Below are 57,204 nucleotides of genomic sequence, written 5' to 3'. Positions count from 1 at the left end.
CGGTTGCTCTTGAACCGAACCTTGCGGCGCATCCACTCGGCGCACTCCTTCGCGATGGCGCGCTGCGTTAGCTTGTTGCGCAGCTGGATCTCGAACTCGCTGCCATACAGGCTTCGCTCTCGGTCCAACCTGGGGATGTGGAACTCCTTGCGCTCTTTGCGAATCTTGTCCGTCGCTTCGTCCGGAACGAAAGCCGGGGAGGTGAAGATGAAGTCGAGCGCTTCGATGGATTCGAGTTCCGACTTGAGGGCCTCGAATGCGTACATCGAAAAGCAGGACGCAGCGATACGCACCTTCGCCCTGCCTCTGAGTGACTGCTTCAAGTCATCTCCAAGGAGGCGGGTGACGTTGTCGATCAATTCCACGGAACTTCCTCTCAGAATATGCAGCCCTTGCGAAAAGGGCATTGATGCTGAGAGCGAGCAGGCGAGTAGACGCCGCTACAACGCTCGTGATTTGAACGTTGCTGCGCGGTGCTCTTGGTCGGTGCTAGGGCCAGCCGCGCAAGAGCCGCTTCGGGTCGTCAGCCCGAGCTACCCTTGGTCCCTTCGATCTTCGATCCCAGTAACTACGCCTCTACTGTACGGTACGAGGTACAGCTCAATATTTTGGAGGGTCGGAGAGCTGTGCGTGGCGTTCGACTCCGGCAATGATGTCGTTTAACACGACACAAGCGCGGAGTTGGAGTAATACTTTAGCATTGGTTGCGCTAGCGCGATCCGGACACCGCGACAATGCTGGGCCGCGTTACTGGGCCAACGCAGGGTCAAGACCCATTCAGTACGTCGTTCGACCCACGCTGCTGCACACCATTTGCACGCTGCGCTGAACGCTGGCCAAAGCCGCTCGCTCCGACGCTTCCACTGACTTGTGACTTAGGAGATGTACTGCAGTGCGGCGGCGATGGACTCGATCAGGTCGGCTTGCTGGATGGGGGTGGTCATGGCATGCGGGGGGAGGGCGGACGACAGCCCTCAATTATCCCGCACCGGCTGAGCAAGCCCTTACAAGGGCAGGGACGTCCGGCGAACCAGGCCGCGGCTTTTCAGATCCAGATCGACGGAACCAGCCGGTTGAGGACCTGGCGGACGATGATCTTGGGATGGGTGCCCCGGCTGTACTCGGAATTGTTCCAACCCCGTACACCGTTGAGGAGGGGGGTGTGGACGAACCTTCGAGCGACCGTGATCGATGGCGCGGCCTTGTCGATGTGCCGCCGGAACAGGATCTCGTTCGCATAGGGCCCGGGCTCCAGGTCGCGCCGAATGGATTCGCACACCCCCTGCAGCACCTCGTCGTAGGCGCGCCGGTTGAACGAAAAGCCGAAGAGTTCACACAGGCTGTACGGGTAGTTGCGGCAGTGGACATACAGGTCCACGGGGGGACGGGTGCGCACCAGCAACGGCATGTTCGTCAGGACGTAGCGCCCGGTGCACTTCCAGATCACGTCGGCCGGCGCCGCCTGCGAGAGCGTGCTTGCGTTCGCCATGGCGAAATCGAGCAGCTTCATTTCTCCATAGCCCCGGCCGTACTCCGCCGGGTAGTCCAGTCCGTAGCAGGAGACGAACTCCACGCGGTCGGCCTTGCCGGCCGCCGCGACCGCACGGCGCAACGGCTCCAGGTCGGAAGCACTGTTCTCCGCGAAGACGATCTTGTCGAAGACCGGGCCGACCAGCCCGGCGTAGAACTCCATGGCCCGCACGTAGTCCCCCATTCGCTCGGCCGGATCGGTGCGCGCCAGTTCGGGGACGTTGGGCGGCGGCGTGACGGTCGCCGTGAGAAGCAGGTACTTGGCCATGGTCCCGCAATTTACCGGCTCAGGCGGGGCTTCCCGTTGGTTCTTTGGTGCCCGGATCTGGGGTGTCTCGGCCAGGGGGTCGGTGCGAGGCCTTTTTTCACGGTGGTTCACCTGGACAGCTGGTTCCTTCGACCCATTGTGCGGCCGGCGCTTTACCGGCAGCATGGCGCCACCCGTTGACCAGGAAAACGGGACGGGGGATTGTTTGCCCATGCCGCGGCCCAGCGTGCTGATCGTTGCAGAACACGCTTCATTTCGCTTTGGCGGCGAAGCCGCCTTGCCCTTGCACTATTTCCGCGTGCTCACCAGGCGCAACTTGCCGGTGCGGCTGATCACGCACAGCCGCGTGCGCGACGAACTGCGGCAGACCTTTCCGGACGAACAGCATCTCATCACCTACATCGAGGACGGCCCGGTCCAGATCTGGATGTACCGCCTGGGAAAGCACCTGCCGGATCGCATTTCCTATTTCACGGCCGGTTTCGTGTCCCGCGTGTACACCCAGTTCCAGGCCTTGCAGGTGGCCCGAAGGCTCGTCAAGAGCGAGGGTGTGACGGTGGTGCACCAGCCCATGCCTGTTTCCCCGCGCGAACCGACCCTGCTGCGCAAGCTGGGCGTTCCCGTCGTCATCGGGCCCATGAACGGCAACATCGATTTCCCCCTGGGCTTCCGCCGCCAGCAACACCGCTTCGTGCACATGGCCGTAGGTCTTGCCCGGTCGGTTGCCCAGGCCGTCACCAAGTTCCTGTTGCCGGGCAAACTGGAGGCGGCCGCCTTGATCGTCGCCAACGCACGCACCCGCAGTGCGCTGCCCAGCAGCTACCACGGCCGCGTCTTCACCATCCCGGAAAACGGGGTCGACCTGCAACTGTGGAAGCCCCAGGGCGAAGTGGCGCGGACGGATGCGGTGTGCCGGTGCGTGTTCGTCGGACGGCTCGTGGACTGGAAAGCCGTGGACCTGCTCGTCTCCGCGTTCCTGGCCGTTGCGGACCGCCAGTTGCTGGCGCTGAACATCGTCGGGGACGGGCCGCAGCGCGAGAAGCTGGTTGCAATGGCCCAGGAGGCCGGCGCGCTGGCCAGCGTCGAAGGCGAGCCGGGCCGCATCTTCTTCTCCGGCTGGCGCACGCAAGGCGAATGCGCCGAGATCCTGCGCCGCAGCGACGTCTTCGTCCTGCCGAGCCTGATGGAATGCGGTGGCGCGGTGGTGCTGGAAGCCATGGCCGTCGGCCTGCCCGTCATCGCCACCGACTGGGGCGGGCCGGCCGACTACCTGGATGCAGAATGCGGCATCCTCGTCCAGCCGGACGATGCGGCCCAATTCAAGCGGGACCTGGGCACTGCGATGATGCGGCTGGCCACGAGTCCGGCCCTGCGGGCCAGGATGGGAGCGCGGGGGCGGGAAAAGGTCGCCGCGCAATTCGATTGGGAGAGAAAGGCCGAGCAAATGCTTTTGATTTACCAACAGGTCGCCCAATGAGAACGGCCGTCGCATCCGCCAGGAATTTTTTCCAGCCCTCCATCCTTCCCGGGGCCGTGCTGCTGGTTGTCGGGGTCGCCCTGCTGCTGCTGCATCGCGAGGCGCTGTTCGAGTGGTACACCCGGACCGGGGAAGACCGCTATTCCCACGCGCCGATCGTGCTGCTGGTCGCGGCCTACCTGTTCTGGGTCAATGCGCCGACCCGCACCGGCGGCGACCGGACCTCCTGGTACGGCGTCCTGCTCACTTTCGTCGGGGGCATGGCCCTGGTCGTGGGAGAACTGAGCGCGCTCTGGATGATCGTCCAGTACGGCCTCGTGCTGACGCTCATGGGCATGGCGTGGGCGTACTACGGAAAAGAGTTCCGTTCGGTCTATTTCCCGTTCCTGCTCGCCTTCACGGCCATCCCCTTGCCCTACATGGTGGACGTGGTCATCACCGGAAAGATGCAACTGCTGTCTTCCGGCCTGGGCGTGGACATGCTGCGGATGCTGAACGTGTCCGTGCACCAGCAGGGCAACCTCATCGACCTCGGCGCCTACAAGCTGCACGTGGCGGAGGCCTGCAGCGGGCTGAACTACATGTTCCCGCTGTTCGCCATCGGCCTGATCGTGGCCAGCTTCTACAAGGGCCCGTTGCTGGTTCGTGCGCTGCTGGTGCTGTCGACCGTCCCGATCACGATCCTGATGAACAGTGCGCGCATCGCCGTCGTCGGATTGCTCGTGAATGCCCAGGGAAGCAAGGCAGCCGAGGGGTTCAGCCACTACTTCGAGGGCTGGATCGTCTTCATGCTGTGCCTGCTGTTCCTGACCGGCGAAGTCGCACTGGCGAACAGGTTCCTGCCGGCCCGCTCGCGGCTGACGTTCCACGTCCCGCCCTGGAAGCGGCAGCGTTCCACCGAGGCTGCCCCTGCCAGGCCGCTGCTGTCCCATCCCGTCATCGCGGCGGTGGTTCTCGCCATCGGGCTGTCGCTGCTCACCAGCCGGATCGGCGTGCGGGAAGAGATCATCCCTGCGCGCAAGACCTTCTATGAATTCCCGCTTTCGGTCGAGGGCTGGGAGGGTTCGAGCTATCCGTTCACGAACGGGGAACAAGCCATCCTGGGCCTGACGGACTACGTGCTGGCCGACTTCGCGCGCAAGTCCGATCGCGCCGGCCTCTACATCGGCTACGTGCAATCGCAGCGCAAGGGGTTCGTTCCGCATTCGCCCAAGGCCTGCATCCCGGGGGGAGGCTGGGAGATCAGCGACGCAGGCGCGCATACGTTCCAGACGAACCAGGGTTCCTTCAAGGCGACCAAGCTGATCATTTCGAATGCCGAAGAGCGGCAACTCGTGTACTACTGGTTCCGCCAGCGCGGGCGGGACCTGCCTGGCGAGTACTCGCTGAAGTGGTACCTGCTGCTCGACTCGATCCAGAGGGACAGGACCGACGGTGCCCTGGTCCGCGTGATCGTGCCGGTGCGGACCAACATGGCCGAGGCCGAAGCCGTCGCGGAGCGCTTCGTGAAGGACATCTACGGTGTCCTCCCGGCGTTCATTCCCGACTGAGTCCTGAATCGCGAGCCTGCAAGTTGCCGGCGCGGGTATCGGCGCGCCTGCGGTGGTCGCTGGACCTGCTGATGCAGGTCAAATCATCGCGCACCCGGAGGACTAAGGTGTTCCTGCGTCATACGTGAACGAAGGAGCTGCCATGAAACACAAGTGGATCGCGATCGCATTGGCCGCCTCCGCGCTTTTTGCCGGCGTGGCGAGCGCGCAGCCGGCCTATGGGCCCGGCATGATGGGCGGCTATGGCCAGGGGATGATGGGCGGGTATGGGGCCGGCGGCTATGGCGGCGGCCACGGACCCGGAATGATGGGGGGCTACGGTCCGGGCATGGGTGGCGGGATGATGGGTCCCGGCGGAATCGACGTGCCCGACCTCACCGCCGACCAGCGCAGCAAGATCAAGCTGGCGCAGCAGGACTTCTGGAAGAAGCAGTGGCCGCTGATGCAGCAGATGCACTCGACGATGTGGGACGACGGCGCGGCCGGGTTCGACGAGCAGGCGGCGCGCAAGAACTACGAGGCCGCCTCGGCGCTGCACAAGCAGATGTTCGAGAACGGCCTGGAGATGCGCAAGCGCGTCGATGCCGTGCTCACCCCCAAGCAGAAAGAGCAGTTGCGGCGCTAGGCGGGCGCACGCGCCGGTGCGGCGATCAGCGGCAGTAGTAGATGCGCACCGTCGGCTCGCGCGTGGCGGCTGCATTGATCGCGAAGGCATCGATGCACCCAGTGCGGGCGTCGAGTCCGTAGACCACCACGAAGCCCGGGGGGGTGCCGCCTCCCGGGATGTTCATCGTCAGCTGCGGCTTGCCCGAACTCGCCACGAGGTCGCTGAGGGGTCGGTTCTGCCACTGGCGGTTCATGTCCAGTTCGCGCTGGTAGCGCGCGGCGACTCCCTGCCTCGCATCCGGCCCCTCGCTGCGCACGGCGCCCTCGAGATCGGCACAGCCCGCTGCCGCGAGGGTCAGCGCCAGGGCCGCGGCATGGCGCAGCGCGCGCGAGGCGTGATGGGCCGCTTGCGGGCCGGGGAGCCGGTCGTTCACTGTTGTCATGGTTCTTTGCCCAATTGGAGCACCGGCTGTCGCAAACGACAACTTTGGTTGCGATCGGTGAGCCCGGCAGTGCGCCATTGTTGGCGGCTGTCAGCATTCCAGAGTCGCCGCACAGGGACAGTCAAAGCTGCTAGGGTGGCCGCATGGCCACGCGCATCGAACACGACACCTTCGGTCCCATCCAGGTCCCTGCCGAGCGGCTGTGGGGGGCCCAGACGCAGCGTTCGCTGCAGAACTTCGACATCTCCGGCGAGCGGCAGCCGAAGGAGATCATCCGCGCGCTGGCGCAGATCAAGCGCTCCTCGGCCGTGGTCAATCACCTGCTGGGGCTGCTGGACCAGCAGAAGGCGGCCGCCATCGTGGCCGCCGCGGACGAGGTGCTGCAGGGCCTGCATGACGACCAGTTTCCCCTCGTCGTCTGGCAAACGGGTTCGGGCACGCAGACGAACATGAACGTCAACGAGGTGCTGGCCAACCGCGCCAGCGAGTTGCTCGGCGGGCAGCGCGGCGAGGGCCGCAAGGTCCATCCCAACGACGACGTGAACAAGAGCCAGTCGTCCAACGACGTCTATCCCACGGCGATGCACCTGGCCGCGGTGGAGGCGATCAAGGGCCGGTTGCTGCCGTCCCTGGCGCGGCTGAAGGACACGCTGGCCGGGAAGTCTGCCGCCTTCGCCGACATCGTGAAGATCGGGCGCACCCACCTGCAGGATGCGACCCCGCTCACCCTGGGGCAGGAGTTCTCCGGCTACGTCGCGCAACTGGAGCAGTGCGACCGGCACCTGCACGCGGCGCTGCCGCACCTGTGCGAGCTGGCGCTGGGCGGCACCGCCGTCGGCACGGGGCTCAATGCGCCCAAGGGCTACGCGGAGAAGGTGGCCGAGGAACTGGCGCGGCTCACCGCGCTGCCCCTGGTCAGCGCGAACAACAAGTTCGAGGTGATGGCTGCGGCAGACGCGCTGGTGCACGCGCACGGCGCGCTCAAGACATTGGCCGCCAGCATGATGAAGATCGCCAACGACATCCGCTGGCTCGCCAGCGGCCCGCGCAGCGGCATCGGCGAGCTGTCGATCCCGGAGAACGAGCCGGGTTCGTCGATCATGCCGGGCAAGGTGAATCCCACGCAGAGCGAAGCCGTGACCATGCTGTGCTGCCAGGTGTTCGGCAACGACGTCGCCATCAACTTCGGCGGCGCCTCCGGCAACTTCGAGCTCAACGTGTTCCGGCCCCTGATCGCGCACAACTTTCTGCAGAGCGTGCGCCTGCTGGCGGACGGCATGCGCAGCTTCGACGACCACTGCGCCGCCGGCATCGAGCCGAACCGCGAGCGCATCCGCGAGCTCGTCGATCGTTCGCTGATGCTGGTCACCGCGCTCAATCCGCACATCGGCTACGACAAGGCGGCGGCGATTGCGAAGAAGGCGCACAAGGAAGGCACCAGCCTGCGCGAGGCCGCGATCGCCTCCGGCCACCTCACGGGCGAGCAGTTCGACCAATGGGTTCGGCCGGAGCGGATGGTCTAGCGCTTCGCCGGTCGCGGCGCCGCGCTAGACCTTTCCCATCAGTGTCGACGTTATGGTCTGAACTGTTGACACTTTGAAAACGCGTCTCCAATAATGGCCCGCAGCGGTTCGCCGGGGCCGCGTCAAGGAGACCAGCAATGTCAGCGAAGCCCGCCGTCGCCGTCCTGGCGATCGTGGCCGCACTCGCATCGGGTGTGGTTCATTCCCAAGCTCCCGCGCCCTACGAGGCCACGCCGCAGCTGATCGCCGCCGCGCAGAAGGAAGGCAAGGTCGTCTGGTACTCGGCCACCGACGTGCAGGTCGCCGAGAAGCTGGCCCGCGCCTTCGAGGCCAAGTACCCGGGCATGAAGGTGCAGGTGGAACGTTCGGGCGCCGAGCGCATCTTCCAGCGCATCAACCAGGAATACGGCAGCAAGATCTACAGCGCCGACGTCGTGGAGACGTCCGACGCCGTGCACTTCATCCACTTCAAGAAGCAGGGCTGGCTGCAGCCGGCCGTGCCGGGCGACGTGGCGAAGTTCTGGCCCAAGGACGACAAGGACGCCGACGGCCAGTTCGCGGCCTACCGCGCCCATCTCTCGGTGATCGCCTACAACACCAAGCTCGTGCCCAAGGAGCAGGCGCCCAAGTCGCACGCCGACCTGCTCGATCCCAAGTGGAGCGGCAAGATCGTGAAGGCCCACCCCGGCTACAGCGGCACGATCATGACCGGCACGCAGGCGCTCAGCCAGTCCAGCCTGGGCTGGAAGTACTTCGAGCAACTGGGCAAGCAGAAGGTGATGCAGGTGCAGTCGTCCACCGAGCCGCCGAAGAAGCTGGCCGCGGGCGAGCGCTCGGTGATGGCCGACGGCAACGAGTACAACGTGTTCCTGCTGCGCGAAAGCGGCGTGCCCATCGAGCCGGTCTACGCCACCGAAGGGACGCCGCTCGTGGTCGGCAACGCGGCGATCCTGAAGAACGCGCCCAACCCCAACGCGGCGAAGCTGTTCTACCAGTTCATGTTCACGCGCGAGGCGCAGCAGCTCAATAGCGACGTCGGCGGCCTGCGGTCCTTCCACCCCGAGGTGAAGGAGAAGGCCGGGCGCGTGCCGCTGTCGCAGATCAAGCTGCTGACTTCCGACCCGTCCAAGCTGGACGCCGAGGCGATCAAGAAGAAGTACGAAGAGTATTTCGGGACCTGAGATGCGGCCCCATCCCCGACGCGCTGTCGGCGCCTGAGCAATGCCGATTGCCCTGCCGGACGCACCGGTTTCGCTGGCCAAGCCGCACTTCCGCATCGACCTGCTCCGGCCCGTGTTCTACGCACTGGCCGCGGTGCTGGCCGTGCTGGTCGTGCTGCCGCTGGCCTGGCTCGCGTACTACGCGCTCGTCGACAAGGAGGGCCAGCCCACGCTGGCCAACTTCGCGGCGCTGGTCAGCGACGCGACCCTACGGCGGCCCTTCCTCATCGCGATCGGCATGGCGCTCGGCGTCGGGGCGTTGTCGTGCGCGATCGCCACCCCGCTCGCCTGGCTGGTGGCGCGCACGAACATGCCCGGACGCTGGCTGGTGCGCGCATTGGTCACCGCTTCGTTCGTGACGCCGCCGTTCCTGGGTGCCATCGCCTGGGAGATCCTCGCGGCCCCCAACAGCGGCCTCATCAACGTGTTCTGGCGGCAGGCGACGGGCGCGCAGCAGTTCGACGTGCTGGTCAACATCTACAGCTTCGGCGGCCTGGTGTTCGCGATCGCGTGCTACACGTTTCCCTACGTCTTCACGCTGGTGGCCAACGGCCTCGACCGGGTGCCGGCCGACCTGGAGGATGCGTCGTCCATCCTCGGTGCCCGCGCTTGGACGACGCTGCGGCGCGTCACGCTGCCGCTGGTGCTGCCGGCGATGCTGGCCGGCTCGCTGATCGCCATCCTGCAGGCGCTGACGATGTTCGGTTCGCCCGCCATCCTGGCGCTGCCCGCCGGCTTCCACGTCATCACCACCAAGATCTGGAGCCTGTTCCAGTACCCGCCGAAGCCGGGCCTCGCGGCGGCGACGGCGCTGCCGCTGCTGCTGATCACCGTGCTGCTGCTGCAGGGCAAGGCGTGGATCCTGGGCCGCAAGGGCTTCACCGTGCTGGGAGGCAAGAGCGGCGCCCCGCGCATCACCCAGTTGGGTGCGTGGATGCCGGTGGCCCTGCTGTTCGCCTTCCTCGTGCTGTCGCTCACCGTGCTGCTGCCCTACGCGGCGCTGGTGAAGGCGGCGCTCACGAAGAACGGCGTCGAGGGGCTGACGCTGCACAACTTCCATTTCGTGTTCTTCGAGTTCTCGGCCACGCGGCTGGCGATGTGGAACACCTTCCTGCTCGGCTTCTCGACCGCCACGCTGGGCACGGGACTGGCCCTGCTGGCCGCGTACTTCGTGGCGCGCGCGCCGGTGCGGGGCGCCGCGGCACTCGGTTGGCTGGCCACCGCACCGGTGGCGATCCCGGGCATCGTGCTCGGGGTGGGGCTCTTCCTCACCTACTCGCACCCGCAGCTGATGCTGTACGGCACGCTGTGGATCCTGCTGATCGCCTTCCTCACGATCGAGATGCCCGCCGGCTACCAGCAGCTGTCCGCCGCCTTCCACGGCATTCACCCCGAGCTGGAAGAGGCCAGCCGCATCCTGGGCGCTTCGCGGCTGAAGACGCTGCGCCTGATCACCGCGCCGCTGCTGCGCTCCAGCGTCATCGCCACCTGGTGCTTCGTGTTCATCGGCACCATCCGCGAGCTGTCCGCGACGATCCTGCTGACCACGGCCAACACCAAGCTGGTCTCCGTGATCATCTACGACCTCAACGAAAGCGGTGACATGGGTGCGATCTCGGTGCTCGGCATCATGCTACTGGTCGTCTCCTTCGCGGTGGTGATCGTCGCCAATCGCCTGCCACTGCTGGGTGGACCGCGGCTGCCGGCGCTGCGCTGAAAAGAAAGTCGACGCATGGGATTCCTCGAACTCCAGGGCCTCACCAAACGCTACGGCACGGCGCCGGTGGTGAAGGAGCTTTCCCTCTCGGTCGACAAGGGCCAGCTGGTCTGCCTGCTCGGTCCTTCGGGCTGCGGCAAGACGACCACGCTGCGCCTGATCGCCGGGTTCCTCGAGCCCGACGCCGGCGAGATCCGCGTGGGCGGCCGCCGCGTCTCCGCCCCCGGAGACAGCGAGCCGCCCGAGCGCCGCAACATGTCGATGATCTTCCAGAGCTACGCGCTGTGGCCGCACATGACGGTGTTCGAGAACGTCGCCTACGGCCTCAGGTTGCGCGGACTGCCGAGGGCCGACGTGCAGCAGCGCGCGGACACGATCCTCGCCGCGACCAAGCTGTCGCAGCTCGCCCAGCGCTATCCCGGCGAGCTCTCCGGCGGCCAGCAGCAACGCGTGTCGCTGGCCCGCGCACTCGTCGTGGAACCCGAGACGCTGCTGCTGGACGAGCCGCTGTCCAACCTGGACGCCAACCTGCGCGAGGAGATGCGGTTCGAGATCCGGCGGCTGCACGACAAGTTCCGCTACACCACCGTCTACGTGACGCACGACCAGGCGGAGGCCATGACCACTGCCGACCTGATCGTGGTGATGAACCAGGGCGTCATCGAGCAGGCCGGCACGCCCGAGGAAATCTACCAGCGGCCGCGCACCGAGTTCGTGGCCCGCTTCATAGGCGGCACCAACATCTTCCGCGGCCGCGGGGACGGAGGATCCGGCGTCGCGGCCGGCAACGGGCTGTTCCTGCGCTGCGGCTCCGGGGAGTTCGCGCGCGAGGGCGACACCGCCGTCTCCGTGCGCCACCACGACGTCCGGCTCGCGGCGACGCGGCCGGACGGCGAGACCAACAGCGTGCAGGGAACGGTCGCGCGCCAGATCTACCTGGGCTCGCACCGCGACTACCTGGTGACCCTGCCCGACGGCGAGACGGTGCGTGCGGTCGCACCATCCACCGTGAGCATCCCGCCCGGCGAAAGCGTCTGGCTGCACCTGCCGCCGGAGCACTGCCGGGCGCTGGCGCAGTAGTTCCCGCGACGCCGGTCCTTGTCCGATCGATCCGCAACACCCCACCAACGAGGAGCACCGAGTGAGCATCACCCCACCCCAGGCGGCGGAGCACCTGACGCGCTACGTGTCCGATTTCATCTGCAGCACGCGGCTGGAGGACCTGCCGCAGGACGTCGTCGCCCTCGGCAAGAAATCCATCCTCGACGGCCTGGGCCTGGCCTTGTCGGGCGGCGCCAGCCACTGCGGCGCGCTGGTGCGCCGGCACCTCGCCGAGCTCCACCTCGGCGCGGGTCCGGCCACGGTGATCGGCACCCGGCTGAAGGTGGCGCCGCGCTTCGCCGCTTTCGCCAACGGCGTCGGCATCCATGCCGACGACTACGACGACACGCAGCTGGCCGTGGCCACCGACCGCGTCTACGGCTTGCTGACGCATCCCACGGCGCCGGCGCTGCCGGCGGCGCTGGCGGTGGCGGAGGCCACCGGCGCCAGCGGCGCGCAGGCCATGCTGGCCTACCACCTGGGGGTGGAAGTGGAGTGCAAGATCTCCGAGGCCATCAACCCGCGCCACTACCAGACCGGCTTCCACTCCACCGCCACTTGCGGCACCTTCGCCGCGGCAGCGGCGGCATCGAAGCTGATGGGGCTCGATGCGGAAGCGACTTCGCGCGCGCTTTCCATCGCGGGCAGCCAGTCCGCCGGCCTGCGCGAGAACTTCGGCACCATGACCAAGCCCTTCCACGCCGGCCGCTCTTCCGAGAGTGGCGTGGCCGCGGCGCAGTTCGCCGGCTACGGCTGGACCGCCACCGACCGGATCCTGGAGGCACCGCGCGGCTTCTTCAGCGCGGCGGGCGGTGGCTACGACCCGAACGCGATCGCGGGCCGGCTCGGCAAGCCCTGGACCTTCGCCGAGCCCGGCGTGTCGATCAAGCCGCATCCGTCCGGCTCGCTGACGCACCCGGGCATGACCGAGATGGCGCGCCTGATCCGCGAACACGGCATCCAGGCGAAGGACGTCGTGCGGGTCCGCGTGGGCACCAACCACAACATGCCCAATGCGCTGATCCACCACCGCCCGACCAACGAACTGCAGGCCAAGTTCTCCATGGAGTTCTGCATGGCGATCCTGCTGCTGGAGGGGCGCGCTGGCCTCAACGAGTTCACCGACTCGGTGGTGCTGCGGCCGGACGTGCGGGCGATGATCGAGAAGATCGACTTCGTGGTGGACCAGGACGCCGAGGCGGCGGGGTACCACAAGATGACCACGCTGATCGACATCGAACTGGCCGGTGGCCGCAAGATTTCGGGCCGCGCCGACTTCGGCAAGGGGAGCCCGGCGATGCCCATGAGCTACGACGAGGTGGCGGGCAAGTTCCGCGAGAACGCCGAGTTCGCCGACTTTCCCTCGCGGCAAGCGGAGGAGGTGATCGCGATGGTGCGCACGCTCGAGTCGCTGCCTTCGATCCGGACCCTCACGGCGGCGCTGGTGCATGACCGCGCCTGACGCCCGGCCCCTGCTGGGCCTGATGCTGGGCGACATGACCGGCATCGGCCCGGAGATCAGCGCCAGGCTGTTGGCGAGCGGCAAGCTGAAGGACGTGGCCCGCATCGCCGTGATCGGCGATGCGCGCGTGTTCGAACTCGGTTGCCGCGATGCCCGCGTCGAACCGGCGTGGCGTCGCTACGCCAGCGTGGCCGCCATCGCCTGGGAACGCGACGAGGTGCCGGTGGTCGACCTCGGCAACATCGATCCCGCGAAGATCACGCGCCGCGAGATCTCGCCGGCATCGGGCCAGCTCACGGGCGAGACGCTGCACCACATGACGCAGCTGGCGCGCGAAGGGCAGATCGAAGGCATCAGCTTCGCGCCGCTGAACAAGGCGGCGCTGCACCGCGGCGGCTGGAAGTACCACGACGAGCACCAGATGTTCGCGGCCTGGAATGCGCACGAGGGGTTCTTCGGCGAGATGAACGTCATCGAGCAGTTCGCGACCTTCCGCGTCACCTCGCACGTGGCGCTGCGGCAGGCGCTCGAGCTGGTCACGCCGCAGCGCATCGCCAACGCCGTGCGCCTGGCGGACCGCAGCCTGCGCGAAGCGGGGCACGCCAGGCCGCGCATCGGCGTGGCGGCGCTCAATCCGCATTGCGGCGAAGGCGGCCTGTTCGGCGACGAGGAGATCCGCATCATCGCGCCGGCGGTGCGGCAGCTGGCGGAAGAGGGCATCGCGGTGAGCGGGCCGGTGTCGTCGGACGCGATTTTCCTGAAGGCGCTCAAGGGCGAGTACGACGGCGTCGTGATGATGTACCACGACCAGGGCCAGATTGCGACCAAGCTGCTGGGCTTCAACAAGGGCGTCACGGTCACGGCCGGACTGTCCACGGTTTACACCACGCCGGCCCACGGCACGGCTTTCGACATCACCGGTGCAGGCCAGGCGGACACCGGCGCGCTGGAGGCGGCGCTGCGGATCGCCGCCCGCATGGCCCTCACGCGTCGAAGCGACACACGCCCCGCGCCGTGACCGGGGATCTCCTGAAGGCTACTTCTCGTCGGCCAGCGCCAGCAGCCGCTGGCGCCCCGCCTGGATGTGCTCCTCGGCGGATTGCTTGGCCCTGGCCGCCTGGCCCCGGGAGATCGCTTCGTACAGCCGGCGGTGCTCCACGTTCGAGCGGCGCATGTTGCCCGGCGCATTGAAGTTCTGCCGCCGGTACAGGTGCAGCTCCTTCACGTAGCTGTCGTACAGCTGGTGCGCGCGCCGGCTGTTGGACAGCGTCAGCACCAGCTCGTGGAACTGCACGTTCAGCTCGTAGTACAGGCCGCTGTCGCCCGCCTGCGCGGCGCTGTCCATGCCTTCGAGCAGGGATTCGAACTGCTGCCGGTGGGCGTCGGTGACGTGCTCGCAGGCCCGCGCCGCGGCAAAACCGAACACCAGGGCGCGCAGGTCGTAGATTTCCAGCATTTCCTGGATCGACACCTTGCGCACGAAGACGCCGCGGTTCACCACCGGCGTCACCAGCCCGGTTCCGGTGAGGATGCGGATCGCCTCGCGGATGGGCCCCCGGCTGGTGCCCATGCGCACCGCCAGGGCCGCCTCGTTCAGCCGGTCGCCGGCCTTGAACTCGCCCGCATAGATCGCCTGCTTCAGCTGTTCGGCGATGCTGCGCGAGAGGCCTTCGGCGGTGGTGAGGGGGGGCAGGGCGCTCATGCGGACAGGCCGCCCCGGAGCGGGCGACAATGTCTGCAATTATAGAGAGGCTGTCGACGCTGCCTGTGCAATCGTCGACACTTCCGGCGCTTCCGCCGGCGCGCTACAGCTCTTCGGTGTTGGGGTGCTGCGGTGGCGACATCAGGCGGTCGGTGTACGCGATCGCCATGGCGGAGAACAGGAAGGTGATGTGGATGACCGTCTGGGCGATCAGCACGCGGTCGGAATAGTTGTCCGCGTTGATGAAGGTCTTGAGCAGGTGAATCGACGAGATGCCGATGATGGCCGTCGCCAGCTTGACCTTCAGCACCGACGCATTCACGTGGCTCAGCCACTCGGGCTGGTCGCGATGGCCCTCCAGGTTCATGCGGCTCACGAAGGTCTCGTAGCCGCCCACGGTGACCATGATCAGGAGGTTGGAGATCATCACCACGTCGATCAGCGCCAGCACCACCAGCATGATGATGGTCTCGTTCAGCGAGGTGATCTGGGTGCTCGACTTGTAGCCGATGCTGGAGATCAGCTGCTGCAGCGCGGCCTGGCTTCCGGCCGTGGCCTCCACGAGGTGCAGCAACTCCACCAGGAAGTGCACCACGTACACCGCCTGCGCCGCGATCAGGCCGAGGTACAGCGGCAGCTGCAGCCACCGGCTGGCGAAGATCAGGTTGGGAAGCGGCCTCAGCGGCGAAGAAGGGCTGATGTTGGGAATTTCTTTGCGCATGCAGGGTTGGGACGACTACGGGTCCGCGCGATTGTAGGTTCCGCTCGCGGGGGGTTAGATTCGTAAGGCCCGCGCCAGTCAGTGGCTTGTAAGTGCGAAAACTGACATTACGCCGAAATTCCCACTTTCCGGAGACAGCAGCATGAGTGCCATCGAATCGGTCCTGGTCGAGAACCGCGTCTTTCCCCCCAGCGATGCCACCGTCAAGGCCGCCCGCATTTCGGGCATGGCCGCCTACGAGGCCCTGTGCAAGGAGGCCGAAACCAATTTTGACGGCTTCTGGTCGCGCCTCGCTCGCGGGAACGTCCAGTGGACCAAGCCCTTCACCAAGGTGCTGAACGAGTCCGAGGCGCCGTTCTACAAGTGGTTCGAGGACGGCGAGCTCAATGCCAGCGCCAACTGCCTCGACAAGCACGTCGGCACGCCGGTGGAAAACAAGGTCGCCATCGTCTTCGAGTCCGATGACGGCAAGGTCTCGCAGGTGACCTACAAGGAACTGCTGGGCCGGGTGAGCCAGTTCGCCAACGCGCTGAAGGCCCGGGGCATCCAGAAGGGCGACCGCGTCATCGTCTACATGCCGATGGGCGTGGAAGGCGTGGTCGCGATGCAGGCCTGCGCGCGCATCGGCGCGACGCACAGCGTGGTGTTCGGCGGCTTCTCCGCCAAGTCCATCCACGAGCGGATCATCGACGCCGGCGCGGTGGCCGTCGTCACGGCCAACTACCAGATGCGCGGCGGCAAGGAACTGGGCCTGAAGTCCATCGTCGACGAGGCGCTGGCCATGGGCGGCTGCGACAGCGTGAAGACCGTGCTGGTCTACCAGCGCACGCCCACGGCCTGCAACATGGTCGCCGGCCGCGACCTCACGTTCGACGAAGCGATGAAGGGCCAGGCCACCGTGTGCAAGCCGGAGCCCGTGGGCGCCGAGCACCCGCTGTTCATCCTCTACACCTCCGGCTCCACCGGCAAGCCCAAGGGCGTGCAGCACTCCACCGGCGGCTACCTGCTGTGGGCCAAGCTCACGATGGACTGGACCTTCGACGTCCAGCCCAAGGACGTCTTCTGGTGCACGGCCGACATCGGCTGGATCACGGGCCACACCTACGTCGCCTACGGCCCGCTCGCCGCGGGCGCCACGCAGGTGATCTTCGAAGGCATCCCGACCTTCCCGCACGCGGGCCGCTTCTGGCAGATGATCGAGAAGCACAAGGTCACGCTGTTCTACACGGCGCCCACGGCGATCCGCTCGCTCATCAAGGCGGCCGAGACCGACGAGAAGGTGCACCCGAAGAACTGGGACCTGAGCTCGCTGCGCATCCTCGGCACCGTGGGCGAACCGATCAACCCCGAAGCATGGATGTGGTACCACCGCCATGTGGGCGGCGAACGCTGCCCGATCGTGGACACCTTCTGGCAGACCGAGACCGGCGGCCACGTGATCACGCCGCTGCCCGGCGCGACGCCCACGGTGCCGGGTTCGTGCACGCTGCCGCTGCCGGGCATCATGGCGGCCATCGTCGACGAGGCCGGCCACGACATCCCCAACGGCTCCGGCGGCATGCTGGTGATCAAGCGTCCCTGGCCGTCCATGATCCGCACGATCTGGAACGACCCCGAGCGCTTCAAGAAGAGCTACTTCCCCGAGGAGATGGGCGGCAAGCTGTACCTGGCCGGCGATGGCGCCGTGCGCGACGCGAAGACCGGCTACTTCCGCATCACCGGTCGCATCGATGACGTGCTGAACGTCTCGGGCCACCGGCTGGGCACGATGGAGATCGAATCCGCGCTGGTGTCCAAGACCGACCTGGTGGCGGAAGCCGCCGTGGTGGGCCGTCCCGACGACCTCACCGGCGAGGCGGTCTGCGCCTTCGTCGTGCTGAAGCGTCCGCGCCCGACGGGCGAGGAGGCGAAAAAGATCGCCAACGAATTGCGCAACTGGGTGGCCAAGGAGATCGGTCCGATTGCCAAGCCCAAGGACATCCGCTTCGGCGAGAACCTGCCCAAGACGCGTTCCGGCAAGATCATGCGCCGCCTGCTGCGCTCGATCGCCAAGGGCGAGGCCATCACCCAGGACATCACCACCCTGGAAAATCCCGCCATCCTCGATCAGTTGTCGGAGACGCACTGAGCGAGGCCGCCCTTCGGGGCGGATTCGCGAGGAACCGGCGTCAAGCCGCCGCCCGCAAGGCGCGGCGCTTGCGCCGGGCGCGGATGTTCATCACTTCCACCACGATAGATAGAGAACGCCATCGCGGCATAGCGATCGCGCATGTTCTCCGGCAGCCGGCCGACCAGGATGGAGAGGAAGACGATGTTGTCCACGCCCAGGACGATTTCCAGGGCGGTGAGCATGAAGAACGCGATCCAGATGCCGGGGTCGGTGAGCCGGTCCATGGTGCCGCCAGCCTGGCGCAACGGCCATGAAAAAAGGCCTGCTCGCGCAGGCCTTCGTTCGGCGGAAATGGGTTCGCTTATTTCTGGGTCAGCACCCAGGCGGCCAGCTTCTTGGCCTCGGCCTCGTTCACCTGGGCGTTGGCCGGCATCGGCACGGGACCCCAGACTCCGGAGCCGCCCTTGAGGATCTTGGCGGCCAGCTTGTCCACGGCGTCCTTCTGGCCCGCGTACTTGGCGGCGACGTCCTTGTAGGCGGGGCCGACCAGCTTCTTGTCGACCGCATGGCAGGCCATGCAGTTCTTGGCCGTGGCCAGCGCCTGGTCTGCCAGCGCCGGCGCGGAAATGGCGGCCAGGGCAGCCAGTGCGAACAGGGCACGTTTCATGGTCATGATCCTCGTTGAGTTACAGTCGTTCAACGGCATTGTACGGTTGGGCGTTGACCCCGCTTGGCAGTCCGGTTTGAAACGTTGGAGGGACACATGTATCTGCTCGGCCTGGGCATCATCCTGCTGCTCATGAAGTACCTCGAGATCGGCCCGGTGGCGGCCTGGACCTGGTGGGCGGTGCTGACTCCCTTCGGCCTGGCGGCAGTCTGGTGGTGGTGGGCCGACTGGTCCGGCTACACGAAGCGCAAGGCCGTGGAACGCGAAGATGCGCGCAAGAAGGCGCGCATCGACAAGAGCCGCGAGCAACTGGGCCTGGGTCCCAAGAAGTCCGGCCGCCGCTAGGTAAAGTTTGGTGAAGTCCCGAGGGGCGGCACGTGCTTGCGCTTGAGCGGCGCGAGCGCCGGCCCCCCGATCACGACGAACCGTGGCGGCGCCGTCGCTTGCTTAGTAGAGGTCCAGCACCGCGCCCTTGCTGGCGCTCGACGCGTTGAACGCGAACTTGGCCTGCACGCCGCGCGTGTAGCGCGGCTGCGGCGCCGTCCACGCGGCGCGGCGCTTGTCGATCTCGGCGTCCGGCACGTTCAGCTGCAGCTGCAGCTTGTGCGCGTCGATGGTGATCGAATCGCCTTCCTTCACGAAGGCGATGGTGCCGCCCGCCGCCGCTTCCGGCGCCACGTGGCCCACCACCATGCCCCAGGTGCCGCCGGAGAAGCGGCCGTCGGTGATCAGGCCCACACTCTCGCCGAGTCCCGCCCCGATCAGCGCGCCGGTCGGCGCGAGCATCTCGGGCATGCCGGGGCCGCCCTTGGGGCCCAGGTAGCGCAGCACCATCACGTCGCCGGCCACGATCTTGCCGTCCAGGATGGCCTGCAGCGCCGACTGCTCGTCGTCGAACACGCGCGCCGGGCCGGTGATCACCGGGTTCTTCAGGCCCGTGATCTTCGCAACCGCGCCTTCCGGCGACAGGTTGCCCTTGAGGATGGCGAGGTGGCCTTCCTTGTACATGGGCTTGTCGATCGGGCGGATCACGTCCTGGTCCGCGCGCGGCTGGTCCGGGATGTCCTTGAGCGTTTCCGCGATCGTCTGCCCCGTGATGGTCAGGCAGTCGCCGTGCAGCAGCCCGGCCTTCAGCAGCACCTTCATCACCTGCGGGATGCCGCCGGCCTCGTGCAGGTCCACCGCGAGGTACTTGCCGGAAGGCTTGAGGTCGCAAAGCACCGGTGTGCGCTTGCGGATGCGCTCGAAGTCGTCGATGGTCCACTCCACGCCGGCCGCATGCGCGATCGCCAGGAAGTGCAGCACCGCGTTGGTGGAGCCGCCCGTGGCCATGATGACGGCCACGGCGTTTTCCAGCGCCTTCTTCGTCACGATGTCGCGCGGCTTGAGGTCCTTGCGGATTGCTTCCATCAGCACCTTGGCCGATTCCTTCGCCGAGTTCTGCTTCTCGTCGTGCGGGTTGGCCATCGTCGAGGAGTAGGGCAGGGACATGCCCAACGCCTCGAAGGCGGAGGACATGGTGTTGGCGGTGTACATGCCGCCGCAGGAGCCGGTGCCGGGGATGGCGTGCTGCTCGATGTCCTTCAGTTCCTGGTCGCTGATCTTGCCGGCGGCGTTCTGGCCCACGGCCTCGAACACGCTGACGATGTTCAGGTCCTGGCCCTTCCACTTGCCCGGCAGGATGGTGCCGCCGTAGACGTAGATCGCCGGCACGTTGGCGCGCAGGATGCCCATCATGCCGCCCGGCATGTTCTTGTCGCAGCCGCCCACGACCACCACGCCGTCCATCCACTGGCCCTGCACGCAGGTTTCGATGCAGTCGGCGATCACCTCGCGGCTGACCAGCGAGTACTTCATGCCCTCGGTGCCCATGGCCATGCCGTCGGAGATGGTGGGCGTGCCGAAGATCTGCGGATTGCCGCCGGCCTCCTCGATGCCGCGCACGGCCGCGTCGGCCAGCTTCTGCAGCCCGCTGTTGCACGGCGTGATGGTGCTGTGGCCGTTGGCCACGCCCACCATCGGCTTGCCGAAGTCGGTCTCCTTGTAGCCCATGCCGTAGTACATGGAACGGTTGGGGGCGCGCGACTTGCCTTCGGTGATGGCGGCGCTGCGCAGCGGATGGATGGGGATGCTCTTCTTGTCCATGGGAGGCCTCGGGTCCGGGGAAGGGCCGCAGTATGCGCCGCGCCAGTGATTCTTTCCAATCCGTATTCCAGTGGCGATTAATATGCACGGCGTATGAACGAACCCCTGATCGAGTTCCGCCTGTGGCGGCAGTTCATCGCCGTCGCCGAGGAGCTGCACTTCGGCCGCGCGGCGCGGTCCCTGCACATGACCCAGCCGCCCCTGACGCAGGCCATCGCCCAGCTGGAACGGCTGCTGGGCGCCCGGCTGTTCGAGCGCACCAAGCGCAGCGTGCGCCTCACGCCGGCCGGCGAGGTGCTGTTGCCGCAAGCGCGCGAGCTGCTCGGCCGGGCACGGGCACTGCCGGCGCAGGCGCGCGCGGCGGCCGGCGGCGAGTTCGGCCGGCTGCGCGTCGCCTTCGTCTCCACCGTCGGTTTCGCGCTGCTGCCGCAGTGGCTGCGCGCCTTCCGCGGGCGCCATCCGCAGGTGCAGATGGAACTGATCGAGGCGACGGGCGACGTGCAACTGGACTCCTTCGCCCGCGGCGACATCGACGCCGGCTTCATGCTGCATTCGCCCGGCTTCGCGCCGGCTGGCCTGGCGCACCGGCAGGTGGCGCAAGAGCCGCTGGTGCTGGCGCTGCCGGAGGCGCATCCGCTGGCAGGCGCCTCGCGGTTGTCGCTGCCGGCGGTGCTGGCCGAGCCGCTGGTGGTCTTCCCGCGCCGCATCGTCCCCTCGCTGCACGACGCCATCCTGGGCATGTACCACGCGGCCGGGCGCGAACCGCGCATCGTGCAGGAGGCGATCCAGATGCAGACCATCGTCAACCTCGTCGCCGCCGGCCTGGGACTCGCGTGGGTGCCGGAGAGCGTGCGCGAGTTCCAGCGCAGCGGCGTCGTGTACCGGCGGCTGGGCGGCAGGCAGGCGGCCAGCGTCCCGCAGTGCGAGACGACCCTGGTCTGGGGCGCAAGCTCGCCGGTTCTCGAGCGCTTCGTCGAGGTCGTCATGGCCGCGCACCCGCAGGGCTGACGGCTGCGCCACAATAGCCGCCCATGCTGGTCCATCCCAAGATCGATCCGGTCGCGCTGCAGCTCGGCCCCATAGCCATTCACTGGTACGGCATCACCTACCTGGTGGCCTTCGCCCTGTTCATGCTGCTGGCCCACCTGCGCCTGAAGCACGAGCCGTTCCGCTCGGTGACCGGGCCCGGCGCCTGGAGCCGCGGCGACATCGAGGACATGCTGTTCATGGGCGTGCTGGGCGTCGTGGTGGGCGGCCGGCTCGGCTACTGCCTGTTCTACAAGCCGATGTACTACCTGGAGCACCCGCTGGAGATCCTGTACGTGTGGCAGGGCGGCATGAGCTTCCACGGCGGCCTGATCGGCGTGATCCTGTCGCAGATCTGGTTCGCGCGCACGCGCAGCAAGCCTTTCTGGCAGCTGATGGACTTCATCGCACCCTGCGTGCCGCCGGGCCTGGGGGCCGGGCGCATCGGCAACTTCATCAACGGCGAGCTCTGGGGCCGGCCGGCCGATCCCTCGCTGCCCTGGGCGATGGTGTTCCCGCAAAGCAATACCGGCGTGCCGCGCCACCCCTCGCAGGTCTACGAGTTGCTGCTCGAAGGCATCGTGCTGTTCGTCTTCCTGTGGCTGTACGCGCGCAAGGAGCGCAAGGAGGCGCAGGTCTCCGCGATGTTCCTCGTCGGCTACGGCATCGCGCGCTTCACGGCCGAATACTTCCGCGAACCGGACGCGCACCTGGGCATTCTTGCTTTCAAGATGAGCATGGGCCAGTGGCTGTGCATCCCCATGATCGTGGGCGGCGTGCTGCTGTGGGTCTGGGCCGAAACCCGGGACGCGCCGCGCCCGCCGGCCGGACAGCGTCCCGCGGCCCACTGAGCCGTTGGCTCTTTCGCCCTAGCTCTAGGGTTTCCCTGCATCCGGACCGCTACCCGGCCCGGCGCTTCGATGTCATAATTATCCGTAATTACAGGAAATTATCGGCAACCCCACCATGCGCCTGGTCCACAACTCCCTGCACGACGAAGTCGCCGCGCAACTGCGCGAACGCATCTTCTCCGGGGAACTCATGCCCGGCATGTTCCTCGACGAAGTCCAGCTCGCCGAGCAGATGAAGATCTCGCGCACACCGCTGCGCGAGGCGCTGAAGGTGCTGACGGCGGAAGGCCTGGTGCGGCACGAGCCGCGCCGCGGCTGCTTCGTCAACGAGGTGACCGAGCAGGATCTGGACGAGATCTTCCCCGTCATTGCGCTGCTGGAGGGCCGCTGCGCCTTCGAGGCCGCGCAGCATGCGACCGATGGCGACCTGGCCGCGCTGGAGGACCTGCACGACAAGCTCAGCCGCCATGCCAAGGCCAAGCGCATCAACGAGTACTACGCGACCAACTTCGCGATCCACGAGGCGATCATCGCGCTGGCCGGCAACCGCTGGCTGGCCGGCGTGATCGGCGACCTGCGCAAGATCGTCAAGCTCGCCCGCCTGCAGCAGCTGCATGCCCCCGGCCGCCTGGAGCAAAGCCTGTCGGAACACCTGGCGGTGTTCGCCGCGCTCAAGGCCCGCGACCCGGAAGGCGCCGAGGCCGCGATGCGCACCCATCTCACCCGCCAGCGCAGCGCGCTGCGGGAACTCGCGCGCTCCCACCGGCCGAGGCTGGCGTGACGGCGACCACTGATTTCCGGAACTTCTGAAAAGGCGGCCCCCCCGTGAGCGCTTCTGACTGGATCACCCGCGGCGTGTCCCTGTGGCGCCCCGGCTTCGAGAAACCGTCCGCCGGCACGGGACGCGCACCCCGCGCGACCGCGTCGGCGACCGCGACCCTTTCCGCTGCCACGGCGGCTTCCGCGCCAACGGTGGTGCGCACGACGCGCGAGCGCCTGGAATCGACCTGGCGGCGCGGACAGGAAGCGCTGTCGCCGCGGGTGCTGCGCCGCACGCTGGCGGAACTGCAGGCCATCGTCGATCCGCGCGCAAGCGAGGTCGAAGGCGGCCGCCGCGCCAAGGCCTTCGCCGCCTGGTACCACGACGCCGGCGCCGAGGAGCGGCGCGATGCCTGGTTGCTCATGAGCGAGCACTTCGGCCCCGACCCCAAGAAACTGAAGTCCGCGCGCGAGCACTACGAGGCCGCGCAGGGCACGGCGGACGAGGGCGCGGCGGAGATCCGCCTGCGCCGCGCCTTCGTGTCGCCGCGCACGCGGCTGATGCAGCGCTTCGCCGCGTTCCCGGAAGGCATGCGCTTCCTCGTCGACCTGCGCGCCGAGCTGCTGCCGCACCTGAAGTCCGACAAGCGCCTGATGGCGCTGGACGCGGAGCTGGAGACGCTGTTCTCCACCTGGTTCGACGTCGCCTTCCTCGAATTGCGGCGGCTGTCATGGGACTCGCCCGCTTCGCTGATCGAAAAGCTAATCAAGTACGAGGCCGTGCACGATATCCGCAGCTGGGCGGACTTGAAGAACCGCCTGGACAGCGACCGCCGCTGCTACGGCTTCTTCCATCCCAAGCTGGATGGCGACCCGCTCATCTTCGTGGAAGTGGCGCTGACGGACAGCCTGTCCGATTCGATCACGCCGCTGCTCGACGAAACCGCCGCTGCCTCCGACCTGGCCAAGGCGACCACCGCGATCTTCTATTCGATCAGCAACTGCCAGGCCGGCCTGCGCGGCGTGAGCTTCGGCGACTCGCTGATCAAGCGCGTGGTCGAGACGCTGAAAGACGAATTCCCCAAGCTCAAGACCTTCTCGACGCTCTCGCCCATCCCCGGCTTCCGCGGCTGGCTCGCCAAGCACGTGCCGGCGGACAAGCTGGCCGCGTGGGACAAGCCGCTGGAGCTGGAGGCGAAATCGCCCGAGCGCCAGGAACTGCTCGGGTGGGCCGCGCGTTACCTCGGCAAGGAGCTGCAGGACGGCAAGCCGCTGGACCCCGTGGCCCGCTTCCATCTCGGGAACGGGGCGCGCGTGGAACGCCTCAACTGGGGGGGCGATCCTTCGGCAAAAGGACTCAAGCAGTCTTTCGGCCTCATGGTGAACTACCTGTACGATTTGAAGAGGCTCGACAAGCACCGCACGATGCTCTCGCAGGGAGAAATCCCGGTGGCAGGCGCCATCGGGGACCTGTACCGTTAGCCGCTTTTTGCTTTGCCCATAACTCCAGGAGACAGGAAGATGCAAGACCCCCGCCTCACCCGGCGCGATGTACTGCGGGCGGCGGCCGCCGCCGGCGCGACCGTCGCAGTCCCGTTCGCGCATGCGCAGGCCTCGGCCTGGCCCACCAAGCCCGTGCAGATGATCGTGCCATTCCCGGCGGGTGGAGGTACCGATGCGTTCGCGCGTCCGCTGGCGGCGCAGTTCGCCAAGCAGACCGGCAAGCAGCTGATCATCGACAACCGTGGCGGGGCCGGCGGCACCGTGGGCGCTTCCATCTCCTCGCGCGCGGCGCCGGACGGCTACAACCTGTTCATGGGCGCGGTGCACCACACCATCGCGCCGTCGATCTACCCCAAGCTCGATTACGACCTGCAGAAGGACCTGATCCCGATCACGCTCGTGGCCCGCGTGCCGCAGGTGATCGTCGTCAATCCGCAGCGCATCCCCGCCAAGGACTTCAAGGAGTTCCTGGCGCTGGTGAAGGCCAACCCCGGCAAGTACAACTACGCGTCGGCCGGCAACGGCACCTCGCACCACCTGGCCGGCGAGCTGTTCAAGCTGCAGACCAAGACCTTCATCACGCACATCCCCTACCGCGGCGCGGGCCCGGCGCTGCAGGACCTGATGTCCGGCAGCGCCGACGTGATGTTCGACGGCCTCGGCTCCTCGGCCAACCACATCAAGGGCGGCCGCATCAAGGCGCTGATGGTGTCGGGCAGCAAGCGCAACCCGGCGTTCCCCGACGTGCCCTCCGCCTCCGAAGTGGGCCTGCCCGACTACACGGTGACCACCTGGTACGGCATCTGGGCGCCCAAGGGCACGCCGCAGGACATCCAGACCCACGTGGCCGACGAAGTGCGCAAGGCGATCCAGACCGACGAACTGAAGGCGATCTGGGCGCAGCAGGGCGCCGAGTTCCCCAACCTCACGCAGCAGCAGTTCGCCCTGTTCATCGACGGCGAAATCAAGCGCTGGGCGCAGGTCGTCAAGGCTTCCAACGTCAAGGCGGATTGAGATGTCGGGACAGGTGCGGCTGGCGTTGCTCGGGCCCTTGGCCCGCGTCACGCTGTCGCACCCGGGCAAGCTCGACGCCATGTCGCGGGCGATGTGGGGCGAGCTGCGCGAGGCCTTCATGGCGATCCAGCAGGACCGCGAGCTGCGCTGCGTGGTCGTGACCGGCAGCAACGGCGGCTTCTGCGCGGGCGGCGACATCGCCGAGTACCCGCAGTTCCGCTTCCATCCCGACACGCTGAGACGCTTCCACGAGGAAGAAGTCTGGGGCGGCCTGTCCGCGATGCTCGCCTGCGAGGTGCCCATCGTCGCGCAGATCGAAGGTGCCTGCATGGGCGCCGGCATCGAGATCGCCTGCTGCTGCGACATCCGCATCGCCGGCCAGTCCGCGCGCTTCGGCGCCCCCATTGCGCGCCTGGGCTTTCCCATGGCGCCGCGCGAGGCGCAGCTGGTGGCTGCCGTCGCCGGCGAGGCGACGCTGCGCGAAATGCTGCTGGAGGCCGTGCAGCTGGACGCGCGCGAGATGAAGGCCCGCGGCTTCCTGCAGCGCGTGGTGCCCAACGAAGACCTGGCGCTGGAAGTGCAGGCCACGGCCGATCGCATCGCCCGGCTCGCGCCGCAGGCGGCGCGCATGAACAAGCGGACGCTGCGGCGGCTGGCCGGGCGGGCCGCCGACGCACTGCCCCCGGCGGACCTGCTGGAGCGCGCCTACGACTACGCGACCAGCGCCGAACACCGCGAAGGCATCGCTGCCTTCCTCGACAAGAGAACCCCCCGCTTCTGAGACGGACCTCCCGATGGAAAACCGCAACCTGTTCGCGGCGCTGCGCGCCGCCTTCCCGCAAGACCTGGACACCATTGCCGTGGAAACGGACTCGGGGCTCGCCTACAGCTGGCGCGACCTCGAGCGCGGTACGGCGATGATCGCCAACCTGCTGGCCTCGCTCGGCATCGAGCCCGGGGCGCGGATCGCCGTGCAGGTCGAGAAGTCGGTCGAGGCGATGATGCTGTACCTGGCGACGCTGCGCGCCGGCTATGCCTTCCTGCCGCTCAACACTGCTTACCAGAAGGCGGAGATCGAGTACTTCGTCGGCAATGCGGAGCCCGCCGTCGTGGTGTGCAGCCCGGCCAATTTCGGCTGGGTGAGCAAGATCGCCTTCCAGGCCGGCACGCAGCACGTGTTCACCCTGGGCGAGGACCGCAACGGCTCGCTGCTCGAGCGGGCGGCGCGCCAGTCCGACCAGCAGCAGCCCGTGCAGCGCGATGACGACGACCTCGCCGCCATCCTGTACACCTCCGGCACCACGGGCCGCAGCAAGGGCGCCATGCTCACGCACGGCAACCTGCGCTCCAACGCGGAAGTGCTCAAGACCTACTGGGGCTGGAAGGAGGGCGACGTGCTGATCCACGCGCTGCCCATCTTCCACGTGCACGGCCTGTTCGTCGCCATCCACGGCGCGCTGATCAACGGCAGCAAGATGATCTGGCTGGCGAAGTTCGATCCCAGGAAGGTGATCGAGCGCATGCCCGATGCCACGGTGTTCATGGGCGTGCCGACGCTGTACGTGCGCATGCTCGCCGAGTCGCGGCTGAACAAGGTGGTGACGCGCAACATGCGCCTGTTCATCTCCGGCTCCGCGCCGCTGCTGCTGGAGACCTTCCTGGAATGGCAGGAGCGCACCGGCCACACCATCCTGGAGCGCTACGGCATGAGCGAGACCATCATGCTGACCTCCAACCCGTACGACGCGAACGACGGCGAGCGCCGCGGCGGCACCGTCGGCTTCCCGCTGCCGGGCGTGGGCCTGCGCGTGCGCGACGACGCCGGCAACGCGGTGCCCGCCGGTGAGATCGGCGGCATCCAGGTGCGCGGCCCCGGCGTGTTCAAGGGCTACTGGCGCATGCCCGAGAAGACGAAGGAAGAGTTCACCGACGACGGCTGGTTCAAGACCGGCGACGTCGGCAAGGTCGACGGGCGCGGCTACGTCACCATCGTCGGCCGCAGCAAGGACCTGATCATCAGCGGCGGCTACAACGTGTACCCGGCGGAGATCGAGGGCTACATCAACGACATGCCGGGCGTGGCCGAGAGCGCGGTGGTGGGCGTCCCGCACCCGGACTTCGGCGAGGTCGGCGTGGCCATCGTGATCCCCAAGCCGGGCGCGACGATCGACAGCGACCAGCTCATCGGCACGCTGAAGTCGCAGCTGGCCAACTTCAAGATTCCCAAGCGCTGCTTCCTGGTGAACGAACTGCCGCGCAACACCATGGGCAAGGTGCAGAAGAACCTGCTGCGGGAGCAGCACAAGACGCTGTTCGCCTGAGGAGCCCCCGCGCTTCGGAGTGGTTTCGCGGGCCTGGCACGACCCGCGGTTCTCTTGACTCCGCGCCGCATCGCCACGGCGGCTATGAGCCGATGGTGCCAATCGACGCCGGATGCGGTGCGCAAACGACCCCGGTGCGCGCTTGTGCGCTTTTCACTGGGAGCAAGCCATGGCAGGATCGGGCGCACATCCACCAGCGCGCCCTGCGTGGCACCTCGGAGAAGACGCTCGGTGAACAAGCCGGTCGGGCCCGCGTCGCCTGCCGCAAGCACAGGAGAGGCATCTGCAGCAAACCGAGAGCAAGATGGGCCGATGGGACCTCTCTCGGTCGGACGAGCCCACCCTGGCCCGATGGCGCAAGCGGTGGCGCTTGCGGCGCATGCAGGCGCTGCTCGCGCGGCTCGCCCCGCGCGCGGACGCGACCGTGCTCGACCTGGGGGGCAGCGTCGGCACCTGGGAGCAGTTCCCGCACCGGTTCGACGTCACGCTCCTGAACGTGGACGAGGCGCACGCACGCGACTTCCGCGGTAACGATGCCGCCGGGAGCCGCTTGCGGGTCGCCATCGGCGATGCCTGTGACCTGGGTCGCTACGAGGACGCCTCGTTCGACATCGTCTTCAGCAACAGCGTGATCGAGCACATCGGCGATGCAAGCCGGGTGGCCCGGTTCGCGCGGGAGGTGCGGCGCGTCGGGCGCAGCTACTGGGTGCAGACGCCCTCCTGGCTGTTTCCGATCGAGGCGCACACCGGCTTGCCGTTCTTCTGGCTGTACCCCGCACCCTTGCGCGAGGTGCTCGCCAGTCGCCATGACAGGCGTTATGCGATGAACCCCTGGTCGTGCCCCATGACCCAGACGCGCTGTTTCCGGCTGGGCGAGCTGCGGGCGCTGTTCCCGGATGCCGCCGTCTACACGGAGCGGGTGGCGGGCCTGGCGAAATCATGGTCGCTGTACCGGAGATCGCCATGCGCATGAGCACGTTGGTGCAAATGGGCGGCGAGCGCGTCGTGCAGGAGATGCGCGAGAAGGTGTACCTGGCCACGGGCGTGGACATGACGCAGCCCCAGGCCATCGGGGTCGTCCTGACGGAACGGTGCAACTACCGCTGCCTGTCGTGCGCTTGCTGGCGCAGGCCGGACTATCCCGAGGAACTCTCCCTCGAACAATGGACGGCGGCCCTCTCCAGCCTGCGGGACTTCATCGGCAACTACACCGTCGATTTCGGCGGCGGGGAGCCGTTCGTGTTCAAGCCCTTCCTTTCCCTGGTCGATTGGTGCCACGCGGCCGGCCTGCGGTGGACCCTGACCACCAACGGCTCGTCGCTGTCGGGGAAGACTGCGCGAAGGGTCGCCGAGGCCCACCCCTTGGCCATCAACATCTCGGTGGATGGCGCGACGCCGGCGGTGCATGACCACTCGCGCGGCGTGAACGGATCGCTGGCCACCATCTCCCGCGGCATCGCAACGCTGCGCGCCGCTCGCGACCGCGCCGGCGCATCGTTCCCGATCCGCATCAAGCCCACCGTGCACCGCCTCAATTTCCGCGAGATGCCCGCGCTGGTGCGGTGGGCGCAGGAGGTGGGTGCGTCGTCCGTGGACTTCAGTCCCGTGCGCCACTGGACGCCCGAAGTCGCCACCGAGCTGTGGCTGCGCCCCGCGGACGAGGAGGCGCTGAACGACATCGTCCGGACCCTCCTGGCGATGAAGCGCGCCGGCGCGCCGATCGAGACCGAGAACGCGCGCATGCTGGCCTGGGCGGCCCACTTCCGGGGCGAGGCCGCAGCGACGAGCGCATTCCGTCATTGCCGCGTGGGCTTGCGCGACTATTGCATCCTGCCCAACGGCGACGTGCGCAGCTGCTGGTTCTATCCCGTGCTCGGCAACGTCACGAAGGCGTCGGCGCGGGAGATCTGGCGCGGCCCCTCGGCCCAGGCGCTGCGCCGTGAGATGACGCACTGTCCCAGCTACGGCGACCCGAAGTGCGCCACCTCGTGCCTGGCGCATCGCAGCGTGGCGCAGGATGCGCGGCGCGCGATGCTCGTGTTCCGGCCGCGGCTGGCCCCGGCCGCGGTGTCGCCTTCGACCTAGCGGCGAGCTCCCTGGCCGGGTTCCGGCTCCGGCCGGCGTCCGAGGCGCGGCCTTCCCGGCGCACGGCTAAACTAAAGTTCATGTTCGCTTGCCAGGCCCAGGTGCTCGCCGCGACTGCCCGGCAGTTCGTCGCGGCGCTGGAGGCCTATGACCAGGACGTCGAACGGCTGCTCCGGTCGCGCTTCGACCCCGAGGTGTATCAGCGGACCAGCGCGCGCATGGACGAGATGCGGCTTTATGCAGCGTCCATCCCGCCGCTGTCCGGTCCGTGGGTCGAAGTCCTGATCCGCCACTTCGAACTGACGCACGGACTGTTCCGGCTGCACCAGCAGGGTGCCGCAGACGTCGACCTGCCGCGCCTGCACGGGGAACTGCGCGCGGCCGTCGAGCGCCTGTCGCAGCGCTGCCTGCAGCTGGTCCCGGCGTCCTGACGCCGGCTGCGCCACAATGCGCACCTTCACCGGCGAAGGAGAGTCCATGAAAGCGAACAGCATCCTCGACACGATCGGCCGCACGCCGCACATCCGCATCAACCGACTGTTCGGCAGCAGCCACCAGGTCTTCGTCAAGTCGGAACGCTCCAACCCGGGCGGCTCGATCAAGGACCGGATTGCGCTGTCCATGGTGGAGGCTGCCGAGCGCAGCGGCGCGCTCAAGCCGGGCGGCACCATCATCGAGCCGACCTCGGGCAACACCGGCATCGGCCTGGCGATGGTGGCGGCCGTGAAGGGGTATCCGCTGGTGCTGGTGATGCCCGACAGCATGTCGATCGAGCGGCGCCGGCTGATGCTGGCCTATGGCGCCAAGTTCGACCTGACCCCGCGCGAGAAGGGAATGAAGGGCGCCATCGCCCGCGCGCAGGAGATCGCGGCGCAGACCCCCGATTCGTGGATCCCGCAGCAGTTCGAGAACGCGGCGAACACCGAAGTGCACGAACGCACCACGGCCCGCGAGATCCTGGAGGACTTCCCCGAGGGCGTGGACTACCTCATCACGGGCGTGGGCACGGGCGGCCACATCACGGGCTGCGCCAAGGTGCTCAAGCAGCAGTGGAAGCAGCTGAAAGTGTTCGCGGTCGAGCCCGTCGCCTCGCCGGTGCTGTCGGGCGGACAACCTTCGCCCCACCCGATCCAGGGCATCGGCGCGGGCTTCATCCCCAAGATCATGGACACGTCGCTGCTCGACGGCGTCATCCAGGTCGACGCCGAGCCCGCACGCGAGATGGCGCGCCGCGCCGCGCGCGAGGAGGGCATCCTGGTCGGCATCTCGTCGGGCGCCACGCTTGCCGCCATCGCGCAGAAGCTCAAGGACATCCCGGCTGGGGCCACCGTCCTGGGTTTCAACTACGACACCGGCGAACGCTACCTGTCGGTCGAGGGTTTTCTCCCCGCGCCGTGAGCGCAGCGGTCGAGCGGAAATATCCCTGCAAGGTGCTCCGCGCCTCCGCGCGCGGAGCACAATGTTGGTGACTCCTCACGCGAATGCTGGCGCCCTTGCAAGTTCCGCTGTCCCATCAGGTCGACATTGCCGGCTTCCACCACGAAGCCACGCGCCTGCTGGCGCAGCAGGTCCCGCCACAGGACGTCGCCTGGTCGGCGGCGCCGGCGCAGTCCGTGGACGAGGAGCCGCTGGAGGCCGATCGTGCAGCGATCCACAACCGGGCGGCCCGCGCGATCATTCCGCAGTCCTTCGTCCGAATGAGCGAGCTCGTGGTCCTGCACCGGGACCCCGAACGCTTCGACCTCCTTTACCGGTCGCTCTGGCGGCTGGTCTACGAGCCGGAACTGCGGCACGACTTCGGTGACCACGACCTGGCCAGGTTGCGGCAGATGGCGCAGGCCGTGCGGCGCGACATCCAGAAGATGAAGGGGAAGATCGCCTTCCGCATGCTGCAGGTGCACGGCGAGCCCGTGCGGCTGGCCTGCTACGCACCCATGCACTTCGTGTCCGAGGTGGTCGGTGGCTGGCTTGCGAAGCGCGACCCCGGCACGCGCTGGATCATCCTGACGCCCGATCGCAGCATGCGCTGGGACGGCCAGCGGCTGCTCAGCGCGCCGGCGGCGGCACCGATGCCCGACGGCATGGCGGCGGCGACCGACGCCGACTGCGCGCGCGCGCTGGAAACCTTGCCCTGGAGGTGATCAGCCGCTGGTTGGACGCGAGGACGTCCCGCTCATCGCGCTGGAGAAATTGAAGTCGCTGCGGGTGCGCCGCCAGCCGCTTTCGGTCTGGCCGATGCGTTCGCGGCACCGGGCGAACAGGCTGTCCAGTGCGGCATCCTGAGCGTCGCGCAGCTGGTGGTAGCGCGGGTCCGCATAGTGCGGACGCAGCGTGGGGGCGTGCGTCGTGCGCAGGACGGTGTCCTCCCACAGGTACTGAACCAGCTGGCGGTGGGTCCGCAGCAGTTGCTGCATCAGCCGGGTGAGTTCGGGGAAGTGGCGGTCCTGGATTTCCACTGCCCTGGCAAGCGGGGCGGGAATGCCCACGCGGTCCGGCGCCTGGTGGACCAGCGGCTCGTCGCGGTGCCAGTCGATCCACACCGTGTAGGCCTTCAGCGCATCCATCATCTGGTAGCCGGCGTGGCGCCGCCGGGAGGCCTGGCGCAGCATGCGCGACCAGATGCGCCAGAGCACGAGCGCGATCGCCAGCGATGCAGCCGCAAGCAGCAGCGGGAACGCCAGTTCGGGATCGTTCAGGCTCCACACTTTCTCAGGCTCCTCCGGTGACCGGTACGCGACAGGGGCCAGCTTCCCACTTGACGCACATCAGTGCCATCCACCAATCGGGTGGCTATGGTGGGCACATGGTCTCCTGTCCGCGACGCCTGCCATGGCCATGAGCTTCCGACGGTCCGATATCGCCGACGAATGGCTGCGGCGGCTGGAATTATTCATCGACCGCTACCTCCTGCCGTTCAACGCCGCCTGGCACGCCATCACCGAGCGCGGCGAGACGCCGGGCTTCGTCGCCGACCTGCGAACGCTGGCGCGCGAGGAAGGGCTCTGGAACCTGTGCCTGCCGGCGTTGCCCGCCGATGCGCCGGGCACCGGCCTGTCGCACCTCGATTACGCCCCGCTCGCCGAAGCGATGGGCCGGCTCGCATGGGCGCCGGAAATCTTCAACTGCCATGCACCCGACAGCGGCAACATGGAACTGCTCCTGCGGCATGCCGACGCGGCACAGAAGCGCGACTGGCTGGCGCCCCTGCTGGCCGGCGACCTGCGCGCCGCGTTCGCGATGTCGGAACCGGACGTGGCATCGTCGGACCCCACCAACCTGCAGACCGAGGCGCGCATGGAAGGCGGCGAGCTCGTGATCAGCGGGCGCAAATGGTTCATCACGGGTGCGGCGCATCCGGACTGCCGGCTGCTGATCGTGGTGTGCCGCAACGCCGGTGCTGGCGAGGCGGACCGGCATCACGCGCACAGCCTGGTGCTGGTGCCGATGGACGCGCCGGGCGTGGAGGTCGTGCGCAACATCCCGGTGCTGCACCATCGCGCGCCCGAGGGGCATTGCGAGATCTTGCTGCGGGGCGCGCGGGTTCCGCAGGCCAACCTGCTGGGCGGCTGGGGCGACGGCTTCGCGCTCGCGCAGTCGCGCCTGGGTCCAGGACGCGTGCACCACTGCATGCGCACCATCGGCCAGTGCGAGCTCGCGCTGGCGCTCGCCTGCGACCGCGCGCTGGAGCGCCGCGCCTTCGGCAAGCCGCTCGCGCAGCAGTCGAACGTGCAGGAGTGGATCGCCGATTCGCGCATCGAGATCGACCAGGCCCGCCTGCTGGTGCTGCGCACCGCGTGGTCGCTGGACCAGGCCGAGCCGGCGGCCGACCTGCGCGAGCAGATCGCCGCCATCAAGGTGGTGGCCGCGCGGCTGCAGACGCGCGTGGTCGACCGCGCGATCCAGGTGTTCGGCGCCATGGGCCTGTCCCCGGACACGCCGCTCGCCTGGCTGTGGACCTGGGGCCGCGCGCTGCACATCATGGACGGGCCCGACGAAGTGCACCTGCGCACCGTGGCCCGCGGCGAGCTCAAACGCGCCGGCGAGCAGCGCGGCCGCTGGGTCGATTACTTCACGACGCCGGAGCAGCTCGCGGCACCTCCTCGCATCCGCTAGCGGCCATTGGCGCCGTCCTACGGGTGGCGCCGGGAGGATGCGGAATACTTGTTCGCGCACCTCCCGGGAGGGCGGTGCCTTCCTTCCACTCTGCTTCGCTTGCGCATGGGCATGCACGCTCTGATCGACCTTTGGCTGCGCCAGGCCCGCGACCAGGCCGTGGTCGTCATGGATGCACAAGGCATCGTGAACGAATGGCTGGCCGCCGCCGAGCTGCTGCTGGGCTTCGAGGCGCAGGAGGCGGTGGGGCGGCACATCGCCCTGATCTTCACGGACGAAGACCGCGCGGGCGGCTATCCCGACCACGAACTGCGGGTTGCGGCCGAGGACGCCTACTCCGAAGATTCGCGGTGGCACGTGCGCAAGGACGGCACCCGCATCTGGGTGTCGGGAACGGTCAGCGCCGTGCGCGACGCGGAGGGCAAGGTCCTCGGGTTCATCAAGGTCATGCGCGACCTGACGGACCAGCGCGGAAACCTGGAGCGCTTCCAGCGCGAGGTCGGTGCGCTGTCCCATGGCCGCGAGCAGACCCACCGCTTCCTGAAGACGCTGGGCCACGAGCTGCGCAATCCGCTGTCCGTCCTCAGCAACGTCGAACTGATCCTCGCGCGCAGCGAGCTGGACGACCGGGCGCGCAAGGCGCTGCAGCTGCTGTCGGCCCAGACCGCCGTCCTGAAGCGGCTGGCCGACGACCTGATGGACGTGAGCCGCCTTGAGCTGGGCAAGGTGCAGCTGGAGTCCGGCACGCTCGACGTGCGCGGGGTGCTGGAAGACGCCGTGGCCAGCATGCAGGCCGCGGCCGCGCAGAAATCCATCAGCCTGCAGACCCTGCTGCCGCCCAGCCCGCTGCAGGTCCACGCGGACGCCGCCCGCATGCAGCAGGTGGTGCTGAACCTGCTCACCAACGCCGTCAAGTACACCCACACCGGCGGGTCCGTTTGGGTGAAGGCGGGCATCGAGGGCAACGAGGTCGTCTGCACCGTGCAGGACACGGGCATCGGCATCTATCCGCCGGTGCTGCCGCAGATCTTCGACCTGTTCAGCCAGGCGTCCGACGGGCAGGCCATGCGGGCCGGGGGCATCGGCGTGGGCCTGGCGCTGGTGCGGCAGATCGTGGAACTGCACGGGGGCACGGTGCAGGCGAAGAGCCCCGGGCTGGGCAAGGGGGCGGAGTTCTCCTTCCGCCTGCCGTCGCTGGAGCCACGTTCCTCGACGGGCTTGGAGGGGTGAGCTACTTCACCCCGCGCCGCCGCATCATCTCCTCGCCCATGGCCGCCCGCCCGGGTTCGGTGATGAGCGACTGCGCCGCCGGATAGGCGATGTCTTCCTCGGCCTCGATGTGCGCCTCGTAGGGGCCGGCGAACGCGTCGAGGATGGTTTCGTCGTCGGGGGCGAGCCGGTCGATGCGGCCTTCCCCCACCAGCGCCAGCACCTGCCGCGCGGCAACCCAGCGTGACTCCATCTGCACGTGGTCCTGCTGCAGCCGCGTGACCACCGCGACGGTGCGCGGGTCGCCCTGCGCCAGCAGCGGCGGGAACACGTGCAGTTCCTCGTCCAGATGGTGCTGCGGCGCCGCCTGGTCGAAGTAGCGCATGACGTCGCGCGCGGCCTCCTGCGCCTGGGTGTCGGCGCCGTGGCTGACCATGTGTTCGCGCAGCCGGGCGAGCAGGGCCAGCATGCGCTGCACGCGTTCGTGGCAGGCCTCCAGCATCTCGAAGGGCTGCTCGAAGCCGGCGCCAGGCGCGGCCATGAGCGAAGACAGGCGGATCGGCTGGCTCATCGCGGCTTCAACTCGCTGACGTAGCGGTCCAGCGCCGGCCGCACGCGCGCGCGCTTGGGACCCGCGATGGTGCCGATGCTGACGAAGCACAGCGCCTGTTCCTCGTCACCGAGCGCGAACAGGTTGCGAAGGGCCGGCGACGCGAGCGCCTTGCCGCTGGTGAGCGAGGACCCGAAGCCCAGCGCCGTAGCCATCAGCAGCATGTTCTGCAGGGCGCAGCCGGTGGACACGAGGCGTTCGGCCGCGGAGATTTCGGCGTCGCCACCGGCCGTGCGAACGATCGCCAGCATCAGCAGGGGCGAGCGGAACGCCTTGGCGCGGGCGTCGCCCAGCTGTTCGGCGCTGGCCGTCGCGTCACGCTCGCGCAGCGAGGCCGCGAACGCCTCGGCCAGGGCGGGGCGCGCCGCCTCCGGCACCAGCACGAAACGCCAGGGAACGAGGTCGTGGTGGTCCGGCGCCGCGGCCGCCGCCCCGAGGATGCGCTGCTGTTGCTGCGGATCCGGGCCCGGCGCCGCCAGCCTCTTGGGCAGCACGGTGCGCCGGCCATGGATCAGCGCCTCGGCCCATTCGCCGGCGAGCGCCGCATCCAGCCCGTGGGTCACGCGCGAACCTTCACCCGCAGGCCCCGACGTGCCCGCACTGCGTGCAGAAGTCGCAGCCGTCCTTGCGGATCATGGCGTGCGCGCCGCACTCGGGGCACTTGGCGCCGGCCATCGTCGGCGGCGTCGCCGTGGCGGGTGCGGTCGGCGTCGCCAGCTGCGGCACCGGTTCGCCGTTGCGGCGGCCGATGATGTTCTGGATGGCGTAGGCGATCGCCGCCACCTCGGAGTCGTGCCACAGCGGCACCTGGCCGCCATCGGCCTTGGCGTAGGTGCCCAGGCGCACCGGACCGCGGTCCCAGGCGACCTTGCGCATGTCGGCCAGCGCGCGCTCGAGGAAGCCGCCGCGCGCCGCCAGCGACAGCATGCGCATGCTGGAAGTGATCCACTGCTGCGACTCGCCGCTCTGGCCCACCGGCATGAAGAACTCCACCGCGCGCTCGCGGCCGTCTTCCACCGGCATGAAGGACACGACGATGTAGAGCGTCTGGCGGCCCTGCTGCGTCCAGTATTCGACCTTCTCGGCCACCGCGGGCAGCTGGCCCTTGGGCCGCTTCTCGATCACCGCGCGCATCGGGTCGGTCTTGCGGCGCTCCGCTTCGGGCGGGCGCTCGCTGGTGTCCGGCGTCGCGGACAGCACCGAGCCCAGGATGTCGTTGGGCCGGTAGGTGGCCAGGCCCTTGAGGCCCGCGCGCCAGGCTTCCAGGTACAGGCCCTGGAAGTCGCCGTACGGATAGTCCGCGGGCACGTTCACCGTCTTGGAGATCGCGGTGTCGATGAAGGGCTGCACCGCTTCCATCATCGCCAGGTGGCCGGCGGCGGGCATCTCCAGCGCGGAGACGAAGTAGGGCGGCAGCTTGGTGGTGTCCCCGCCCAGCGACCGGTACAGGCGCCAAGCGTGGTCTTCCACGTCGTACTCGGTGGTGCTGCCGTCGGACTCGCGCTTCTTGCGGCGGTAGGTCCAGGAGAAGGGCGGCTCGATGCCGTTGGACGCGTTGTCGGCGAAGGCCAGGCTGACCGTGCCGGTCGGTGCGATCGACAGCAGGTGGCTGTTGCGGATGCCGTGCTGGCGGACCAGCGCCTTCAGCGGCTCGTCCAGGCGGCTGGCGAAAGTGCCGGCCTCCAGGTACTTGTCGCCATCGAACAGAGGGAACGCACCCTTTTCCTTCGCGAGTTCCACGGAAGCGGCGTACGCGGCGTCGCGCATGCAGCGGGCGATGCGCGCCGCCAGCTCGCGGCCTTCCGCCGCGTCGTAGCGCGAGCGCAGCATGGCCAGCGCGTTGCCCAGGCCGGTGAAACCCACGCCGATGCGGCGCTTGGCGGCGGCTTCCTTTCGCTGCTGCTCCAGCGGCCAGAAGGTGAGGTCCAGCACGTTGTCGAGCGCGCGCACCTGCACGGCCACCGCGCGGGCGAAGGCGTCGAAGTCGAACTGCGGCGTGCCGCCGAAGCCGAAGGCATGGCGCACGAAGCGCGTGAGGATGATCGGGCCGAGGTCGCAGCAGCCGTAGGGGGGAAGAGGCTGTTCGCCGCAGTTGTGGACGTAGAGGCCGTTGGCATCGAACGCATGGACGTCGGCGACGGTGACGTCGTAGACCTGCTCCACGCCGTCGTCGACCACGGATTCCACTGTCGCCGTGAAGCGTTCCTGGTTCAGGCTGCGGCGGTAGCCATCCAGCAACTGGCGCAGGCGTTCCGACTTCGAGGTGTCCGAGAAATCCACGTGGTCCGCGTACAGCAGCAGGTTCTCGCCGCTGACGACGAGCTCATGGATTTCCCTGCAATCGTACCCACGCTGGCTGCCGTGGCCGTCTGGCAGCATGCGCGCCGCGGAAGGCTTGCGTCCGCCGTAGATGGTGCTGCGGATGCCCAAGCGCAGCAACATGCGTTGCACGGCCTCGAGCAGGCCGCGGTCCGCCTGCGTCAGGCGCACGCTGACGCCCTTGTCCTGGCTGCCTTGCACCGAACCATCGGCGTCGAACAATCCGCGCAGCACGCCGGCGGCGAAAGCCGCCGAGCCGCGCTCGATCTGGGGCGTGATGGTCTTGTGCCCTGCGCGCAAGCCAAAGGAAAACGCCAGGTCGCGCAGCGGTGCCGACGCGAGGCGTGCCTCGCCATGGCCCAGCGGACGCTGGAAACCGCGGAAATCGGAGCGGTGCGGCAGGGTCGCGGCCGCAGCTTCGGCCGCGGCGACGATGCCGGCGGCCCCGGTGGCGGCCAGGGCAGGGGCGTCGCCGCCCACCACCTTGAGCTCGGGTGCCCAGACCGACAGCACCGCCTTGTCTTCCTCCAGGTGTCCGTCGCCGATCAGCAGGCCCAGCAGGTAGCCTTCCGCGTCGGTGCCGCGTCCGTCCCACCCACCCAGCATGCGGTGGTCGTTCAGGACGATCTGGTCGCCAGCGCGCAGCTCGCCCGCGGCCACCCAGCCGAGCTGCGTCACGTAACGCGTCCGGGACGTGACGCGGCGCACGCGGTGGTCGTGCGTGAGGCGCAGCTGGTAACCCTCGCGCGTGCGCAGGCGCACGACCTGCTTGCGGCCGGTCGCGAAGAATCCATCGCTGATCAGCGGGAAGGCGGTTCCGTCGACGACGGCGGTAAAGCGGCGGCCGATGAGTTCCTGAACCTGCGCCGGGCCTTCGGTGGTCATCACCCAGGTGTCGGCCGTGACGCAAGGATTGGTCGCGGTGATCCCCTCCGCATAGCGCAGGTTGTTCTCGCGGTTGATCGTGTCCACGAACAGGATGCCCGGCTCGGCGAAGTCGTAGGCCGAGCGCATCACGGTGTCCCACAGCTGCTGCGCGGGCAGCGTGCGGTACACCCACAGGCCGTCGCTGCGCAGGTGCGCGCCCTGCGCGATCAGCGCGCCGCCCGGCTTGGCCTTGTGCACCAGCGCCCAGTCGCCGCCGGCCTGCAGCGTGCGGATGAATTCATCGCTGACGGCGACCGACACGTTGAAGTTGTTCCAGCGGCCCGGCGTGCGCTTGGCGGTGATGAACTCCATCACGTCCGGATGGTCGATGCGCAGCACGCCCATCTGCGCGCCGCGGCGGGCGCCGGCGCTTTCCACCGTGGAGCAGGAGTGGTCGAACACGTCCATGTAGCTGCACGGGCCGGAGGCCTGCGAGGCCGTCGCGCGCACCTCGGCACCGCGCGGGCGGATGCGCGAGAAGTCGTAGCCGACGCCGCCTCCGCGCCGCATCGTCTCGGCGGCTTCGCGCAGCGCTTCGTAGATGCCGGGGAAGCCTTCGTCGTCGCGGCCCTGGATGGCGTCGCCCACCGGCTGCACGAAGCAGTTGATCAGCGTGGCCTGCAGGTCGGTGCCGGCGGCGCTCATGATGCGGCCCGCGCCGATGGCGCCGGCCTGCAGGTTGTCGAAGAACTTCTGTTGCCACTCGGCGCGCAGCGGCTCGGCTTCCACCGACGCGAGCGCCCTGGCCACCCGGCGCAGCAGGTCGGCTTCCGAGCTTTCGCCGGTCTTCAGGTACTTCTCGCGCAGGACGTCCTGGCTGATCGGCTGGGCCGGCAATTCCGGCAGGTCGGTCGGGGACGGGTCACGCTTCATGCAGGGAGCACCTCGGCAATCTGGGGGTGGGGCGCCATCGGGGCGCTGTTCGTCGCCGGCACCAGGTTGGGCACCAGCCAGTTGAGCAGGTCCTGCACGGGGCGGATCTGGTTGCCGAAGGGCAGGCGGCCTGCACCCCTGAAGAATAGTCCTTTGCGAACATCCCCGGCGAGCGCATGGCCGAGCACCTTGTCGATGCAGAACTGTCCCCAGCTGGCATGGCCGTCGCGCAGGCCGCAGTTGGCCAGGCAGTCGAACCACATCGTGCAGTGGGGCTTGACGTGCGCGGCCTTCTGCATGCGGTCCTGCAGGCGCAGGTACTTGTCCAGCCAGGGCGTGCGCACGGCGCGCGCGGGCAGGCCGGCCACGCTGGTGAACTCGACCATGTCTTCCGGCTGCGCGTTGGCCAGCACTTCCTTGAAGGCCGCGCTGGCGTCGCTTTCGACCGTCACGGCGAAGGCGGTGCCCAGCTGCACGGCGGCGGCGCCCAGCGCCTGCAGGTGCCGCACGTCCTCGCTGGACGAAATGCCGCCCGCGGCGATGAGGGGAATCTTCAGGCCCGTCCTGGCGAAGAACTCCAGCACTTCGGGAATGCTCACCTCGAAGTCGAAGCGGCGGTCGTTCAGGTCGGAGATCTTGGCGGCGCCCAGGTGGCCGCCGGCCAGCCGCGGATGCTCCAGCACGATGGCGTCGGGCAGCCGGCCCTTCTTCTCCCACTTGCGCACCAGCAGCTGCACGCCGCGCGCATCCGACAGGATGGGGATCAGCCCCACGTCGGGGAAGTCCTTGGCCAGGTCCGGCAGGTCCAGCGGCAGCCCCGCGCCCACGGCGAGCGCGTCCGCGCCGCTTTCCAGCGCCTGGCGCACGTAGGTCTCGTACTGGTCCAATGCCTTCATCACGTTCACGGCGATCAGCCCGCGGCCGCCCGAAATCTCGCGCGCCTTCCTGATTTCGCGGTCCAGCGCTTCGCGGTTGGCGGCATCGATCTGGGGCTTGGCTTCCGGGCCTTCCAGATGGCCGGTGCGCTCCCACAGGTCGGGGTGCAGGCGGCGCAGGTCGACCGAGGAGATCGTCCCCACGCCGTTGAAGGAGGCGACGGTGCCGGCCAGGCGGCCGGCGGAGACGCCGACGCCCATGCCTCCCTGGACGACTGGCAACAGCGCACGCCCCCGGAAATGCCACAAGTTCAGGCCGGTGGCGGAGGCCATGTCAGTCGCAGAGGATTTGTCCATCGTGTTCCACGTATTCCCGGTAAGGACCGGTTCCGGGATTGGAGGCTACAGAAGCCGGCACGAAGTCGCCTTGCGCCGCATCAAAGACATGGATCTCTCCGTCCTCGATGACGTAATGCCAGCCGTGGAGCGACAGTTTTCGTGCTTCCACGCGACGCTTGACCATCGGATAGGCCATCAGCCGCTCCAGCTGCAGCACCACGGCACGCTGTTCGGTGCGCCGCAGGGCCTCCGGGCTGGTTCGCACCGGCAGCAGGGCGTCGGCCGCCAGTTTGAGCCATTCCCGCAGGTTGATCGCCTCGTCCGGCACGCCCTCGTAGGCGGCGCGGATCGCGCCGCAGTGGCTGTGGCCGCAGACGACGATGCGCTCGACTTCCAGTGTGAGCACGGCGAATTCGATGGCCGCGGTGGTGCCGTGCAGGCCGTGCGAGCCATCGTAAGGAGGAATGAAGCCGCCGACGTTGCGCACGATGAAGAGTTCGCCCGGCCCGGTGCCGGCAAGCAGGTAGGGAACCAGGCGCGAGTCCGAGCAGCCGACGAACAGGGTCTTGGGATGCTGACCCTGCGCCACCAGGTCCTGGAAGCGCTGCTGGTGCCGCGGGAAATAGTCGGAATGGAAACGCCGCAGCCGGCTGAGCAGCTCGTCCCCGGCCGGGTCGTTCATTGCACCAGTGGCGTCTCGGCGGCTTCCAGCGCGACGCCCTCGACCAGCGCCTGCCCGGCCAGCAGCCGGATGTACTGGTGCAGGGCGGTCGCGCGCGAACGCTGCGCCAGTTCCGTCGCGATGCGCTCGCGCACCTGCGCGTAGGCCACGGGCTCGCCCGCCTGGCGCGCCAGCACGTCGACGATGTGGAAGCCGAAGCGCGTGGGCACCAGCCGCGTGCGCAGTCCCGGGCCCTGGGCCTCGTCGAAAACTGCGGCAGCGAACTCGCCGGCGCATTCCTCGGGGCGGAGCCAGCCGAGGTCGCCGCCTTCGCGGCCGCTCGGGCAGTTGGACAGCTCGCGCGCCAGCGCGTCGAAGCGCTCTGCCGGCGCCTCGCGGTGCGTGAGTTCCAGCAGCGCCGCCTCGGCCCGCCTGGCGAGCGCGGGCACGTCCACCCGGTCGGTGACGGCGAACAGGATGTGCCGAACCTGCGCCGCACGCCCCTGCACATAGTGCGTGCGATGGGCGGCGTAGTAGCGCTCGCACTCTGCCTCGGTCGGTCGGCGCAAGGGCACGGCCTCGTCCAGCATGGACTGGATCACCGCCTCGTCGCCCGAGCTGATGCCCGGCGAAGTCAGTTCGCGATGGGGCGGCAGGCGCCCCTGGCGCACCGCCTCCTGCCGCAGGAGCTCGGACCAGGCGCGCTCGCGCAGGTCCTCCGCCGTCAGCTGTTCGCCCGCCTCATGCAGCGCGATGCCGTTGATGGCGGCGATCGCCTGCTCCTTGTTGCCGCTGCCGCCTCCGCAGGTGCAGCTTCCGGTGCCGCCGCAGCTCATGCGTGCCTCCGCGTTTCGAAGTCGGGCAGGGCCTGGGGCATCGCCGCGGCCGCGCTGGCGGATTGCGGCGTGCCGTGCGCCACGATGCGCCGCTTCGTCCGCACGACCTGGTAGGGCCGCACGACATAGGCGAGGGTGCCGAAGCCGCTCCACACGTGCACGAGGCGGGTGAAGGGGAACACCAGGAACACCGTCATGCCCAGGAACATGTGCGCCTTGAACACCCAGCTGGCGTCGGCCAGCAGGTCCACCGCGCCGGCGCGGAAGGTGACGATGCGCTGCGCCCATTCGGCCAGCCGGATCATCATGCTGCCGTCCAGATGCTGCGCCGACAGCGGGATGGTCGCCAGGCCCAGCGCCAGCTGCACCCACAGCAGCACCAGCAGGAAGACGTCACCCGGCCGCGAGTTGATGCGGATGCGCGGATCGGTCAGGCGGCGGTGCAGCAGGATGGTGACGCCGGCAAAGCCCAGCAGACCGGCGATGCCGCCGCTCACCATCGCCATCAGCTGCTTGCTGCCCGCGCCCATGAAGGGCTCGTAGACGAAGTGCGGCGTCAGCATGCCTACGGTGTGGCCGAAGAACAGGAACAGCACGCCGACGTGGAACAGGTTGCTGCCCCAGCGCAGCTGGCCGGCGCGCAGCAGCTGCGAGGAGTCGCTCGTCCACGTGTACTGCTCGCGGTCGAAGCGGATGAGGCTGCCAAGCAGGAACACCACCAGGGCGATGTACGGATAGAAGCCGAAGAGGAACAGGTCGAGCGCCTTCATGTGCGTGCTCCTTGCGCGGCGCCGGGGCGCCGGACGATCTGGATGGGTTGGGGCTGGCCGGGCGCCGCCTGGCCCTGCGTGCTGCAGCCCCCGAAGGCCTGCGGCTCTTCCCAGCTCGCGTCGAGGGCCTCGTCGGGCGTGACGGGCACCGCCTCGGCCTTCTGGCCGGCCAGCTCCAGCACGCCGGCGACCAGCGAGGCGTACGCGCTTTCGCGCTGGCGCAGCGCCGTGAACAGGGCCTGCAGGATGTGCGCCATCTCGCCCAGGAACTCCCGCGCCTGCGCCGCGGGCTGCGTGGAGGCGAACTCCAGCACCACGCACAGGTGGTCGGGCAGCTCCTTGCCGTCGAAGAACAGGCCGGCGGCCTCGTAGTGCTTGACCAGGTCGACCATCGCCGGGCCGCGGTCGCGCGAATCGCCGTGCACGTGCTCGAACAGGTGCAGCGAGGTGCTGCGGCCGCGGTCGAACAGCTCCACGTAACGCGCTTCCACCGCGATCGGGTCGGCCAGCTGCATCTCCAGCGCCAGGGCGCGGATCTCCGCGCGCCGTTGCGCCGGCAGCGCGGCCTCGTCGTCGATCGCGGCGGCGAGCGCCGGCAGCAGTTCGCGGACCCTGGCGTCGGGATAGGACAGCAGCAGCGCCAGGGCGCGCAGCGTGTGCTTCAGGTTCTTCTTCATGGTCACACCTTCTCCACCGCGATCGGGATGGTCCGCTTCTTCTGGCCGCCGAACAGGCTCGCCTCGCTGGCGCCGTCGGAGCAGCCGTTGCCGAAGCTGAAGCCGCAGCCGCCCTTCATGTCGAATGCATCCTCCGCGTACTCGCGGTGCGTGGACGGGATCACGAAGCGGTCTTCGTAGTTGGCGATGGCCATGATCCGGTACATGTCCTCGACCTGCGCCCGGGTCAGGCCGGCCTGCTGCAGCACCGCGAGGTTCTCGACCTGGTCGACGTGCTTGCCGCGCTGGTACGCGCGCATGGCCAGCATGCGTTCCAGTGCGCGGATCACCGGGCCGGTGCGGCCGGCCGTCAGCAGGTTGGCCAGGTACTGCACCGGGATGCGCATCTCGGAGACGTCGGGCAGCTGGCCGTTGACGCCCACGTGGCCGGCGTTGGCCGCCGAGGTGATGGGCGACAGCGGCGGCACGTACCAGACCATGGGCAGGGTGCGGTACTCGGGGTGCAGCGGCAGCGCGACCTTCCAGTCCATCGCCATCTTCCACACCGGCGAGTTCTTCGCGCCCTCGATCCAGGCCTCCGGGATGCCGTCCCTGCGCGCCTGTTCGATCACGGCGGGGTCGTGCGGGTCGAGGAACACGCCCAGCTGCGCTTCGTACAGGTCCTGCTCGTCCGCCACGCTGGCGGCTTCCTCGATCCGGTCGGCGTCATAGAGCACCACGCCCAGGTAGCGGATGCGGCCAACGCAGGTTTCCGAGCACACCGTCGGCTGGCCCGCCTCGATGCGCGGGTAGCAGAAGATGCACTTCTCGGCCTTGCCGCTCTGCCAGTTGTAGTAGATCTTCTTGTAGGGGCAGCCGGAGACGCACATGCGCCAGCCGCGGCACTTGTCCTGGTCGATCAGGACGATGCCGTCCTCCTCGCGCTTGTAGATGGAGCCGGAGGGACAGGAGGCCACGCACGCCGGGTTGAGGCAGTGCTCGCACAGGCGCGGCAGGTACATCATGAAGGTGTTCTCGAACTGGCCGACCATGTCCTTCTGGACCTGCTCGAAGTTCGCCAGGTTCGCGTCCTTGCTGCGCTTGGCGAACTCGCCGCCCAGGATCTCCTCCCAGTTCGGGCCCCACTCGATCTTCTCCATGCGCTGGCCGGTGATCAGGCTGCGCGGGCGCGCCGTCGGCGCCGCCTTCATCTCCGGCGCCGTCTGCAGGTGCGCGTAGTCGTAGGTGAAGGGCTCGTAGTAGTCGTCGATCTGGGGCAGGTTGGGGTTGGCGAAGATGCGCATCAGCAGCTTCCACTTGCCGCCCTGGCGGGGCTCGATGGAGCCGTCGGCGCTGCGGACCCAGCCGCCGTTCCACTTGCCCTGGTTCTCCCACTCCTTGGGATAGCCGATGCCCGGTTTGGTCTCGACGTTGTTGAACCACGCGTACTCCATGCCGGGCCGCGAGGTCCACACGTTCTTGCAGGTCACCGAGCAGGTGTGGCAGCCGATGCACTTGTCCAGGTTCAGGACCATGCCGATCTGTGCGCGGACTTTCATTGCGTCACCTCCTCTTGATTGCTCCTTCCCCCTGCGGGGGAAGGTTGGGATGGGGGCGCTTCCCCGTCCATCCAGTCCACCTTGTTCATCTTGCGCACCACCACGAACTCGTCGCGGTTGGTGCCGATCGTCCCGTAGTAGTTGAATCCGTAGCTGAACTGCGCGTAGCCGCCGATCATGTGCGTGGGCTTGACCACGATCCGCGTGACCGAGTTGTGGATGCCGCCGCGGGCGCCGGTGATTTCCGAGCCGGGCGTGTTGATGGTCTTTTCCTGCGCGTGGTACATCAGCACCATGCCGGGATTCACGCGCTGGCTGACCACCGCGCGCGCCGTGATCGCGCCGTTCACGTTGAACAGCTCCACCCAGTCGTTGTCGACGATGCCGGCGCGCTTGGCGTCATCCTCGGACAGCCAGATCACCGGGCCGCCGCGATTGAGCGTCAGCATGATCAGGTTGTCGCTGTACGTGGAGTGGATGCCCCACTTCTGGTGCGGCGTGATGAAGTTCAGCTGGATCTCGGGGTGGCCGTTCGGCTTGATGCCGGCGATCGCGCCCGTGGTCTTCAGGTCCACCGGCGGCCGGTAGCTGGTGAACTGCTCGCCGAAGGCGTTCATCCACGGATGGTCCAGGAAGAACTGCTGCCGCCCGGTGAGGGTGCGCCATGGGATCAGCTCGTGCACGTTGGTGTAGCCGGCGTTGTACGAGACCTTCTCGCTCTCCAGCCCGCTCCAGGTCGGCGAGCTGATGATCTTGCGCGGCTGCGCCTGCACGTCTCGGAAGCGGATCTTCTCGTCCTCGCGGTGCAGTGCCAGGTGCGCGTGCTCGCGGCCGGTGGCTTTGGACAGGGCCTCCCAGGCCTTCACCGCCACGTGGCCGTTGGTCTCGGGCGCCAGCTGCAGGATCACCTCGCAGGCGTCGATGTCGCTGACGATCTTCGGCATGCCCTGGGTGGTGCCGGCCTCGATGACCCGGCCGTTGAGCTGCCCGAGCTGTTCGACCTCGTCCTGGGTGTTCCAGCTGATGCCCTTGCCGCCGTTGCCCACCTTGTGCATCAAGGGGCCCAGCGCGGTGAAGCGCTGGTACACGTTCGGGTAGTCGCGCTCGACCACCGCGATGTTGGGCGCGGTCTTGCCGGGGATCAGCTCGCACTCGCCGCGCTTCCAGTCCTGCACGCCGAAAGGCTGGGCGAGTTCGGCGGGCGTGTCGTGCATCAGCGGCGACAGGACCACTTCCTTTTCCACGCCCAGCTGGCCGGGGGCCAGCTCGCTGAACTTCCTGGCGAAGCCCTTGTAGATCTCCCAGTCGCTGCGCGCCTCCCAGGCCGGGTCCACCGCCGTGGACAGCGGGTGGATGAAGGGGTGCATGTCGCTGGTGTTGAGGTCGTTCTTCTCGTACCAGGTGGCCGTCGGCAGCACGATGTCCGAGTACAGGCAGGTGGTGGACATGCGGAAGTCCAGCGTCACCACCAGGTCCAGCTTGCCTTCGGGCGCCTTGGCGTGCCAGACGACCTCCCGGGGCTTGGCTTCGTCGGCTCCCAGGTCCTTGCCCTGCACGCCGTGCGAAGTTCCGAGCAGGTGCTTGAGGAAGTACTCGTGGCCCTTGCCGGAGGAGCCCAGGATGTTGGAGCGCCACACGAACAGGTTGCGCGGCCAGTTGGCGGGATGGTCCGGGTCCTCGCAGGACATCTTCAGCGAGCCGTCCTTCAGCGAGCGCACGACGTAGTCCTTGACGTCGCCGCCGCCGGCGTCGCGCACCACCTGCATCGGATGGGTCTGCAGCTGCGGGGCCGAGGGCAGCCAGCCCATGCGCTCGGCGCGCACGTTGTAGTCGATCAGGCTGCCGTTGTACTGCTTGGGATCGGCCAGGGGCGACAGCACTTCCTCCACGCCCAGCTTCTCGTAGCGCCACTGGTCGGTGTGCGCATAGAAAAAGGAGGTGGAGTTCATCTGCCGCGGCGGCCGGATCCAGTCGAGCGCGAAGGCCAGCGCCGTCCAGCCGGTCTGCGGCCGCAGCTTCTCCTGGCCCACGTAGTGCGCCCAGCCGCCGCCGCTCTGGCCGATGCAGCCGCACAGCATCAGCATGTTGATGACGCCGCGGTAGTTCATGTCGCTGTGGTACCAGTGGTTCATGGCGGCGCCGATGATCACCATCGAGCGGCCATGGGTCTTGTGCGCGTTCTCGGCGAACTCGCGCGCCACCGTGATCACCTGCTGGCGCGGCACGCCGGTGATCTTTTCCTGCCAGGCCGGCGTATAGGGCGTGTCCTCGTCGTAGCTCTTCGCCGCATGCTCCATCGGCAGGCCGCGCGGCACGCCGTACTGCGCCGCCTGCAGGTCGAACACCGTGGCGACGGTGGCGTGGCGCTCCTCGCCCGCCTTGCCCAGCTTGATGCGTTGCACCGGCACGTTGCGCAGAAGGACATCGCTGTGCTCGCTGGACGGGAAGTGCTCATGGGCGATGCCGCCGAAGTAGGGGAAGGCGACGCTCGCATTGCCCGCCTCGGGGTTGTCGCCCTCCAGCACGGACAGCTTGAGCTTCACGTCGGCGTTGCCGCGCGCCTCTTTTGCCTCCAGGTTCCACTGGCCGGCGTCGGGACGGCCGTCCGGTCCCCAGCGGAAGCCGATCGCACCCTTGGGCACCACGACCTTGCCGTGCTCGTCGAAGGCGAGCGTCTTCCACTCGGGATTGTTGGACTGGCCCAGCTTGCCGTTGAAATCGGAGGCGCGCAGGTAGCGGTCCGGCACCATCGCCGTCTGGCCCGAAGGCAGCACCTGCTCCTTGAGCATCACCAGCATCGGCAGGTCGGTGTAGCGGCGCGCGTAGTCGTCGAAATACTCCGAGCGCTGGTCGAAGTAGAACTCCTTCAGGATCACATGGCCCATGGCCATCGCCAGCGCGGCGTCGGTGCCCTGCTTGGGGTGCATCCACAGGTCGGCGAGCTTGGCGACCTCGGAGTAGTCGGGCGTGATCGCCACCGTCTTGGTGCCCTTGTAGCGGACCTCGGTGAAGAAGTGCGCGTCGGGCGTGCGGGTCTGCGGGACGTTGGAGCCCCAGGCGATGATGTAGTTGCTGTTGTACCAGTCGGCCGATTCCGGCACGTCGGTCTGCTCGCCCCAGACCTGAGGCGAGGACGGCGGCAGGTCGCAGTACCAGTCGTAGAAGGACATGCAGACGCCGCCGATCAACGACAGGTAGCGCGAGCCCGCCGCGTAGCTGACCATGGACATCGCCGGGATCGGCGAGAAGCCGATCACCCGGTCCGGGCCGTGCTGCTTGATGGTGTGGATGTTGGACGCGGCGACGATCTCGTTGACCTCGTCCCAGCTGGAACGCGCGAAGCCGCCCAGCCCGCGCACTTCCTGCCAGCTCTTGCGGCGCTGTGCGTCGCCGACCAGGCTGGCCCAGGCTTCCACCGGCGTCAGGGTGCGGCGGGCTTCCCGCCACAGCTCGAGCAGGCGGCCCCGCACCAGCGGGTACTTCACGCGGTTGGCGGAATAGAGGTACCAGCTGTAGCTGGCGCCGCGGGCGCAGCCGCGCGGCTCGTGGTTGGGCATGTCCCAGCGGGTGCGCGGGTAGTCCGTCTGCTGGGTTTCCCAGGTGACGATGCCGCCCTTGACGTAGATCTTCCACGAGCAGGAGCCCGTGCAGTTCACGCCGTGGGTGCTGCGCACGATCTTGTCGTGCGCCCAGCGGTCGCGGTAGGCCTGCTCCCAGCTGCGGTCTTCGTTGTTCGTTTCGCCGTGGCCGCCGGCGAAGGATTCGCGCGGCTGCTGGAACCAGGTGAGGCGGTCGAGGAAATGGCTCATGGTGTGGTCCTGTCTGGCTCCCTCTCGCCGGCGGCAGAGGGGAGCGTCTTCCTGTTCTTGCTCCCTCCCCCTCTGGGGGAGGGCCGGGGTGGGGGCGCTCCGTCGATCAGCAGGGCATCTCCGCGTTCTTGCGGGCGTAGTACCAGTAGGTCACCGCGATGCACAGCAGGTAGAAGCTGACGAAGATGTACAGCGCCGCTTCCGGGCCGCCCGTCATCGTGATGGAGGTGCCGTAGCTCTTGGGGATGAAGAAGCCGCCGTAGGCCGCGAAGGCGGCGGTGAAGCCGAGCGTCGCCGCGCCTTCGGTGTTGCCGTCCTTGGTGGCGCGCGCCACCGCGTCCTTGTCCCTGGCGTCCACGCCCTGCAGCGCCTGGTTCAGGAAGATCACCGGGATCATGCGGAAGGTGGAACCGTTGCCGATGCCGGTGGTGAGGAACAGCACGAGGAACATCAGGAAGAAGCCGGTGAAGTTGCCGCCCTGGCCGTTCACTGGCAGGAAGGAGAGGACGCCGACCACGGCCGCGGCCATGACCACGAAGTTCCAGAAGGTGACGCGCGCGCCGCCCAGCTTGTCGGACAGCCAGCCGCCGAAGGGCCGCACCACCGCTCCCACCAGCGGACCCATCCACGCGTAGGCCAGCGGGTTCACGCTGGGGAACTGGCTCTTGATCAGCAGCGGGAAGCCGGCGGCGTAGCCGATGAAGGAGCCGAAGGTGCCCAGGTACAGCAGGCACATCAGCCAGGTGTGCTTCTTGCCGAAGATGGTGGCCTGCGTCGCGAACGAGGCCTTGGCGTCGGCGATGTCGTTCATGCCGAACCAGGCGACGAAGGCGGTCAGCGCGATCCACGGCACCCAGATGAAGGCCGCGTTCTGCGTCCACACCTGCACCTGCTGGCCGTTCTTCACGATGTTCTGCGCGTCGCCGCCGAAGATGCCGAAGATGCCGGCGGTGATCACCAGCGGGCTGAGGAACTGCACCACCGACACGCCCAGGTTGCCCAGGCCGGCGTTGACGCCCAGCGCCGAGCCCTTGCGCTCCTTCGGGAAGAAGAAGCTGATGTTGGCCATGCTGGAGCTGAAGTTGCCGCCGCCCAGTCCGCACAGCAGCGCCAGCATCAGCATGGTCGGGTAGCTGGTGGTGTTGTCCTGCACCGCGTAGCCGATGCCGATCGCCGGGATCAGCAGCGTGGCGGTGGAGATCGCCGTCCAGCGGCGGCCGCCCACCAGCGGCACGATGAAGGAATAGAAGATGCGCAGCGTGGCGCCGGACAGCGCGGGCGCCGCGGCCAGCCAGAACAGCTGGTTGGTCGAGTACTTGAAGCCCAGCGAGGGCAGGCCGACGGCGACGACGCTCCAGACCTGCCAGACCGCGAAGGCGAGGAACAGCGCCGGGACGCTGATCCACAGGTTGATCTTCGCGATGGCCTCGCCCTCGCGTTCCCAGAAGGCCTTGTCCTCGGGGGTCCAGACCGTCAGGATGCGGCCCTTGCGGCCGACGACGTCGGGGGTGGTGGTGACTGCCATGGTGTTCTCCTTGGCCGGGTTTCAGTGCGCGAGGTGCGGAAGGTGCGGGCCGGGGCTCGCATGCCCGCCCATCACCTCGGTCCGGCGGACCTCGGTGAAGTACATCCAGATCAGCGAGACCCACACCACGCCGTACATCAGCATGAAGGCGCTGGAACGCACGCCGGTGAGGTCCATCAGGGCGCCGAACAGGATCGGCAGCAGGAAGCCGCCCATGCCGCCGGCGAGGCCCACGATGCCGGAGATGGCGCCGATGTTCTTCGGGTAGTCGTCGCTGATGTACTTGAAGACGCTCGCCTTGCCGAAGGCCCAGGCGATGCCCAGCGCGAACATCAGGGCGGTGAAGGTGTAGACGTTCAGGCCGATGTGGAAAGTGCGCGGGCCGTTGACGGTGAGGATGGTGAAGTCGGTCTGCGGGTACGACAGCAGGAACAGGCAGATCCAGCTGACCCACATCACCCACCAGGTCATGCTGTGCGCGCCGTACTTGTCCGAGAGCCAGCCGCCGATGGCGCGCAGCACGCCCCCGGGCAGCGAGAAGCAGGCTGCCAGCAGGGCGGCGACGCGGATGTCCAGGCCGAACTCGCCGACGTAGTACTGCACCATCCACAGCGACAGGGCGACGTAGCCGCCGAACACGATGCTGTAGTACTGGCAGTAGCGCAGCACCTTCGGGTCCTTGAGCGCCTTGAGCTGGTCACGGAAGGTGACGGTGTGGGGCACGAGGTGCGCGGGGTCGCTGTAGCTGAAGAACCAGAACAGCAGCACGGTGCCGAGCATCACGGCCGCGTACACCTGGGGCACCGCCTGCCAGCCGAGCGCGACGAGGATCACGGGCGCGACGAACTTGTTCACGGCCGCGCCGGAGTTGCCCGCGCCGTACACGCCCATCGCGAAGCCCTGGCGGCTCTTGGGAAACCAGCGCGCGACGTAGGGCGTGCCGACCGAGAAGGAGCCGCCGGCCAGGCCGACGAACAGGCCGATCAGCAGGAAATGCCAGTACGCGGTGGCGTACGACATGAGCCAGATCGCCGGCACCGTCGTCGCCATCAGCACCGCCATCACGATGCGGCCGCCGAAGCGGTCGGTCCAGATGCCCAGGGGCACGCGGACCAGCGAACCGGTGAGCACCGGCATGGCGGTGAGCAGGCCGAACTCCGTGGCGTTGAGGTTCAGCATCTTGCGGATCGGGATGCCGATCACGCCGAACATCATCCAGACCATGAAGCACACGGTGAAGGAGAGGGTGCTGACCGCCAGCACCGACCAGGCCTGGCCGGTGGCGGGTTCCGCGGCGGCGGCCCTGCGGGTGCCGGCGGAAAGGGTTGCAGTGGACACGTCGGGGCTCCGTTTCTCTTTCTTTCTCGACGCATGCACTGTCGCGCGGGAACACGCGCGGCGGCATCCCCCGGTGGAACGCGGGTCGCGCGTGCGAAGAACGATGCCCCATCGTTCCGTGGAACTAGTCGCCCGTTTTCCTTGATCTGGCGCAAGGCGCGGCGCGTGGCGTGTGCCACTATGAAATCACCTCGCAGGAACCACCGCGAGGCTCCTGGTGCGAACAGCGCCACCCCGCCCAGCGGGGACCGAAGCCCGGCTCAGCCGGGCTTCGCCATTGGGGGGGTCAGATGCGCACGCCGCCGCGGGTGACCGCGACCGCGGCCTGCACGCGCGAGCTCACGCCCAGCTTGCGCAGGATGTGCTGCACGTGGATCTTCACCGTGGTCTCGGCGATGTCCAGCGTGCGCGCGATCTCCTTGTTGCTGGCGCCGCGCGCGATCTGCCGCAGCACCTCCTGCTCGCGCGGCGACAGCGCCGGCCCGGCGTCGGCGGCCGGCTGCACCGTGCCGATGCTGCCGCCGGCGCGTCCCTGCGCCTGCACGGCCGACAGCAGCTTGCTTACCAGCTCGGGACTGATCACCGGCTCGCCGCGCATGACGCGGTGGATCGCGTCGGCCAGCACCTCGCCCTCGATCGTCTTGAGCAGGTAGGCATTGGCGCCCGATTGCAGCGCGGCCTGCAGGTCGTCGGCGTCCTCGCTCACGGTCAGCAGCACGATGCGGGCGGCAGGCGCTGCTTCCTTCAGGTCGGGGATGGCCTGCACGCCGGTGGCGCCCGGCAGGTGGTTGTCCAGCAGCACCAGGTCGGGCTGCAGCGCCTGCGCCTTGCGCACCGCCTCGGCCGCATCGGCGGCTTCGCCGACCACGTGCAGCGTGACGTCGGCGGCCAGCAGCGCCACCAGGCCGCGGCGGAACAGGGTGTGGTCGTCGACCACGAGCAGGCGCACGGGGGACATCGCGTCTTTTCTCCTTCAGGCGGCGGCCGCCGCGGGCACGGGCAGGACCGGCTCGGCGGCACCCGGCGGCAATTCCAGGCGCACGGTGCAGCCGGCTCCCGGACGCGATTCCAGCTGCACGCGCGCGCCGATGCGCTGCGCGCGCTCCTGCATGATGCGCAGGCCCACGTGGGTCTGGCCGCGCGTGGGGTCGGCGGGCTCGAAGCCCGCGCCGTCGTCGCGCACCTCGAAGCACCAGTGCGGCGAGGACCGCACCCGCAACTCCACGTGCTGGGCGCCCGCGTGCTTGCGCACGTTGGACAGGGCCTCCTGCAGGATGTGCAGCACCTGCACCTGCACGTCGGTGGCCAGCGGCACGCCGTGGCCCTCGATGGCGAGACGGGTCACGAGGCCGGTCTGGTGCTCGAACTTCTGCAGCGTGGTGCGCAGGGCGGGCTCGATGTCCTCCTGGCTGGTGCGCGTGCGGAAGTGCAGCAGCAGCTCGCGCACGTCCGCGTAGCTCTCGCGCACGCCGGTGTCCAGCTCGCCCACGATGCGCTGCACCGCGTCCGGGTCGCCCCGCTGCGTGGCCTGGCGCAGCAGCTGCACCTGGATCTTCAGGAAGGCGAGCGACTGGGCGATCGAGTCGTGCAGCTCGCGGGCGAGCAGGCTGCGCTCTGCCGCCACCGCCGCCTCGCGTTCCATCGCGGCCGCGCGCAGGCCCTCCATCGCGCTGGCCAGGTGGCCGGCCAGGGTCTCCAGCAGGTCGCGGTCTTCTTCGCCCAGCTCGGTCGGCTGGCGGAAGAACAGGTTCACTTCGGCCAGCACCTTGTCGTGCAGCCGCACCGGCACCGTCACGAGGCTGGCGAAGCCGGCGCGGCGGCAGTGGCCGAAGCCGCCGTCGGCGCTGGCCAGGGAAATGACACGCGAGGCCACGCCGGGCGCCGCGGCGCCGCAATGGCAGGCGTCCGCGTGCACGCAGTCCTCCGCCGCCGCCAGGCTGTCCGGCAGCTGGTCGTGCGCCAGCATCGGATAGCGGTGGTGGGCTTCATCGCACCAGCGCACGGCCACCGCGTCGGCGCGGGCGATGCGGCGCACGTGGCGCGCGAAGCCCTGGGCCAGGGTCTCCAGCGTGGTCGCCTCGGTGACGAAGGCACTCACCGCGTACAGGTCGGCCAGGCGCTGGCGTTTCAGTTCGAGGTGCCGGGTCTTGTCACGCACCTTTTCCTCCAGCCCCTCGTACAGGGACTGCAGGGTTTGCGCCATGGCGTTGAAACCGGCCGCGAGCTCGCCGAATTCGTCGCGCCCGTCCGCGGCCACGCGGGTGCCGAGGTCGCCCGACTGCAGGGCGGCCAGCCCGCGCTGCAGTCGCGCCAGCGGGTTCAGCACGAACAGGTAGCCGGCATAGAACATCACCACGGCGCTCGCGATCGCCAGCCCGACCAGCGCCAGCTGGAACAGGTGCAGCACCGCCGTCCAGTACGCGATCTGTGCCTCGATGGCGGCGACGAAGCCGTCGACCCGCAGCACGAAGGCATCGGCATCGGCGCGCGGGTCGGCCGGCCGCACAGGGGCGAGCCAGCGCGTGCGCAGCGCCTGCCAGTGCTGCCGCACCTCCGCGAAGCCCTCGCGCGATGCGTCGGACCAGGGCACGAACAGGGGACGTGAGGGATCGCCGGCCGCCAGCAGGGCGAGGCTGTCGTCGAAGGTGCGCGCGAGCGATTGCAGTTCCGCCGGGTCGCCGCCGGTGGCCACGCTCATCGCCATGCGGTAGGTGTGCATGCGCATGCGTCCGGCCTCGTTGATCGCGGCGGCGCCGCCCTGCAGTTCCCAGGTGACCCACAGCGTGAGGCTGATGGAGGCCAGGGCCAGCAGCAGCAGGCTGGTCCCGGTGGCGACCAGCTTGGCGGAGAGGGTGCGGGGATACTGCATTGATGGGTGACGCAGGGGCTTCCCCCAGCTTAGGAAGGCCGCACCCCGGCCTGATTGACGCACGTCAACGCACCGGCTGCCGCGGGCGACATTCGGGGTGCCGCGCAGGGCGCCGCGCGCGCCGCTGATTGTCGGAACCGTCCCACGTCCTGTAGGCTGGATTCCGCGATCGCCGAACGAGCCCCGCCGGGCGGCGCATGTGCCTAGACTGCGTGATCCCAAGGAAAGGATCGCCCATGACGTTCGTTCGCCTGCCGCACGGCTGCGCTTCGTTGTGCATGTTGCTGCTCCTGGCGCTGGCCGCCTGCGAGAAGGTCCCGCAGGCTGCGGCCCCGGCAGCCGCCATCTCGGCCGCGTCGTCGGCCGCACCGCCGTCATCGGCCGCGCCGGCAGCGAGTTCGGCAAGTGCCGCGGGCGCAGGACATGACATGGCGGGCATGACGCTCGGGGCGCCGCCTGCGACCGTCACTGCCGAGCGCCACACCGGCACCTTCGCCCTGGGCAGCGCGCTGAGCATGGAGGCGGCGCTCAAGCCGCTTGATCCGGCGCCCGTGAAGGAAGTGCGCCTGGACACCACGCACAAGATCATCGAACTCGCGCCGGGGGTGAAGTTCAGCGCCTGGACCTTCGGCGACCAGGTGCCGGGCCCGGTGGTGCGCGCCCGCGTGGGCGACCGGATCCGCTTCACGATGACCAACCGCTCCGACGAGGCCATGCCGGGTGTGCGCATGACCGCCGCGCCGATGATGCACTCGATGGACTTCCACTCGGCCATGGTGGCGCCCAACGACAAGTACCGCTCCATCGCGCCGGGGCAGACCATCAGCTTCGAATTCACCGCCAACTATCCCGGTGTGTTCATGTACCACTGCGGCACGCCCATGGTGCTGGAGCACATCGCGTCCGGCATGTACGGGATGATGGTCGTGGAGCCCAAGGCGGGCTATCCCACCAAGGTGGACCGCGAATACGCGGTGGTGCAGAGCGAGTTCTACACGCGGCCCGACCCGGACAAGCGCAAGGTCGACGGCGTCCCGCTGTACCTGCTGGACCTGGCGCGCGTGCGCTCCAAGGCGCCCACCTACACCGTGTTCAACGGCCGCTACAACGGCCTGGTGGAGAACCCGCTGCCGGCCAAGCCGGGCGAGCGCGTGCGCCTGTTCGTGCTGAACGTGGGTCCGTCCAACACTTCGAGCTTCCACGTGGTGGGCACCATCTTCGACCGCGTGTGGATCGACGGCAACCCGGACAACCAGTTCCGCGGCATGCAGACGGTGCTGCTCGGCTCGTCGAGCGCCGCCATCGTGGAGTTCCTGGTGCCCGAGGCCGGCAACTATGCGATGGTGGACCACCACTTCGCCAATGCCTCGCAGGGCGCGATCGGCGTGATCGCCGCCGGCGCGGCGCCGGGCAGCGACCCGGAGCACCACAACATCCCGTCCACCGGCGCGCCCACCGACCCCGCCGCCCAGCGCGCCAAGCTGGCCTTCGAGTCCAAGTGCCTGGCCTGCCACACCATCGCCGGCGGCGACCGCCTGGGGCCCGACCTGTTCGGCGTGACGAAGCGGCGCGACGCGGCGTGGCTGGCCAGGTGGCTGAAGGCGCCGGAGCAGATGATGTCCGACCCCGTCGTCAAGGCGATGCTGGACAAGTACAAGGTGCCCATGCCCAACCAGGGCCTGAGCGACGCGGAGGTGAAGGACTACGTCGCCTACTTCAAGTGGGCGGACGCCAATGTGCAGCCGCAGGGCACGCGCCAGCCGCAGCCCGCGAACCCCGGCTCGACGCTGCCGCCGTCGCAGACCCATTCGGCCACGCCCATGCAGCCGGGCGCCGCCGGCGCGCAGGGCGGCAAGCCCATGGAGCACAAGTGAACGCGCCGCTGCGCCCGGTGGCCGCGGCGCTGCTGCTCGCGGCGTCGCCGGCCTGGTCGTGCGGCACCTGCGCGGAGGATCGCATGGCCGCCACGTACGACCATGCGGTCGTGCAAAAGGCGGCAGCCGCCGGCCGGGTGATGGTGTTCTGCGCGCTCGACGGCACCTGGGACGCCGAGCGCATGCGCAGCGCGGCGCGCCGCGTGGGCGGCGTCGATCCGGCCGCGGCGTCGATCCGGCC

The 57,204-nt window shown here is 68.4% G+C and carries 50 protein-coding genes (1 of these 50 only partly in view); 27 read left to right on the top strand and 23 right to left on the bottom strand.

Features of this window, described 5'->3' with window-relative positions; all coding sequences use genetic code 11:
* Together AC1DSA_RS21130 and AC1DSA_RS21125 are read right to left on the bottom strand one after the other, a co-directional pair.
* Positions 1-365 carry the beginning of a helicase-related protein gene (locus AC1DSA_RS21130; RefSeq protein ID WP_477892867.1) on the bottom strand. The gene continues 2,911 nt to the left of window position 1, outside the view, so the window shows 365 of its 3,276 coding nt (coding positions 1-365); its start codon is at positions 363-365; its stop codon lies off the left edge, out of view.
* Between the two features lie 680 nt (positions 366-1,045).
* On the bottom strand, positions 1,046-1,798 hold the full coding sequence (locus AC1DSA_RS21125) for a hypothetical protein (protein ID WP_477892866.1): 753 nt from the start codon (positions 1,796-1,798) through the stop codon (positions 1,046-1,048).
* Between AC1DSA_RS21125 and AC1DSA_RS21120 the strand changes: the two genes are divergently transcribed.
* The 3 genes from AC1DSA_RS21120 to AC1DSA_RS21110 all read left to right on the top strand — a co-directional run bounded on the left by AC1DSA_RS21120 (position 1,797) and on the right by AC1DSA_RS21110 (position 5,450).
* The gene (locus AC1DSA_RS21120) at positions 1,797-3,275 is read left to right on the top strand and encodes a glycosyltransferase family 4 protein (protein ID WP_477892865.1); all 1,479 of its coding nucleotides are present in this window, start codon (positions 1,797-1,799) and stop codon (positions 3,273-3,275) included. The two genes, AC1DSA_RS21125 and AC1DSA_RS21120, sit on opposite strands and share 2 nt — an antisense overlap.
* Positions 3,276-3,331: 56 nt before the next feature.
* Complete coding sequence (gene xrtD, locus AC1DSA_RS21115; protein ID WP_477892863.1) at positions 3,332-4,825, top strand: VPLPA-CTERM-specific exosortase XrtD; 1,494 nt, start codon at positions 3,332-3,334, stop codon at positions 4,823-4,825.
* A gap of 142 nt (positions 4,826-4,967) precedes the next feature.
* A complete protein-coding gene (locus AC1DSA_RS21110; RefSeq protein WP_477892861.1) occupies positions 4,968-5,450 on the top strand; it encodes a Spy/CpxP family protein refolding chaperone in 483 nt (160 codons plus the stop codon).
* Between the two features lie 25 nt (positions 5,451-5,475).
* Here the strand turns inward: AC1DSA_RS21110 and AC1DSA_RS21105 are convergent, their stop codons facing one another.
* The gene (locus AC1DSA_RS21105) at positions 5,476-5,865 is read right to left on the bottom strand and encodes a hypothetical protein (protein ID WP_477892859.1); all 390 of its coding nucleotides are present in this window, start codon (positions 5,863-5,865) and stop codon (positions 5,476-5,478) included.
* 152 nt (positions 5,866-6,017) lie between these two features.
* On the opposite strand from AC1DSA_RS21105, the gene fumC reads away from it, so the two are divergent.
* From fumC to AC1DSA_RS21075, 6 genes are all read left to right on the top strand, one after another.
* Complete coding sequence (fumC, locus tag AC1DSA_RS21100; protein WP_477892857.1) at positions 6,018-7,397, top strand: class II fumarate hydratase; 1,380 nt, start codon at positions 6,018-6,020, stop codon at positions 7,395-7,397.
* Between the two features lie 137 nt (positions 7,398-7,534).
* Positions 7,535-8,578 (top strand): ABC transporter substrate-binding protein, encoded by a 1,044-nt coding sequence (locus tag AC1DSA_RS21095; protein WP_477892855.1) that lies wholly within the window; start codon positions 7,535-7,537, stop codon positions 8,576-8,578.
* A 40-nt stretch (positions 8,579-8,618) separates the two neighbouring features.
* A complete protein-coding gene (locus AC1DSA_RS21090) occupies positions 8,619-10,334 on the top strand; it encodes an ABC transporter permease (RefSeq protein WP_477892853.1) in 1,716 nt (571 codons plus the stop codon).
* Positions 10,335-10,349: 15 nt separating this feature from the next.
* Complete coding sequence (locus AC1DSA_RS21085) at positions 10,350-11,414, top strand: ABC transporter ATP-binding protein (protein ID WP_477892851.1); 1,065 nt, start codon at positions 10,350-10,352, stop codon at positions 11,412-11,414.
* 61 nt (positions 11,415-11,475) lie between these two features.
* Entirely contained in the window at positions 11,476-12,897 is a 1,422-nt protein-coding gene (locus AC1DSA_RS21080) for an MmgE/PrpD family protein (RefSeq protein WP_477892849.1), read from the top strand.
* The gene (locus AC1DSA_RS21075; protein ID WP_477892847.1) at positions 12,884-13,915 is read left to right on the top strand and encodes a PdxA family dehydrogenase; all 1,032 of its coding nucleotides are present in this window, start codon (positions 12,884-12,886) and stop codon (positions 13,913-13,915) included. Before AC1DSA_RS21080 ends, AC1DSA_RS21075 begins: the two co-directional genes overlap by 14 nt.
* 18 nt (positions 13,916-13,933) lie before the next feature.
* On the opposite strand, the gene AC1DSA_RS21070 is transcribed toward AC1DSA_RS21075, so the two are convergent.
* Positions 13,934-14,599 carry a GntR family transcriptional regulator gene (locus AC1DSA_RS21070; RefSeq protein ID WP_477892845.1) on the bottom strand — a complete coding sequence of 222 codons (666 nt, stop codon included), beginning with the start codon at positions 14,597-14,599 and terminating at the stop codon, positions 13,934-13,936.
* A 103-nt stretch (positions 14,600-14,702) separates the two neighbouring features.
* Positions 14,703-15,320 carry a YqhA family protein gene (locus AC1DSA_RS21065; RefSeq protein ID WP_477892843.1) on the bottom strand — a complete coding sequence of 206 codons (618 nt, stop codon included), beginning with the start codon at positions 15,318-15,320 and terminating at the stop codon, positions 14,703-14,705.
* A gap of 142 nt (positions 15,321-15,462) precedes the next feature.
* Between AC1DSA_RS21065 and acs the strand changes: the two genes are divergently transcribed.
* The gene (acs, locus tag AC1DSA_RS21060) at positions 15,463-17,448 is read left to right on the top strand and encodes an acetate--CoA ligase (RefSeq protein WP_477892841.1); all 1,986 of its coding nucleotides are present in this window, start codon (positions 15,463-15,465) and stop codon (positions 17,446-17,448) included.
* Here the strand turns inward: acs and AC1DSA_RS21055 are convergent.
* Positions 17,427-17,714: a hypothetical protein gene (locus AC1DSA_RS21055; RefSeq protein WP_477892839.1), complete on the bottom strand. Its 288-nt coding sequence runs from the start codon at positions 17,712-17,714 to the stop codon at positions 17,427-17,429. The genes acs and AC1DSA_RS21055 overlap by 22 nt on opposite strands.
* Positions 17,715-17,791: 77 nt before the next feature.
* Positions 17,792-18,097: a c-type cytochrome gene (locus AC1DSA_RS21050; protein ID WP_477892837.1), complete on the bottom strand. Its 306-nt coding sequence runs from the start codon at positions 18,095-18,097 to the stop codon at positions 17,792-17,794.
* A gap of 96 nt (positions 18,098-18,193) precedes the next feature.
* On the opposite strand from AC1DSA_RS21050, the gene AC1DSA_RS21045 reads away from it, so the two are divergent.
* The gene (locus tag AC1DSA_RS21045) at positions 18,194-18,442 is read left to right on the top strand and encodes a TIGR04438 family Trp-rich protein (protein ID WP_477892835.1); all 249 of its coding nucleotides are present in this window, start codon (positions 18,194-18,196) and stop codon (positions 18,440-18,442) included.
* A gap of 102 nt (positions 18,443-18,544) precedes the next feature.
* Here the strand turns inward: AC1DSA_RS21045 and ilvD are convergent, their stop codons facing one another.
* The gene (gene ilvD, locus AC1DSA_RS21040; RefSeq protein WP_477892833.1) at positions 18,545-20,242 is read right to left on the bottom strand and encodes a dihydroxy-acid dehydratase; all 1,698 of its coding nucleotides are present in this window, start codon (positions 20,240-20,242) and stop codon (positions 18,545-18,547) included.
* A 93-nt stretch (positions 20,243-20,335) separates the two neighbouring features.
* Here ilvD and AC1DSA_RS21035 point away from each other — a divergent pair, with 93 nt between their 5' ends.
* The 12 genes from AC1DSA_RS21035 (at position 20,336) to AC1DSA_RS20980 (ending at position 31,942) form a co-directional block, all read left to right on the top strand.
* The gene (locus tag AC1DSA_RS21035; protein WP_477892831.1) at positions 20,336-21,250 is read left to right on the top strand and encodes a LysR substrate-binding domain-containing protein; all 915 of its coding nucleotides are present in this window, start codon (positions 20,336-20,338) and stop codon (positions 21,248-21,250) included.
* Positions 21,251-21,273: 23 nt separating this feature from the next.
* Positions 21,274-22,119 carry a prolipoprotein diacylglyceryl transferase gene (gene lgt / locus AC1DSA_RS21030; RefSeq protein ID WP_477892829.1) on the top strand — a complete coding sequence of 282 codons (846 nt, stop codon included), beginning with the start codon at positions 21,274-21,276 and terminating at the stop codon, positions 22,117-22,119.
* A 115-nt stretch (positions 22,120-22,234) separates the two neighbouring features.
* Entirely contained in the window at positions 22,235-22,900 is a 666-nt protein-coding gene (locus AC1DSA_RS21025; protein ID WP_477892827.1) for a GntR family transcriptional regulator, read from the top strand.
* A 44-nt stretch (positions 22,901-22,944) separates the two neighbouring features.
* Positions 22,945-24,360 (top strand): malonyl-CoA decarboxylase, encoded by a 1,416-nt coding sequence (locus AC1DSA_RS21020; RefSeq protein ID WP_477892825.1) that lies wholly within the window; start codon positions 22,945-22,947, stop codon positions 24,358-24,360.
* A 39-nt stretch (positions 24,361-24,399) separates the two neighbouring features.
* Positions 24,400-25,395, top strand: a complete 996-nt coding sequence (locus AC1DSA_RS21015) for a Bug family tripartite tricarboxylate transporter substrate binding protein (RefSeq protein ID WP_477892823.1) — start codon at positions 24,400-24,402, stop codon at positions 25,393-25,395.
* 1 nt (position 25,396) lies between these two features.
* Positions 25,397-26,176 (top strand): enoyl-CoA hydratase/isomerase family protein, encoded by a 780-nt coding sequence (locus tag AC1DSA_RS21010; protein WP_477892821.1) that lies wholly within the window; start codon positions 25,397-25,399, stop codon positions 26,174-26,176.
* A 13-nt stretch (positions 26,177-26,189) separates the two neighbouring features.
* Positions 26,190-27,716 (top strand): malonate--CoA ligase, encoded by a 1,527-nt coding sequence (locus tag AC1DSA_RS21005; protein WP_477892819.1) that lies wholly within the window; start codon positions 26,190-26,192, stop codon positions 27,714-27,716.
* A gap of 304 nt (positions 27,717-28,020) precedes the next feature.
* The gene (locus tag AC1DSA_RS21000; RefSeq protein WP_477892817.1) at positions 28,021-28,689 is read left to right on the top strand and encodes a class I SAM-dependent methyltransferase; all 669 of its coding nucleotides are present in this window, start codon (positions 28,021-28,023) and stop codon (positions 28,687-28,689) included.
* Entirely contained in the window at positions 28,686-29,801 is a 1,116-nt protein-coding gene (locus AC1DSA_RS20995; protein ID WP_477892815.1) for a radical SAM protein, read from the top strand. Before AC1DSA_RS21000 ends, AC1DSA_RS20995 begins: the two co-directional genes overlap by 4 nt.
* A gap of 80 nt (positions 29,802-29,881) precedes the next feature.
* Complete coding sequence (locus tag AC1DSA_RS20990) at positions 29,882-30,232, top strand: hypothetical protein (protein ID WP_477892813.1); 351 nt, start codon at positions 29,882-29,884, stop codon at positions 30,230-30,232.
* Between the two features lie 46 nt (positions 30,233-30,278).
* Complete coding sequence (cysK, locus tag AC1DSA_RS20985; protein WP_477892811.1) at positions 30,279-31,199, top strand: cysteine synthase A; 921 nt, start codon at positions 30,279-30,281, stop codon at positions 31,197-31,199.
* A gap of 95 nt (positions 31,200-31,294) precedes the next feature.
* Positions 31,295-31,942, top strand: coding sequence for a DUF4130 domain-containing protein (locus AC1DSA_RS20980; RefSeq protein ID WP_477892809.1), 648 nt, complete (start codon positions 31,295-31,297; stop codon positions 31,940-31,942).
* Here the strand turns inward: AC1DSA_RS20980 and AC1DSA_RS20975 are convergent, their stop codons facing one another.
* Positions 31,943-32,506, bottom strand: coding sequence for a hypothetical protein (locus tag AC1DSA_RS20975; protein WP_477892807.1), 564 nt, complete (start codon positions 32,504-32,506; stop codon positions 31,943-31,945).
* 130 nt (positions 32,507-32,636) lie between these two features.
* Here AC1DSA_RS20975 and AC1DSA_RS20970 point away from each other — a divergent pair, with 130 nt between their 5' ends.
* Positions 32,637-33,914, top strand: a complete 1,278-nt coding sequence (locus AC1DSA_RS20970) for an acyl-CoA dehydrogenase family protein (protein ID WP_477892805.1) — start codon at positions 32,637-32,639, stop codon at positions 33,912-33,914.
* A 105-nt stretch (positions 33,915-34,019) separates the two neighbouring features.
* Positions 34,020-35,144 carry a sensor histidine kinase gene (locus AC1DSA_RS20965; protein ID WP_477892803.1) on the top strand — a complete coding sequence of 375 codons (1,125 nt, stop codon included), beginning with the start codon at positions 34,020-34,022 and terminating at the stop codon, positions 35,142-35,144.
* A gap of 1 nt (position 35,145) precedes the next feature.
* Here AC1DSA_RS20965 and AC1DSA_RS20960 read toward each other — a convergent pair whose 3' ends face one another.
* The 14 genes from AC1DSA_RS20960 to AC1DSA_RS20895 form a co-directional block, all read right to left on the bottom strand.
* Positions 35,146-35,694, bottom strand: a complete 549-nt coding sequence (locus AC1DSA_RS20960) for a hemerythrin domain-containing protein (protein ID WP_477892801.1) — start codon at positions 35,692-35,694, stop codon at positions 35,146-35,148.
* A complete protein-coding gene (locus AC1DSA_RS20955; protein WP_477892799.1) occupies positions 35,691-36,296 on the bottom strand; it encodes a nitroreductase family protein in 606 nt (201 codons plus the stop codon). The genes AC1DSA_RS20960 and AC1DSA_RS20955 overlap by 4 nt, the downstream gene beginning before the upstream one ends.
* A 10-nt stretch (positions 36,297-36,306) precedes the next feature.
* Entirely contained in the window at positions 36,307-39,852 is a 3,546-nt protein-coding gene (locus AC1DSA_RS20950; RefSeq protein ID WP_477892797.1) for an LAGLIDADG family homing endonuclease, read from the bottom strand.
* Positions 39,849-41,060 carry an NAD(P)H-dependent flavin oxidoreductase gene (locus tag AC1DSA_RS20945; protein ID WP_477892795.1) on the bottom strand — a complete coding sequence of 404 codons (1,212 nt, stop codon included), beginning with the start codon at positions 41,058-41,060 and terminating at the stop codon, positions 39,849-39,851. Before AC1DSA_RS20945 ends, AC1DSA_RS20950 begins: the two co-directional genes overlap by 4 nt.
* A 1-nt stretch (position 41,061) precedes the next feature.
* Entirely contained in the window at positions 41,062-41,748 is a 687-nt protein-coding gene (locus AC1DSA_RS20940) for a carbonic anhydrase (protein ID WP_477892793.1), read from the bottom strand.
* The gene (locus AC1DSA_RS20935) at positions 41,745-42,563 is read right to left on the bottom strand and encodes a peptidylprolyl isomerase (RefSeq protein WP_477892791.1); all 819 of its coding nucleotides are present in this window, start codon (positions 42,561-42,563) and stop codon (positions 41,745-41,747) included. Before AC1DSA_RS20935 ends, AC1DSA_RS20940 begins: the two co-directional genes overlap by 4 nt.
* Positions 42,560-43,333, bottom strand: a complete 774-nt coding sequence (narI, locus tag AC1DSA_RS20930) for a respiratory nitrate reductase subunit gamma (protein ID WP_477892789.1) — start codon at positions 43,331-43,333, stop codon at positions 42,560-42,562. The genes AC1DSA_RS20935 and narI overlap by 4 nt, the downstream gene beginning before the upstream one ends.
* On the bottom strand, positions 43,330-44,010 hold the full coding sequence (gene narJ, locus AC1DSA_RS20925) for a nitrate reductase molybdenum cofactor assembly chaperone (protein WP_477892787.1): 681 nt from the start codon (positions 44,008-44,010) through the stop codon (positions 43,330-43,332). Before narJ ends, narI begins: the two co-directional genes overlap by 4 nt.
* Before the next feature lie 2 nt (positions 44,011-44,012).
* Positions 44,013-45,548, bottom strand: coding sequence for a nitrate reductase subunit beta (narH, locus tag AC1DSA_RS20920; protein WP_477892785.1), 1,536 nt, complete (start codon positions 45,546-45,548; stop codon positions 44,013-44,015).
* The gene (locus AC1DSA_RS20915; protein ID WP_477892783.1) at positions 45,545-49,357 is read right to left on the bottom strand and encodes a nitrate reductase subunit alpha; all 3,813 of its coding nucleotides are present in this window, start codon (positions 49,355-49,357) and stop codon (positions 45,545-45,547) included. The genes narH and AC1DSA_RS20915 overlap by 4 nt, the downstream gene beginning before the upstream one ends.
* A gap of 106 nt (positions 49,358-49,463) precedes the next feature.
* Positions 49,464-50,882, bottom strand: coding sequence for a NarK family nitrate/nitrite MFS transporter (locus tag AC1DSA_RS20910; protein ID WP_477892781.1), 1,419 nt, complete (start codon positions 50,880-50,882; stop codon positions 49,464-49,466).
* 21 nt (positions 50,883-50,903) lie between these two features.
* A complete protein-coding gene (locus tag AC1DSA_RS20905; protein ID WP_477892779.1) occupies positions 50,904-52,220 on the bottom strand; it encodes an MFS transporter in 1,317 nt (438 codons plus the stop codon).
* A gap of 286 nt (positions 52,221-52,506) precedes the next feature.
* Positions 52,507-53,178, bottom strand: coding sequence for a response regulator (locus AC1DSA_RS20900; RefSeq protein WP_477892777.1), 672 nt, complete (start codon positions 53,176-53,178; stop codon positions 52,507-52,509).
* Positions 53,179-53,193: 15 nt separating this feature from the next.
* Positions 53,194-55,089, bottom strand: coding sequence for a type IV pili methyl-accepting chemotaxis transducer N-terminal domain-containing protein (locus AC1DSA_RS20895; protein WP_477892775.1), 1,896 nt, complete (start codon positions 55,087-55,089; stop codon positions 53,194-53,196).
* Between the two features lie 236 nt (positions 55,090-55,325).
* On the opposite strand from AC1DSA_RS20895, the gene AC1DSA_RS20890 reads away from it, so the two are divergent.
* Positions 55,326-56,963, top strand: a complete 1,638-nt coding sequence (locus tag AC1DSA_RS20890; RefSeq protein ID WP_477892773.1) for a multicopper oxidase domain-containing protein — start codon at positions 55,326-55,328, stop codon at positions 56,961-56,963.
* A partial coding sequence (locus AC1DSA_RS20885) for a hypothetical protein (protein ID WP_477892771.1) occupies positions 56,960-57,204 on the top strand: 245 nt, incomplete at its 3' end. The genes AC1DSA_RS20890 and AC1DSA_RS20885, both read left to right, overlap by 4 nt.

The organism is Ramlibacter sp. P4_H7 (assembly GCF_056400765.1).
This window is presented reverse-complemented; position numbering and strand designations above follow the sequence as displayed.

Bases quoted from the DNA above. Each gene is read 5' to 3' on its own strand.
- AC1DSA_RS21010 (WP_477892821.1), top strand. From the start codon at position 25,397: ATGTCGGGACAGGTGCGGCTGGCGTTGCTCGGGCCCTTGGCCCGCGTC.
- AC1DSA_RS21055 (WP_477892839.1), bottom strand. From the start codon at position 17,714: ATGGACCGGCTCACCGACCCCGGCATCTGGATCGCGTTCTTCATGCTC.
- AC1DSA_RS20940 (WP_477892793.1), bottom strand. From the start codon at position 41,748: ATGAACGACCCGGCCGGGGACGAGCTGCTCAGCCGGCTGCGGCGTTTC.
- AC1DSA_RS20895 (WP_477892775.1), bottom strand. From the start codon at position 55,089: ATGCAGTATCCCCGCACCCTCTCCGCCAAGCTGGTCGCCACCGGGACC.
- narI (WP_477892789.1), bottom strand. From the start codon at position 43,333: ATGAAGGCGCTCGACCTGTTCCTCTTCGGCTTCTATCCGTACATCGCC.
- AC1DSA_RS21025 (WP_477892827.1), top strand. From the start codon at position 22,235: ATGCGCCTGGTCCACAACTCCCTGCACGACGAAGTCGCCGCGCAACTG.
- AC1DSA_RS20970 (WP_477892805.1), top strand. From the start codon at position 32,637: ATGAGCTTCCGACGGTCCGATATCGCCGACGAATGGCTGCGGCGGCTG.
- AC1DSA_RS20900 (WP_477892777.1), bottom strand. From the start codon at position 53,178: ATGTCCCCCGTGCGCCTGCTCGTGGTCGACGACCACACCCTGTTCCGC.
- AC1DSA_RS21095 (WP_477892855.1), top strand. From the start codon at position 7,535: ATGTCAGCGAAGCCCGCCGTCGCCGTCCTGGCGATCGTGGCCGCACTC.
- AC1DSA_RS20935 (WP_477892791.1), bottom strand. From the start codon at position 42,563: ATGAGCTGCGGCGGCACCGGAAGCTGCACCTGCGGAGGCGGCAGCGGC.
- acs (WP_477892841.1), top strand. From the start codon at position 15,463: ATGAGTGCCATCGAATCGGTCCTGGTCGAGAACCGCGTCTTTCCCCCC.
- lgt (WP_477892829.1), top strand. From the start codon at position 21,274: ATGCTGGTCCATCCCAAGATCGATCCGGTCGCGCTGCAGCTCGGCCCC.
- AC1DSA_RS20915 (WP_477892783.1), bottom strand. From the start codon at position 49,357: ATGAGCCATTTCCTCGACCGCCTCACCTGGTTCCAGCAGCCGCGCGAA.
- AC1DSA_RS21125 (WP_477892866.1), bottom strand. From the start codon at position 1,798: ATGGCCAAGTACCTGCTTCTCACGGCGACCGTCACGCCGCCGCCCAAC.
- AC1DSA_RS21070 (WP_477892845.1), bottom strand. From the start codon at position 14,599: ATGAGCGCCCTGCCCCCCCTCACCACCGCCGAAGGCCTCTCGCGCAGC.
- AC1DSA_RS21065 (WP_477892843.1), bottom strand. From the start codon at position 15,320: ATGCGCAAAGAAATTCCCAACATCAGCCCTTCTTCGCCGCTGAGGCCG.
- AC1DSA_RS21000 (WP_477892817.1), top strand. From the start codon at position 28,021: ATGGGCCGATGGGACCTCTCTCGGTCGGACGAGCCCACCCTGGCCCGA.
- AC1DSA_RS20965 (WP_477892803.1), top strand. From the start codon at position 34,020: ATGGGCATGCACGCTCTGATCGACCTTTGGCTGCGCCAGGCCCGCGAC.
- AC1DSA_RS20995 (WP_477892815.1), top strand. From the start codon at position 28,686: ATGAGCACGTTGGTGCAAATGGGCGGCGAGCGCGTCGTGCAGGAGATG.
- ilvD (WP_477892833.1), bottom strand. From the start codon at position 20,242: ATGGACAAGAAGAGCATCCCCATCCATCCGCTGCGCAGCGCCGCCATC.
- AC1DSA_RS21090 (WP_477892853.1), top strand. From the start codon at position 8,619: ATGCCGATTGCCCTGCCGGACGCACCGGTTTCGCTGGCCAAGCCGCAC.
- narH (WP_477892785.1), bottom strand. From the start codon at position 45,548: ATGAAAGTCCGCGCACAGATCGGCATGGTCCTGAACCTGGACAAGTGC.
- AC1DSA_RS21120 (WP_477892865.1), top strand. From the start codon at position 1,797: ATGGTCCCGCAATTTACCGGCTCAGGCGGGGCTTCCCGTTGGTTCTTT.
- narJ (WP_477892787.1), bottom strand. From the start codon at position 44,010: ATGAAGAAGAACCTGAAGCACACGCTGCGCGCCCTGGCGCTGCTGCTG.
- AC1DSA_RS20910 (WP_477892781.1), bottom strand. From the start codon at position 50,882: ATGGCAGTCACCACCACCCCCGACGTCGTCGGCCGCAAGGGCCGCATC.
- cysK (WP_477892811.1), top strand. From the start codon at position 30,279: ATGAAAGCGAACAGCATCCTCGACACGATCGGCCGCACGCCGCACATC.
- AC1DSA_RS20990 (WP_477892813.1), top strand. From the start codon at position 29,882: ATGTTCGCTTGCCAGGCCCAGGTGCTCGCCGCGACTGCCCGGCAGTTC.
- AC1DSA_RS20945 (WP_477892795.1), bottom strand. From the start codon at position 41,060: ATGGCCTCCGCCACCGGCCTGAACTTGTGGCATTTCCGGGGGCGTGCG.
- AC1DSA_RS20890 (WP_477892773.1), top strand. From the start codon at position 55,326: ATGACGTTCGTTCGCCTGCCGCACGGCTGCGCTTCGTTGTGCATGTTG.
- AC1DSA_RS21005 (WP_477892819.1), top strand. From the start codon at position 26,190: ATGGAAAACCGCAACCTGTTCGCGGCGCTGCGCGCCGCCTTCCCGCAA.
- AC1DSA_RS20960 (WP_477892801.1), bottom strand. From the start codon at position 35,694: ATGAGCCAGCCGATCCGCCTGTCTTCGCTCATGGCCGCGCCTGGCGCC.
- AC1DSA_RS21085 (WP_477892851.1), top strand. From the start codon at position 10,350: ATGGGATTCCTCGAACTCCAGGGCCTCACCAAACGCTACGGCACGGCG.
- AC1DSA_RS21015 (WP_477892823.1), top strand. From the start codon at position 24,400: ATGCAAGACCCCCGCCTCACCCGGCGCGATGTACTGCGGGCGGCGGCC.
- AC1DSA_RS21035 (WP_477892831.1), top strand. From the start codon at position 20,336: ATGAACGAACCCCTGATCGAGTTCCGCCTGTGGCGGCAGTTCATCGCC.
- fumC (WP_477892857.1), top strand. From the start codon at position 6,018: ATGGCCACGCGCATCGAACACGACACCTTCGGTCCCATCCAGGTCCCT.
- AC1DSA_RS20950 (WP_477892797.1), bottom strand. From the start codon at position 39,852: ATGAAGCGTGACCCGTCCCCGACCGACCTGCCGGAATTGCCGGCCCAG.
- AC1DSA_RS21050 (WP_477892837.1), bottom strand. From the start codon at position 18,097: ATGAAACGTGCCCTGTTCGCACTGGCTGCCCTGGCCGCCATTTCCGCG.
- AC1DSA_RS21075 (WP_477892847.1), top strand. From the start codon at position 12,884: ATGACCGCGCCTGACGCCCGGCCCCTGCTGGGCCTGATGCTGGGCGAC.
- AC1DSA_RS21045 (WP_477892835.1), top strand. From the start codon at position 18,194: ATGTATCTGCTCGGCCTGGGCATCATCCTGCTGCTCATGAAGTACCTC.
- AC1DSA_RS21110 (WP_477892861.1), top strand. From the start codon at position 4,968: ATGAAACACAAGTGGATCGCGATCGCATTGGCCGCCTCCGCGCTTTTT.